The sequence below is a fragment of the Paenibacillus sp. sgz302115 genome, assembly GCF_056120445.1.
On sequence record NZ_JBVYOK010000003.1, the window covers coordinates 403,701 to 461,371 of the forward strand.

38 protein-coding genes and 1 other annotated feature (1 of these 39 only partly in view) are annotated in these 57,671 nt (G+C 51.9%); of the genes, 32 read left to right on the forward strand and 6 right to left on the reverse strand.

Going from position 1 to position 57,671, the window contains the following annotated elements:
- From AC0LWN_RS09990 to AC0LWN_RS10015, 6 genes are all read left to right on the forward strand, one after another.
- Positions 1-1,633, forward strand: the 3' portion of a protein-coding gene (locus tag AC0LWN_RS09990) for an extracellular solute-binding protein (RefSeq protein WP_474664768.1). It extends 35 nt beyond the left edge of the window; only the last 1,633 of its 1,668 coding nucleotides appear in the window; its start codon lies off the left edge, out of view; its stop codon occupies positions 1,631-1,633.
- Between the two features lie 119 nt (positions 1,634-1,752).
- Complete coding sequence (locus AC0LWN_RS09995) at positions 1,753-2,892, forward strand: SGNH/GDSL hydrolase family protein (protein ID WP_474664770.1); 1,140 nt, start codon at positions 1,753-1,755, stop codon at positions 2,890-2,892.
- Between the two features lie 202 nt (positions 2,893-3,094).
- A complete protein-coding gene (locus AC0LWN_RS10000) occupies positions 3,095-5,170 on the forward strand; it encodes an alpha-galactosidase (RefSeq protein WP_474664772.1) in 2,076 nt (691 codons plus the stop codon).
- On the forward strand, positions 5,167-7,494 hold the full coding sequence (locus tag AC0LWN_RS10005; RefSeq protein ID WP_474664774.1) for a glycoside hydrolase family 95 protein: 2,328 nt from the start codon (positions 5,167-5,169) through the stop codon (positions 7,492-7,494). Before AC0LWN_RS10000 ends, AC0LWN_RS10005 begins: the two co-directional genes overlap by 4 nt.
- Positions 7,495-7,625: 131 nt before the next feature.
- Complete coding sequence (locus tag AC0LWN_RS10010) at positions 7,626-8,477, forward strand: DsbA family protein (protein ID WP_474664776.1); 852 nt, start codon at positions 7,626-7,628, stop codon at positions 8,475-8,477.
- Positions 8,478-8,570: 93 nt separating this feature from the next.
- Positions 8,571-9,026 (forward strand): GNAT family N-acetyltransferase, encoded by a 456-nt coding sequence (locus AC0LWN_RS10015; protein ID WP_474664778.1) that lies wholly within the window; start codon positions 8,571-8,573, stop codon positions 9,024-9,026.
- A gap of 514 nt (positions 9,027-9,540) precedes the next feature.
- On the opposite strand, the gene AC0LWN_RS10020 is transcribed toward AC0LWN_RS10015, so the two are convergent.
- Positions 9,541-11,040, reverse strand: a complete 1,500-nt coding sequence (locus AC0LWN_RS10020; protein WP_474664780.1) for an amidase — start codon at positions 11,038-11,040, stop codon at positions 9,541-9,543.
- A 196-nt stretch (positions 11,041-11,236) separates the two neighbouring features.
- Here AC0LWN_RS10020 and AC0LWN_RS10025 point away from each other — a divergent pair, with 196 nt between their 5' ends.
- The 3 genes from AC0LWN_RS10025 (at position 11,237) to AC0LWN_RS10035 (ending at position 15,039) form a co-directional block, all read left to right on the forward strand.
- The gene (locus AC0LWN_RS10025; protein ID WP_474664782.1) at positions 11,237-11,917 is read left to right on the forward strand and encodes a response regulator transcription factor; all 681 of its coding nucleotides are present in this window, start codon (positions 11,237-11,239) and stop codon (positions 11,915-11,917) included.
- Positions 11,914-13,293 (forward strand): HAMP domain-containing sensor histidine kinase, encoded by a 1,380-nt coding sequence (locus AC0LWN_RS10030; RefSeq protein ID WP_474664784.1) that lies wholly within the window; start codon positions 11,914-11,916, stop codon positions 13,291-13,293. The genes AC0LWN_RS10025 and AC0LWN_RS10030 overlap by 4 nt, the downstream gene beginning before the upstream one ends.
- A 78-nt stretch (positions 13,294-13,371) precedes the next feature.
- Positions 13,372-15,039 carry a S41 family peptidase gene (locus AC0LWN_RS10035; protein ID WP_474664786.1) on the forward strand — a complete coding sequence of 556 codons (1,668 nt, stop codon included), beginning with the start codon at positions 13,372-13,374 and terminating at the stop codon, positions 15,037-15,039.
- Positions 15,040-15,121: 82 nt separating this feature from the next.
- Here the strand turns inward: AC0LWN_RS10035 and AC0LWN_RS10040 are convergent, their stop codons facing one another.
- The gene (locus tag AC0LWN_RS10040) at positions 15,122-16,732 is read right to left on the reverse strand and encodes a cellulose binding domain-containing protein (RefSeq protein WP_474664788.1); all 1,611 of its coding nucleotides are present in this window, start codon (positions 16,730-16,732) and stop codon (positions 15,122-15,124) included.
- A gap of 251 nt (positions 16,733-16,983) precedes the next feature.
- Between AC0LWN_RS10040 and AC0LWN_RS10045 the strand changes: the two genes are divergently transcribed.
- The 7 genes from AC0LWN_RS10045 to tyrS all read left to right on the forward strand — a co-directional run bounded on the left by AC0LWN_RS10045 (position 16,984) and on the right by tyrS (position 25,102).
- Entirely contained in the window at positions 16,984-18,585 is a 1,602-nt protein-coding gene (locus AC0LWN_RS10045; protein ID WP_474664790.1) for a helix-turn-helix domain-containing protein, read from the forward strand.
- A 112-nt stretch (positions 18,586-18,697) separates the two neighbouring features.
- On the forward strand, positions 18,698-19,738 hold the full coding sequence (locus tag AC0LWN_RS10050) for an ABC transporter substrate-binding protein (RefSeq protein ID WP_458964745.1): 1,041 nt from the start codon (positions 18,698-18,700) through the stop codon (positions 19,736-19,738).
- Positions 19,735-20,730: a FecCD family ABC transporter permease gene (locus AC0LWN_RS10055; RefSeq protein WP_458964746.1), complete on the forward strand. Its 996-nt coding sequence runs from the start codon at positions 19,735-19,737 to the stop codon at positions 20,728-20,730. Before AC0LWN_RS10050 ends, AC0LWN_RS10055 begins: the two co-directional genes overlap by 4 nt.
- Positions 20,727-21,770: a FecCD family ABC transporter permease gene (locus tag AC0LWN_RS10060; protein ID WP_458964747.1), complete on the forward strand. Its 1,044-nt coding sequence runs from the start codon at positions 20,727-20,729 to the stop codon at positions 21,768-21,770. Before AC0LWN_RS10055 ends, AC0LWN_RS10060 begins: the two co-directional genes overlap by 4 nt.
- Before the next feature lie 17 nt (positions 21,771-21,787).
- The gene (locus AC0LWN_RS10065) at positions 21,788-22,624 is read left to right on the forward strand and encodes an ABC transporter ATP-binding protein (protein WP_458964748.1); all 837 of its coding nucleotides are present in this window, start codon (positions 21,788-21,790) and stop codon (positions 22,622-22,624) included.
- Positions 22,625-22,661: 37 nt separating this feature from the next.
- Positions 22,662-23,459, forward strand: a complete 798-nt coding sequence (locus AC0LWN_RS10070) for a (2Fe-2S)-binding protein (protein WP_474664794.1) — start codon at positions 22,662-22,664, stop codon at positions 23,457-23,459.
- Positions 23,460-23,501: 42 nt separating this feature from the next.
- Positions 23,502-23,726 (forward strand) — a binding site (T-box leader).
- Positions 23,727-23,842: 116 nt separating this feature from the next.
- Complete coding sequence (gene tyrS / locus AC0LWN_RS10075; RefSeq protein ID WP_474664796.1) at positions 23,843-25,102, forward strand: tyrosine--tRNA ligase; 1,260 nt, start codon at positions 23,843-23,845, stop codon at positions 25,100-25,102.
- Positions 25,103-25,171: 69 nt separating this feature from the next.
- On the opposite strand, the gene AC0LWN_RS10080 is transcribed toward tyrS, so the two are convergent.
- Positions 25,172-26,128: a HAMP domain-containing sensor histidine kinase gene (locus AC0LWN_RS10080; protein WP_474664798.1), complete on the reverse strand. Its 957-nt coding sequence runs from the start codon at positions 26,126-26,128 to the stop codon at positions 25,172-25,174.
- Between the two features lie 86 nt (positions 26,129-26,214).
- Positions 26,215-26,934: a response regulator transcription factor gene (locus tag AC0LWN_RS10085; protein WP_474664800.1), complete on the reverse strand. Its 720-nt coding sequence runs from the start codon at positions 26,932-26,934 to the stop codon at positions 26,215-26,217.
- Between the two features lie 164 nt (positions 26,935-27,098).
- On the opposite strand from AC0LWN_RS10085, the gene AC0LWN_RS10090 reads away from it, so the two are divergent.
- Positions 27,099-28,991, forward strand: a complete 1,893-nt coding sequence (locus AC0LWN_RS10090; protein ID WP_474664802.1) for a serine hydrolase domain-containing protein — start codon at positions 27,099-27,101, stop codon at positions 28,989-28,991.
- A 338-nt stretch (positions 28,992-29,329) separates the two neighbouring features.
- Here AC0LWN_RS10090 and AC0LWN_RS10095 read toward each other — a convergent pair whose 3' ends face one another.
- Positions 29,330-29,911, reverse strand: coding sequence for an LOG family protein (locus tag AC0LWN_RS10095; RefSeq protein WP_474664804.1), 582 nt, complete (start codon positions 29,909-29,911; stop codon positions 29,330-29,332).
- Positions 29,912-30,335: 424 nt separating this feature from the next.
- Positions 30,336-32,831, reverse strand: a complete 2,496-nt coding sequence (locus AC0LWN_RS10100; protein ID WP_474664806.1) for a GH39 family glycosyl hydrolase — start codon at positions 32,829-32,831, stop codon at positions 30,336-30,338.
- Between the two features lie 205 nt (positions 32,832-33,036).
- Between AC0LWN_RS10100 and AC0LWN_RS10105 the strand changes: the two genes are divergently transcribed.
- The 15 genes from AC0LWN_RS10105 (at position 33,037) to AC0LWN_RS10175 (ending at position 57,537) form a co-directional block, all read left to right on the forward strand.
- A complete protein-coding gene (locus AC0LWN_RS10105; protein WP_474664808.1) occupies positions 33,037-34,581 on the forward strand; it encodes a sugar ABC transporter ATP-binding protein in 1,545 nt (514 codons plus the stop codon).
- 19 nt (positions 34,582-34,600) lie between these two features.
- Entirely contained in the window at positions 34,601-35,614 is a 1,014-nt protein-coding gene (locus AC0LWN_RS10110) for an ABC transporter permease (protein ID WP_474664810.1), read from the forward strand.
- Positions 35,615-35,647: 33 nt separating this feature from the next.
- Positions 35,648-36,778: a sugar ABC transporter substrate-binding protein gene (locus AC0LWN_RS10115; protein WP_474664813.1), complete on the forward strand. Its 1,131-nt coding sequence runs from the start codon at positions 35,648-35,650 to the stop codon at positions 36,776-36,778.
- 44 nt (positions 36,779-36,822) lie between these two features.
- Positions 36,823-37,809, forward strand: a complete 987-nt coding sequence (locus AC0LWN_RS10120) for an ABC transporter permease (RefSeq protein WP_474664815.1) — start codon at positions 36,823-36,825, stop codon at positions 37,807-37,809.
- A gap of 76 nt (positions 37,810-37,885) precedes the next feature.
- Positions 37,886-39,553, forward strand: coding sequence for a glycoside hydrolase family 3 protein (locus tag AC0LWN_RS10125; protein WP_474664817.1), 1,668 nt, complete (start codon positions 37,886-37,888; stop codon positions 39,551-39,553).
- 15 nt (positions 39,554-39,568) lie between these two features.
- Entirely contained in the window at positions 39,569-40,450 is an 882-nt protein-coding gene (locus AC0LWN_RS10130) for an alpha/beta hydrolase (protein ID WP_474664819.1), read from the forward strand.
- The gene (gene pgmB, locus AC0LWN_RS10135) at positions 40,444-41,130 is read left to right on the forward strand and encodes a beta-phosphoglucomutase (protein WP_474665008.1); all 687 of its coding nucleotides are present in this window, start codon (positions 40,444-40,446) and stop codon (positions 41,128-41,130) included. The genes AC0LWN_RS10130 and pgmB overlap by 7 nt, the downstream gene beginning before the upstream one ends.
- Before the next feature lie 254 nt (positions 41,131-41,384).
- Complete coding sequence (locus tag AC0LWN_RS10140) at positions 41,385-45,341, forward strand: glycoside hydrolase family 10 protein (RefSeq protein WP_474664821.1); 3,957 nt, start codon at positions 41,385-41,387, stop codon at positions 45,339-45,341.
- Between the two features lie 144 nt (positions 45,342-45,485).
- A complete protein-coding gene (licT, locus tag AC0LWN_RS10145; RefSeq protein WP_474664823.1) occupies positions 45,486-46,319 on the forward strand; it encodes a BglG family transcription antiterminator LicT in 834 nt (277 codons plus the stop codon).
- A gap of 118 nt (positions 46,320-46,437) precedes the next feature.
- Positions 46,438-48,327: a beta-glucoside-specific PTS transporter subunit IIABC gene (locus tag AC0LWN_RS10150; protein ID WP_474664825.1), complete on the forward strand. Its 1,890-nt coding sequence runs from the start codon at positions 46,438-46,440 to the stop codon at positions 48,325-48,327.
- A gap of 17 nt (positions 48,328-48,344) precedes the next feature.
- Positions 48,345-49,817, forward strand: coding sequence for a glycoside hydrolase family 1 protein (locus AC0LWN_RS10155; protein WP_474664827.1), 1,473 nt, complete (start codon positions 48,345-48,347; stop codon positions 49,815-49,817).
- Between the two features lie 400 nt (positions 49,818-50,217).
- Positions 50,218-52,014 carry a sensor histidine kinase gene (locus tag AC0LWN_RS10160; protein WP_474664829.1) on the forward strand — a complete coding sequence of 599 codons (1,797 nt, stop codon included), beginning with the start codon at positions 50,218-50,220 and terminating at the stop codon, positions 52,012-52,014.
- Positions 52,015-53,628, forward strand: coding sequence for a response regulator transcription factor (locus AC0LWN_RS10165; protein WP_474664831.1), 1,614 nt, complete (start codon positions 52,015-52,017; stop codon positions 53,626-53,628).
- 185 nt (positions 53,629-53,813) lie between these two features.
- The gene (locus AC0LWN_RS10170) at positions 53,814-55,241 is read left to right on the forward strand and encodes a carbohydrate ABC transporter substrate-binding protein (protein WP_474664833.1); all 1,428 of its coding nucleotides are present in this window, start codon (positions 53,814-53,816) and stop codon (positions 55,239-55,241) included.
- Positions 55,242-55,401: 160 nt separating this feature from the next.
- Positions 55,402-57,537 (forward strand): discoidin domain-containing protein, encoded by a 2,136-nt coding sequence (locus AC0LWN_RS10175; RefSeq protein ID WP_474664835.1) that lies wholly within the window; start codon positions 55,402-55,404, stop codon positions 57,535-57,537.
- Positions 57,538-57,671 lie beyond the last annotated feature (134 nt).

A 57,671-nucleotide genomic window follows, 5' to 3' on the forward strand; every position in this document is an offset into this window, starting at 1 on the left:
TACGGTATTTACAGTGGTGATTAGCGGCTGTTCGGGCAAAAACAATACAGAAAGCCCATCCGGCACAGCGTCCGGCAGCGGAAACGCGGCTGATGCGTCCAAACCAGTGGAGGTCAGTGTCTTTGCCGTCCAGGAATCAGGCATTGATATCCCCACCAATAAATTCACCACATTCGTTCAAGACAAGTTCGGCATCAAGTTCAAGTGGCAGATTAACCCGTCAGACGGAGCCAAGGAGAAACGCCAGATCTCGCTGGCCAGCGGTGACTATCCCGATGCTTACCTGCTTACCTCCTACATTGATGAATTCTCGCAGGGAGATGTGCTGAAATATGGCCAGCAGGGCGTGCTGGTTCCGCTGAATGACCTGATTGATAAATATGCGCCGAACATCAAAGCAGCCATGGAAAAGACTCCTGCGCTGAAAGCACTCAATACTGCGCCTGACGGCAATATTTACGGGCTTGGTGCCTACACTGAGTGCTTCCACTGCTCTTATCCTAACAAGATGTGGATCAACACCGAATGGCTGAAGAAGCTGAAGCTGGAAGAACCGAAGACCACCGAAGAATTCAAGCAAATGCTTGAAGCGTTCAAGACGCAGGACCCGAACGGAAACGGTAAAGCCGATGAAGTGCCGCTGAGCGGCTCTACGGAAGATTTCGGCGTGCGCATCATTCCTTATCTCATGAACAGCTTCGTCTATGATGATGACCGCAATTATCTGAATTTGACGGACGGCAAGGTGGAATCGGCCGCGATCAAGCCGGAATGGAAGGAAGGCCTGACTTATATTAAATCACTGTATGACGCGGGTCTGATCGACCCGGGGGCTTTTACCCAGAATGCGGAAGCATTTAAGAAAATCGGTGAAAATGCGGATGCCGAAATTCTCGGCGCAGGTGCGGGCATGCATCCGGCCATCTTCGTCAACATTGATCCGGGCAATAAGCGCTCGGCGCATTACAATCCGCTGGCTCCGCTTACCGGACCGGCGGGCATCTCCTACGCGACTCATGATGCCGGCGGCGTGTCGCCGGGAGCCAAGTTCGTCATTACCAACAAAGCCAGCGAAGAAGCAAAAGTAGCTCTGATCAAGATGGTGGACTACATGTTCACACCGGAAGGCCAGACGAATGCGGCAAGCGGCATGAAGGGCATCGACTGGACCGATCCGGCCGAAGGCGATGTTGCGCTCGGCAAGGATGTTAAGCCGGTGATCAAGCAGATTCCGATGGCGGAAGGCGAAGCGCCGCGCAATGCGGGCTGGAGCGGAATGGGGCATTTCTACATGCCGAAGGAATACCGCGACACCTTTGTTCAGGCGACCGACATTTACGCTTCGAACGGCTACGAACGCAGACTGTACGATGCTTCGCTGCTGTATCAGGGACATGAGCCCAAGGAGCTGTTCCCGCTCTGGTCGATCTGGATTGATCCGGGCGAGATTGACGAAGCCAGCATGCTGCAGACGAACCTGAGAAACTACATTGAGCAGAATGAGCTCCAGTTCATTACCGGCAACAAGGATCTGAATAAGGACTGGGATGCTTACGTCAAAGGCCTGAAGGACCTGAAGCTGGACCGCTACCTGGAAATTCTGCAAAAAGCGTATGACGCTTCGGTGAAATAAAGCCTGCGGGCGGGACTGGACGGCTTGTGTCTTGCTAAGCGCCCGCCCACTGCATAACGGATGCCGGCCTGCAAAGACCGGCATTGCTGTTACTACTGGATTGATACGGGAGGAAAATCATGGCCTATCAGAACGGCGGCGGCAATTCCAGTATTGCACCGCGCCGGGGCTTGCCCGGCATGAGGAGAAAGCTTGCGGGGAACGCCCCGCTTACTGTGGCCTTTCTGGGCGGTTCCATTACAGAGGGGGCAGGCGCTTCCGACGCCGATGCTACCAGCTGGCGTGCGTTGACCGGACAGTATTTGCAGACGGTATATTCGGGTCATCCGCTGCGCTGCATCAATGCCGGGGTCGGAGGGACTACCTCTACCTTTGGGGCGCACCGTCTGCAGGAGCATGTACTCCGTGAAGGTATGGTGGATCTGCTGTTCGTTGAATTCAGTGTCAATGACGGGGAGGACAGGGAGGAATCCATACGCGGCATGGAGGGAATTGTCCGCCAGTGCCGGCGGCTGTCTCCGGATACGGAGCTGATCTTCGTCTACACGGCGGCCGGCAAAAACCTGACCGGCTATAAGTCCTTCAATATCGCCGTGCATGAGGAGGTAGCCGAATATTACGGCATTCCTTCGGTGGATTGTGCCGCCCGTGTGTATACCATGATTCACACGGGTGAGCTGAATTGGAAGGAATTCGCTCCTGACGGCTACCACCCGCTGGATGCGGGGCATGCGCTGTATGCCGCTCTGGTGCGGGATTATCTGGAACAGGCTCTTGTGCAGGGCGGTCTCCAGCCTGACGGGCTGGAGGAGCCGGCAGTGCCATCCGCTCCTCTGGACAGCCGAAATTATGAATACGGCCGGATGCTGGATTACAGCGCCGCAGAGTATTCCGCAGCCTTCAGCATCCGGGAGCTGCAGCCTGAAGAGCCGCTGATGAATTGGAGATTCTCTACCGCGCATGCATCGGCAGATGATCCTCAGGCATCCTTCAGCTTTACAGTCTCCGGTCAATGTGCAGGGCTGGTTCTGCTGTACGGGCCGGACACGGGGATTTTCGAATATTCACTGAACGGCGCGCCTTTTACCGAAGTCAATTTATTCGATGACTGGTGCCTGAATGCTTACCGTCCCGTATTGGCGTTATTCCCGGTACAAGAGGAGCGGGGCCTGCTGCAGGTTACGGTCCGCAATACGGAGCGCAGAGACAGCCGCAGCACAGGCAATGGCCTTCGGGTGCTGAAGCTGCTGTGCAACTGAAGCTCCACCTGCTCCGGGAACATTATTAACTGTTGCCGTGTTGAACGCAGGGACTGCCAAGATGCGTTAAATCGTGGTATGGATCGGAAGATCGCTGCATAGAAAACGCTTTATTGCACTTTTATAATGATAGCAGACTTTGGATGCAGGGTTCGAAATCTGCTGCTTGCAAGGTTCAGAACGCATTATAAGGAGGCAAATGATGCTTATTGACAGCGAAACTGCCATAAAAGTGGAGCTTGAAGAGGGGGCCTTGATTCGCATAAAGAACGGCCTGCTGGAACTGGAGATTGATCTGGCTACAGGGGAAGCTTCCTGTTGCAGCGGGAATACTTCCGGGGTGAAGGGAATTCGGAGCGCATTCCGCTGGAAGGGCCGGGAATACCATACCGGAAGCTATGAGCGTCACCAGCTGAAAGAGCAGCCTGAGAGGATTCAGGACGGATTCGGCAAGTATGTTCATCTGGTCATCCTGCATGAAACACCCGCTCTTCCGCGTCTTGAACAGCATTTCTATGTTTATGAGCACTCCCCGTTTATGCTGCTGCAATGTGTAATGGCAAGCAGCGAGGGGGAGATCAAGACCAACCGAATGACGGTCATTCAATCCCAAACCGTGTGCTTGGACGGGGCAGCCGGACAGCAGGATATACGAGTGCTGCGCGTGCCGTACGACAATGACAAATGGGTCAGATATACAGTGGAGACTCCCCCGCTGCAGACGGAGAGCTATGAAGTAACGGCCTTGTTCGAGCCGGACAGCCGCCGCGGGATTGTTCTTGGTTCGCTTACGCATGATGTATGGAAAACCGGGATCAAGATCAGAAGCGAGCGGACCGGACAGATTGAAGAACTGGAGCTCTATGGCGGGGCTGCAGGCGAGATGACCCGCGACTTCCAGCCGCATGGATATGTGAGTGGAACCAGGGTGGAATCACCGCTTGTTTTTCTTGGCTTCTACGATGACTACCGAGAAGGGCTCGAAGCTTATGGCAAGGCCAACACCCGGATAGCTGCTCCCCTGCCATGGGAGGGCGGAGTTCCGGTCGGCTGGAACAGCTGGTCTGCGGCGATGAATAGCCTGGACTATGACCTGTATACGTCAACCAGCGATTTTTTGAAAAATGAGGTGCAGCCGCTCGGATTCCATAATGAGGATACGCTGTACATCAACTTCGACGCCTTCTGGGATAGCCTGACCCCTGCCGAAATGGAGGATGCGCTGAACCGGGTACGGCAAAATGGCCACAAGCCTGGAACCTATTGGACGCCGTTTGCCTTCTGGGGAAGTCCGGCCCAATTTGACCTGGCTGTAGAAGGAACAGGCGGAAAATACACCTATGGCGACATCTTACTGCGGGACAGTGAGGGTGAGATCCTGCCGGATGTTGACGGCGGTCTGGCCATAGATCCGACACATCCCGGGACGCTGCAAAGAATGGACTGGTTCACGGACAAGTTCATCTTGGAAGGCTTCGAGTATATCAAGCTGGACTTCCTGGCGCATGGCGCGCTGGAAGGGCGGCACCACAATCCGGAGATTACGACGGGGATTGCGGCTTACCACTACGGCATGTCTTACTTGCAGAAAAAGCTCTCGCCCGAGGTGATCGGCCGTCCGTTCTTCATCAATCTTTCCATTGCTCCGCTGTTCCCGTATGCGTTTGCTCACAGCCGCCGCATATCCTGCGACGTCTTTGGCACATTGCAGGATACGGAGTACCTGCTGAACTCGTTGACACATGGCTGGTGGATGAGTAGTACCTTGTACCGTTACAATGATCCCGACCATTCCGTGCTGTACAAGAGCTTCAACCAGGAGGCCACCGGCTGGCAGGAAGGCCGCACCCGCCTGACCGCTTCGGTTATTGCCGGCACGGTGCTTCTGCTGGGGGATGACTTCCGCAAGCCGGAAGCTGCTGAGCGGGCAAGAAAGTGGCTTGGTAACAAAGAGATTATGAACATAGCCCGTATGGGCCAAACCTTCCGTCCTGTCGAGGGTGATCTTGGCAAGCAGGCCTCCGATGTCTTCGTGCTTGAATCTGCTGAAGACAAAGCCTTCTATCTGGCCGTCTTCAACTTCGATGCTGCACAGGCTGCGCATAAGTCTATTCTCTTGGAGCGTGCAGGATTAGATGCCAAGGCAACCTACGTGTTTCAGGATCTGTGGGAAGGACTGCAAGGAGAAACATCAGGAGAGTTTGCAGTAACGCTGGAACCTGCAGAGTCCAAAATCTTCAGAATGACTGTAAAATACAGACAGGAGAATATTGTATGAACGATTTTAAGCTGTGGTATTCGACTCCTGCGCAGGACTGGTCCCAAGGACTGCCGCTGGGCAACGGAAGAATAGGCGCAGTAGTGATGGCTGCCCCGGACCGTGAGGTGTGGAGCATGAGCGAGGTCACCTACTGGTCAGGGCAGACCGACCCGGAGCCTGCTTCTGCAGGGGGCAAGGATGTGCTGACAGAAATACGGCAGCATTTCTTTGCGGGGGATTATGAGACGGGTGACCGTCTTGCCAAGCAGTATCTGCAGCCGCAGAAGCAGAATTTCGGCACGAACCTCGGATTATGCGAGGTTGTCATTGATTTTGCAGGGCAGGGTCAGAGGTCTGGGGAAGCCGGGAGCTTTCGGCGAGAGCTGGATTTGACAAATGCGGTGGCAGGGGCGGTCTATCAGGGAAACGGCGTAACCCTGCACCGTGAGGTTTTCGCCTCGCATGCTGATCATCTGGTGGCTTCAAGGATTTGGAGCGATCATCCAGGCGGCGTAGCCTTTGCACTTGGTCTGGAGGGCGGGACTGAGTCGTTCACTGTCCTAACTGTGGATGACGGCACGCTGGAATTCAAGGGCCAAGCGACAGAAGCCGTACACAGTAACGGGGCTTGCGGGGTATGGGCCAAAGGAATGGTCAAGGTGTCCGTATCCGGCGGCACGATTCATAACAGGGATGGCCGATTTACGGTCTCTGGAGCGGATGAGGCCCGGATTTACTTTGCTGTCAGCACCGATTACCGCCGTATGGACACGGACTGGGAATCGGAAAGCCGGTATGCGCTTGAGCAGGCGATTGGCAAAGGTTATGACCTGCTGAGACAGGATCATATCGCAGATTACAGCCGGCAGTATGGCAAGGTGAACATACAGCTGGGGCACTCAGGCAAGGCCAGTCTCCCTACAGATCAGCGTATTCAATTACTGGCCCAGGAAGGCGGCGAGGATGATCCGCAGCTCTTCGCCCTGTTCCTGCAGTACGGACGTTATCTGACTATCGCCGGCTCACGGGGGGATTCCCCGCTGCCCATGTACCTTCAGGGCATCTGGAATGATGGAGAGGCATGCCGGATGGGCTGGAGCTGCGACTACCACATGGACATAAACACCCAGATGAATTATTACCCTACGGAGATTACGAACCTGGGGGACAGCCATCTTCCTTTGCTGCGTTATGTTGAAGATCTGGCACAGGCGGGAAGATCCACCGCCCGCAATTTATATGGCAGCGGGGGCTGGGTCGCGCATGTATTCTCGAATATCTGGGGCTTCACGCTTCCGGGCTGGGAGACTTCATGGGGACTCAATGTCACAGGCGGACTGTGGCTCGCCGCACAGTTGATCGAGCATTATGAATACAGCCGGAACCGTGAGTTCCTGGAGCGTCAGGCTTATCCTGTGCTCAAAGAAGCTGCAGCCTTCTTCCTGGACTACATGAGTATTCATCCCAAGTATGGCTGGCTGGTGACCGGACCTTCCAACTCGCCGGAGAATTCATTTTATCCCGGCGATCCGGAAGAGGGTGCGCAGCAGTTGTCTATGGGAGCGACTATGGATCAAATACTGGTACGTGAGCTGTTCGAGTTCTGCCTGAAGTCAGCGGAGCTGCTGGAGAGGGACGAGGAGCTGCAGCGGAAGCTGCAGGAAGCGATATTCAAGCTGCCACCGCTTCAGATCGGCAAGAGAGGGCAGCTGCAGGAATGGCTGGAGGATTATGCAGAAGCACAGCCGGAGCACCGGCATCTGTCCCATCTGGTTGCCCTGTATCCCGGCAACCAGATTACACCTGACCGGACACCGGAGCTTAGCAGAGCGGTGAGAGTCACGCTGGAGAACCGGATGCTCCAGGACGAACTGGAGGATGTGGAATTCACGGCGGCCTTGTTCGGGCTTGGCTTTGCCAGACTGCGTGACGGGGAGAAGGCTTACAAACATATCTCCCACTTGATCGGCGGCCTGTGCTTCGATAATCTGTTCACCTACTCCAAATCGGGTATTGCCGGAGCGGAGAGCAATATCTTCGTCATTGACGGAAATTTCGGCGGTACAGCCGTCATTTCAGAAATGCTGCTGCAGAGCCATGCGGATGAGATTCATCTGCTGCCTGCTCTTCCTGAGGCATGGAGCACAGGAGCGGTGTCCGGGCTGCGGGCCAAGGGGAATGCTGAAGTGGACGCTGTCTGGGAAAACGGCCGGCTGACAGAAGCCGTGATCCGCACCTTCTCTCCGGGAACGGTGAAGGTGCGCTGGGGAGAGCTAAGCACCACCTTCCGGGCGGAAACAGGCGGAAGCTACAAATTCAACAGCAGGTTAGAGCTGGTGTAATTATTTAAGCAGGATGCGGAGGCGGTTCACGCTTCCGCATCGCTTTTTCTGCTGCGCCGCAAAAAAAATGGAAAGCGCTATCATTTATGAGGCGTATGATGCTGCAATTTTATTGAGGGGGATCATGAACCATGTCCAAAAAAAACAGTCCACAAACCAAGGCGGGCAATCTGGCCAAGCAAACCAACACTGCGGAGCCCAAGAAGCTGACCGTTTTATCCCAAGCAGCCCGCCTGACCCATTCAAGCAAACGCACCAAGCAAGCAGGCCGTACCGGGCAGGCCAGCCCGGGATCTAAATTTGTGTTATCCGTTGTAATCATCGCCGTGCTTGCGGTTGCCGCCACCGTTGTTTTTCTGAAGCCGTCGAAGGCATCCTCCGGTCTCAGCGGACTGCCCAATTACACGGAAATCCGCGGGGAGTATGATGCAGAAGGCTTGAAATATGAAAAGCAGCCCCATCTGGGCAGCAGCTTAGCCAAGGTGAAGGTAATTGAATTCGCGGACTTTAAATGCCCTTCCTGCAAGAAGTGGAAGGAAACTTACTTCGAACGCTTCAAAAAAGAGTTTGTGGATACAGGCAAGGTGGAGCTGTTTTTTATGAACTTTGCGTTTATAGACCGTGATTCAATCATGGCTGCGAGCGCCGGCGAAGCTATTGCAGCACAGGATAACGATAAATTCTGGGAATTTATGAGTAAGCTGTACGATCACCAGGGGGATGAGACTAGGATTTGGGCTACGCCGCAGTTTCTGCTTGATTTCGTCAAAAACAATATCGGCGGCATAGACTATGACCGCTTCGCCAAGGATCTGCAGGAGCATACTTACATGCTGCCGGTGAAGGAGGATTTCAAGACTGCGGGTAATTACGGAGTCAACGGAACACCGCAGTTTATGGTGAACGGCAAACTGCTAAAAGGGTCTTCGTATGAGGAATTGGCGGCGGCTATTGACGACGGGCTGGCCTCTGCCGTCCAGTAAGCTTTTACAGCTTCCAAAAGTCATAGTGAAAAGGCAGAAGATCCTTTATTATGGGGTAAATCAAAACGGAACAAAAGAAGGGATGATCGGACCATGCTGACAATAGCCACAGCCGGGGTAGAGAACCTTGAAGACATGTGCAGACTGCTCGGCGAACTGTTCGCAATGGAGCAGGATTTCGCCGGCGCTGTCAATATCGGCAAGCAGAAAGCCGGACTCCGCTTGATTCTGGACCATCCGGACCGTGGGATGCTCCTGCTGCTGAAGCGGGAGGAGCAGGTTGTAGGGATGGTGAATCTGGCTTTTGGCTTCAGCACCTTTGAAGGCGGACCGGTAATCATGCTGGAGGATTTTATTATATCTGCGGCGGAGCGGGGTAGAGGGAGCGGCCGGTTTTTTATGGACGGGATTGTGGAATATGCCCGGGAAAATAGCTTTCTGCGGATTACGCTGCTCGCAGATGCCGGGAATGCGCGCGCGCTGCATTTTTATGAGGCTGCGGGCTATAGGTACTCCAATATGAAGTGTCTGCGACTGGGGCTGAGCTGAGGTTTGATAGTTTGGAGCCCCTGGGCGGCTGCCCGGGACAATCTGCTGTATTTTTTGCAACAGACTGTCTTCAATTCCGCCGGAAAACAGCTTCTGCTGTATTCTGTGCAGCAGATTTCTGCGGAGTTGCCCTTTCGGGTCGAAATCCGGGAAATTGATTGCACGAAATACAGCAGAATCAGATTTGTTACAGGGATATATGTTTTCTATTGCAGAAAATGCAATCACACATGCCAAGTATCCCCTAGATTGAGGTGGAGTATGCGGAATGTGCCGGCCAGAGCGTACATATAAGTTGAACTTTAGATTTTTTATATTAGGGTACTGGCCGTAACTGCGGGGAATGTTTGGACTTCCGGCCGCTGTTGTCTGCAGATTTCTTGATTGTATACCGCTTTTCGCGGTGGAAATCCGCAGACAAAGGCGGACGCGTTCGCTCCTCCAGTTCCAAACTTCCCCTCCGTCACTTCTGCCTTTTTATGTTTTTTTTAGTTCAACTTATATACTATCCTTTTCAAGGGAACAGCGGATTTCCCTTCATGCCGACCCACAGCTCCGACTGCTCCAATTGGGCGGCAAGCTGTAACAGCAGCTCTTCGCGGCCCTTGGAGGCCATAACCTGAACGCCGATGGGCAGCCCTTCCGGTGTAAGGTGTACCGGAACGCTCATCGCCGGCTGACCGGTCAGATTGGCGAGCTGCGTGAAAGGTGTGTAAGTCAGGCTGGGCTCGAACATTTCATAGATCATTTGCCGCTGCTCTTCCTTGGGCAGCCCGCTTACCTGCAGCAGAGCTTCAATTTCATCCGGCTGCTGGGTAAGCTCTCCGACCTTAGGTGCGGAATCGGCATTGGCAGGTGTGATATAGAGGTCGTAGCGTCCCAGCAGAGCCGCCATTTGCGCGGCAGCTACGTCCCATTCGTTCAGGCTGTGCACAAATTCTGCGGCGGTGACCTTCTTGCCGGCTTCGCCCAGTACCCAGGTTACGATATCAACCTCACTTGCCTTAATGCTGCGGCCTAGTCCATTCTCCAGCGATTGGAACATCGCCGCCACTTCTCCGGCATTCATCGTATAATAATTCTCCATCAGCCTTACCCCATTGACTGGGCTCAGCTTTTCTTCCACTTCATGCCCCTCTGCCTGCAGCCACTTTACGGTTTTTAACACGGCTGTTACGGCTTCTGCTGCTACAGGCGTTCCGACCGGCGAGGCTGTTGTGAATGCAATCCGCAGCTTCCTCTGCCCGAGCTTCGAGAGGTCGTCCAGATAGACCCCACTATAGAGCGGTGTCTGAAAAGCAGCCTCCGGCTGCAAAGTCTGCAGCAGATCGAGCATCGCTGCACTGTCGCGCACCGACCGCGTCAACGCGAAGTCGATGGAAGCGCCTTGCCACTGGCGGCCGACCCCCGGCCCTACCGGCGTGCGTCCGCGTGTCGGCTTCAGCCCGAACAGGCCGGTGAACGAAGCCGGAATACGGATCGAGCCGCCCCCGTCGCTGGCTCCCGCTGCCGGCACGATTCCTGCCGCAACGGCTGCAGCAGCGCCGCCGCTTGAGCCTCCAGGCGAGAATTCAGTGTTCCACGGATTTCGTGCAGGGCCGTGCAGAAGGGGCTCGGTAATATTTTTGAGCCCAAATTCAGGGGTGTTCGTGTGGCCGAGCGGAATAAATCCGCCGCTTCTGATCCGGGCCACAAAGTTCGAATCCCTCTTGGCGATATGGTCCTTCATCAGCAGTGCGCCGGAGGTGAGCGGTTCGCCGCCGATGGCCTGCGAGATGTCCTTCAGCAGGAAGGGAACTCCGGCAAACGGCCGGGAGCTGTCTTGGACCGGCATCTCATCGGCCTCTTTCAGTGCAGCTTCCCGGCGGGTGCGGACCACTGCATTCAGGAGCGGATTCACTTCGTCCATCCGGGCGAACGCAGCTTCGGCAAGCTCGCGCGGCGAGACCTCCCGTGCTCTGACCAGCGCTGCAAGACCCAGTGCATCATAAGTGGAATAATCGGAAAACTTCATGATGTATAACCTCTTTCCGGCAGGGATGCTATAGCCGCAATCCACTGATCTAGTTTAATAAAGTGACTCTTGCATTATACACCGGTTTACAGATGGACAACCTTTGATACTCCAGCTTCTTTTGTCAAATCAAGGGAGATGCATGTAAAATGTTATCTGGGATAAGTGACATCTTCCTTGAAGGGGGGACAATGGTATGGCCAAAATACTTATTGCGGACGACGATGGGCACATTCGTGAGCTGATGAAATTATTTTTGCTGAACGAAGGGTTTGAAATTGTGGAGGCGAAGAACGGGGCTGATGCGCTTTCCATTGTGGAAGGCCAGGGCATAGATCTGGTCATCCTCGATATCGTAATGCCGCTCATGGACGGCTGGGATTTGTGCAAGGAGATTCGGAATCAATATCCCGATATCCCCCTGTTGATGGTGACGGCCAAGGGAGAAGTGGGGCAAAAGGTAAAGGGTTTCCAGTTGGGAACGGATGATTACCTGACCAAGCCATTCGATCCGCTGGAGCTTGTGATGAGAGTCAAAGCGCTGCTGAGACGTTACCGGATTGCCTCCTCCCAGACCATACAGTTGGGCGGGATCATACTGGACAGGCGGACCTACAAAGTTATTCGCGGTAACGAGGAATTGACCCTGCCGTTAAAAGAATTTGAGATCCTGTTCGCGCTGGCCAGCCATCCGGGGCAAATATTCACACGGGAATTTCTGATTGTCCAAATTTGGGGGATGGATTATGAAGGCGATAACCGGACCATTGATGTGCACATCAAGAGGCTGCGTGAGAGGTTTGCCGGAGAAACACAGCATTTTCGCATCGAAACTGCCCGCAGTCTCGGATACCGGCTTGTGGTGAATGCCGGATGAAGACATTATATGTCCGCGTCGTGCTTACGTTTTTGGCTGCGATTATCATTGGCTTGCTTGCGTCTTTTTTCATAGGATTCGCTATATTTGAGAAAGAACTAAATAATTTAGAACAAAACGATATGATTGCTGCAGGCAATAACATCATTCGCCTCTATGAACAAACGGAACCCCAAAATTTGGACGGATATATGAAACAGATCGCCACGTTAATATCGTATCCTGTTCAAGTCTTTACCGATTCCGGTGAGATGAATTCGTACGGAGTGGAAGAAAAAAATAAGGATGCTGTTGCAATTGCGCCGGAAACGATTCAACAAGTGCTGAAGGGCAACCCTTACCGGTCAACGGTAAAAGCTGAAGGGGTGATGTACATCGGCCTGCCGTTTTCATTTGAGGGAAAGCGCTGTGCCTTGTTTTTACTGCCGTCGTCTGAAAACGAAATGACCATCATCCGGTTAATCATAACTTTGTTGCTCCTTGTGCTGGTTGTAGGCAGCTTGTGCATCCTCATTGCCGCCAGGTATCTGGTGAAGCCTCTTAAAGCGTTGACGAAAGCGACCAGACAGCTTGCAAAGGGCGACTTCAATGTGGAATTGAAAATGAATCGTAAAGACGAATTGGGTATCCTGGCCCAAAGCTTTAACGAAACGGCGCGCGAACTCAAACAGCTGGAACTGATGCGGCAAGACTTTGTTTCCAATGTATCGCACGAAATCCAGTCACCGCTAACATCTATTTCCGGTTTTGCAAAGGCATTGAAGTATGAGCAGCTTGTAACTGAAGACAACCGCAGCCGGTATCTGGATATTATCCTTATGGAAAGTGAAAGGCTGTCCCGGCTAAGCGATAATTTACTCAGGCTTGCTTCCCTTGAATCAGAGCATCATCCATTTGCGGCAAAAACGTTCAACCTCGATGAGCAAATCAGGCAGGTAGTCGTCACCAGTGAACCCCTATTGCTGTCCAAAAATATTCATATTGCTCTGGCTTTGCCCGCTGCCGTCAAAATAACGGCCGACTCGGATCAGCTCAATCAGGTATGGATGAATTTGCTTGGAAACAGCATCAAATTTACGCCAGAGGGGGGAAAGATCCGGATCGGTCTTATATCACAAAATAATGAACATACCGTCACGATCACCGATTCAGGAATCGGCATTCCCCCGGAAGAACTAAACCATATTTTTGTGAGATTCTATAAAACAGACCGGGCGCAAAGCGGCAGCGGCCTTGGCCTCGCCATCGTTAAGCAAATTATTGCCCTCCATCACGGAAGCATTGAAGTACAAAGCTCGGTAGGACAAGGCACGACGGTTACCGTCAAGCTCCCGGACTTTCCGCATGAGGCAGCACATTCCCGCAAATCCAAATGAAATTTTTTTCAGTTCATTCTCCGTTCATATTTCTTTTCTATGCTTCCAAAGAAACGTAATCATGGACTGGAGGAACTGATGATGTGGTTGACCGTTTATGAAATGATTTTATGTTGTATTGATTTGATAGTTCTGGCAAGGTACGCTGTTCCAATTCGAAAATATTACAGATGGTTAGATTTTTTGCCGGGTGCAGGCGTCATTGTCTCTATTGTAAGTGTCTTATCTGGGGATACGACAATACTGGGGATGATGTTCTACTCCCTAACCCTGATACTTTTCATATGTACAGTGAAGCGGTTATTTAAACCAGCCTATTCTGCTCCTGTTCCCAAGCATAGAATTGTAAAAGCCATCCTTTGTATAGGCGGCGTTATCCCCATTGTAATTGCGTTGATGTATGCAGGTGAATTGAGATACAACCCGGTTAGTCATTTCAGTAAAATGAGCTATTCCCAAGCTTTTGAGCAATTGAATGAGCGGTTATCCAGAGAATACCCGTTTGGGGAATGGAAACAAGTGAACTGGAAGGAATTAGAGGATAAGTATGTGCCGGTATTTCAAAAAGCAGAGCAGGATAAGAACAAAGATTTATACTATAAAACGTTAAGAGAATACCTTTTTTCTTTTAGAGACGGACATATCAAAATAGAAAATGAAAATTTATATGACAATAATAAGGTTTTTAAAAGTGAAGCAGGGGGCGGCTTTGGAATAAGCACGGTTCAATTGGACAATGGCAAGGTGCTGGTTAATTTGGTCTTAGCAGGCAGTCCCGCTGAACAAAGCGGAATGAAGCTTGGGGCGGAGATCGTTGCCTGGGATGGAACAGCCGTTAAGGAAGCTTATCGTAAACCCTTTTGGAGCGAAAGCCCACCGGCTACAGAAGGGGACAGGATATATAACCAAGGGCGGTTTATGGTAAGAGCGCCAATAGGAAAAGAAGTTCAAGTGGAGTATAAAAATATGGGCGAGAGTCAAACGAGAAAAGTGACATTAAAGGCTTATGATGACAACTATGAGACACTAAAGGAAACGAAAGTAAAACTGAATAAAGCGGATGCTCCAATTGAAGGCGAAGTTTTGAGCAACGGATACGGTTATGTGAAAATAAGGTACTTTCTTTCCAGTGAAGCCATAGCCAGTCCCGAAAAATGGCTGAAAGAAAAATTGAAATGGTTCCAGGAGCAGCGGGTAAAAGGCTTGATTATTGATGTCCGCGATAATCCGGGCGGCAGTGATGATCTTGTTTCTTCAATGGCAGGTTCTTTTGTTGACAAGATGAGGTTTTATGAATATGTCAGTTATTATAACCGGATTACAGGGAAGTTCGAGATAAATTCTGCTGAGACCCGTACTATTAAACCTGAAGATCCCTATTATGCTGGGAAGATAGCCGTTTTAGTTAATAATAGAACCAAAAGCTCAGGAGAAGGCTTGCCCATCCTGTTAAAGGGGTTACCCAACGTTAAAATTGTGGGATTCACGGCTTCAAACGGTTCATTTGGGGTGATAACAAGTCCTATACAAGTTGAAATGCCGGAGGGCTACCATCTTATATTCCCGGACGGCAGATCGCTTAATCAAGATAAAGTGATTCAGGGCGATAGTGATTACAGCGGGCATGGCGGGGAAACTCCCGATATTAAAGTTCCATTAAATGAGCTGACTTTCAAAGAAATGTATATCCAAGGACAAGACGTTGAACTGAACTATGCGATAGAAGCATTGGAAAATATGAAATAAAAGATTTGCCCGCCGAAACGGGTGTGTTCTTAACAAAGGACGCACCCGTTTCTTCTTTGCTATGAGCGGTTATTCTCTGCGCTTAAGGCTCTAAACCGGACACCAGCGTGCCGTTTTGGTACAGAGTGACATGATTCCAGAGGCTGTAGGCTGTCTTGGCCGCGTCAAAGGAATAGTCGTTGGCTTCGTTAAAATTGCTCCAGTCGCTTTTGAACAAACGAAGCTGGATATCTCCGGTCTGCCCTCCGGCCGGGAGACTGCCTGCTCCTGAGGTGAAGCCGACTTCCACGTAGGAATCCGCACCCGCGGCATTTGCGTTTCCAAATGTAAGAGTCACGTTCGCCGCGCCAAGCTGGGCCCAGTCAATAGCGCCGCTAAGCGGCTGTGATCCGTCTTTGGTGAAGTAGTAACGTATCTTCAGCCCGTCTAGGCTGACGGCGGAGTTGCTGTTGTTTTTTATATTGAAATGGGGCCTGATCTGGCTATCGGTAGCATTTGTATCCGCAGCCCGGTAATACAGCACAAGCCCTCCGGGTGCTGCTGTAGGCGTCGAGGTTGGCGTAGGTATTACAGTTGCAGTCGGTGTTGCAGTTGGTGTCGGTGATGCAGTAGGTGTCGGTGTTGCTGTAGGCGTAGCCGTTGGAGTAGGCGTTGGGCCGTTATCAGGAACAGGCACATAACCGGGAGTCGTGTAGATTTTGCTCAGCACAGAGGTTGCGAGTGTTCCATTAGAGCCATTCACAACGGATTTGCCCCAATCGGTGAGGTTGCCGGAAGGGCCGTTAGACAAGTCGAGATATTCGACCCCGCCGCCGTTTCCATACCAGGACCATGCTAGCCAGCCGACGCCTTTTTCCTGCGAATAGCTCATAATCGTCGCTTCGTCTACATCTCCGCTGGTATGCTTGAAGCCGAACTCACCGACAATGACCGGCACACCAATGGCGAGGGCGTTGTCGATGTTGCTCTTCACCGTTGCTGCCGTTCCGCCGGCGTATTCATACATATGGATGGAAAAGATCGTATTGTGCAGGGGGTCGGAATTGAACACGGCATTGCCGCTTGTGAAGATGGAGGTTGGATATTGTCCCCACCCTGCGGCATCCACAACCAGCGTGTTCTTGATTCCGGCAGCCCGGAGGGCGGGAATGGCAGACTGGTAGGCGCTGGCCCAGGAGGCTGTACTCCAGGAGCCGAACCATTCGTTCGCAATGTTGACGATGACCCGGTCTTCTTTGCCAATCAGGGCATCCTTGATGCTGATCCAATAGTTAACGGCCGCGTTCAGGTCAGAGGCATTGTCCGAGCCGGTTGCGTCATGCACCTCAAGCATGGCGGTCAGCTTGTATTGATCGCACAGCGCGAGGATGCTCTTCACATCGGACACGCTGTCGAGAGACCATTTGCTCCCATTGGAGAGCACGATGCGGACTGTATTGGAGCCGGTTGCGGCAATGGCCGGAATGGCGGTAGCCAGATCGTTTTTGTACCAGGTATGGGCATGATTGACACCTCTCATTACAAAAGGGCTGCCTGTTGCGTCATATAGTTTGGTACCGCTTAAATAAAATCCCTTGACCGAGGCCCCCGCCGCCGCCGCTTGCTTCTGAGGAATAGAGAAGGAGAGGAGAAGTGCGCAGGCTAGAGCTACAAGACTAAAACTTCGGAACGAAAAATTCTTGCCGGATTTCATTACAAGTTCCTCCTTGTCAAAATTGGATTATTCATTTTGTCTGCGTATACTCTCAGAAGTGTGTGCCGAACCTGGCTCCTTACCACCTCCTGACATCCATATATATCCAACATAACATAAAAAGGTTTGTTTGGATATGTTTATGTAGTTAGGATAACAAAAAAATATCTTCAAATTTTGAAGGATTGTAATGTAAAATGATTCCTTCTAAAATATACTGAGAAGTATTCTCAAATGGAGGCGTCGTAACTATGAACGCTATTCTGAATGACATGTCCTGCTATCTCTACAGACTTGCCAGCCTGCTTCCGCTGAGCGAATATCCCATAGAACCGGAAGAGAAAGAGCCCCCTTATCTGCATAAAATGCTTCTGCTATCCGGCCATACGAAGCGTTCTATCCGGCAGAAAAGCTATCACTCAGAGATTCAAAAGCTGATCATTACGCCGCCAGGTGCAAATGTCTCAGAGTACGCGGAAGGCTGGGAGAACGGGCTGGTGCTGAGCTTCTCCATTCTTCGGGAAAGCTCGGGCGGAAGGCATGTGCCGGTCTGTCTGGAGCAGCCTCTTGAGTATGATGCGGTACCCGGTCTCCTGCTTATGAATATCGGACTCGATATCATGGAGAAGCTGGGCGGAGATGCCCGGCAGCGCATGAAAGCAAATATACTGTTCCAGGATCTGCTGTTAAGTCTGTTTGAAGGCTGCTCCGGCAGCAATGAATCGGTCCAAGAGCGGGCGATTACCAAATCGGTGGAATATATGCACCGCAATTATAAACTCAGCGTTAACCGGGAACGCCTGGCGGAAGTGGCGGGCATGAGTGTGGATTACTACTCCAAAATATTCAAAAAGCAGCTTGGCAAGACGCCGGTAGAGTTTCTGACCGAAATCCGGCTGAAGCACGCCAAGCAGGCGCTGCTGTCAACGAAGGATTCCTTTCGCGCCATTGCCCAAAGCGTCGGGTACGCCGATGAATTCTATTTCAGCCGCAAATTTCGCACGGCGACGGGTTTATCTCCTTCCCAATATGTACGCCGGGTCAAAGCGGCAGACCGGATCGTGCCGCTGCAGCATCATCTGACCGGCCATATGCTGGCGTTAGGTATAGAGCCGTATGCCGCCTTGATCAACGGCTATTATCCGGTCGAGCTGAAGAAGACCAGGGAAATTGGCACCTTCCGGCCGGATCTCGACAAGCTCACAGCGGCGGAACCGGATGTTATTCTTACCTGCGAGGTGTACGATGAGGAAACGTCAGTGAAGGCGAGAATGTTCGAACACATTGCGGAGACCGTTACCATTCCGTTCTTTGATGATTGGCGCACACAGCTCCGCAAGGTGGCTATTACCACCGGCAGGGAAGAGGCTGCAGAGGACTGGCTGATGCAGTACGAGCTCAAGGCACAGAAGATGCGTGCTGATCTTGCATCCTTCACGGAGGGCAAGTCGCTGCTCATCGTTGGTGTTGGCAACGGAAGCTTATGCCTCTTCGGACATAGGAATGTAGGTGCGGTCGTATATGGCGACTTGGGGCTTCAGGCGCCGGAGGACCTTGGCGATATCCAGCTCTACCGCGAGATCAGCTATGGCGAGATTTATGGCTATAATCCCGACATTCTGCTCTTTGCCAGCTTTCGCAATGACGGCAGTCCGCTGACGAAGATGTCCATCCGGGAGATGATGCAGAGAATCCAAGAGGACCCGCGATGGATGGAGATGAGGGCGGTACGCAGCGGGAGGGTCTATTCCTTGTTCGAGCATCAGCATTTATACACACTGTACTCCGCCTATTCTCATAATTTGCTGCTCGACAAGCTTTGGGAGCTCTGGAGGACGGATTTGTCCAAATAATGAACGTAAACGGCTATGTTCACGCTCTGCTCTTTTTCTATAATTAATAATGAGAATCAATATCAATAAAGTGTTCTCAGAATTATAAAAAAAGATGGGGGTAGACCAGTCAATGATGAGTCAAAGATATAGCTGGAAAAAAGCATGGATGGCAGCACTGCTGCTTATCGTTATGCTGATTGCTGCAGGCTGCGGCCAGAATAAGAATACAGGAACGGCAGCGGAGGAATCGGCGGCGCCGGCTGCGGCGCAGGCGAGTGCTGCTCCGGCAGACAAAACGGAAGCCGCAGGAACAGACGCGGCATCTGACGAGGTGCGCACAATCAAGCATGAGATGGGAGAAACACAGATCAAGGGAACGCCCGTCAGGATCGTCACCTTGTACCAGGGGGCGAATGACGCCTCGGTTGCTTTTGGAGTGAAGCCTGTCGGTATCGTGGAATCATGGCTGGAGAAGCCGGTCTATGAATATCTGCGTGCCGATCTTGGCGGCATTCCCCAGCTCGGGACAGAGGACCAGCCCAATCTGGAGGAGATTTACAAGCTGAAGCCGGATGTGATCTTTGCGAACAAAATCCGCCATGAAGCGATCTACGACCAGCTCAGCCAAATTGCGCCTACAGTGATGAGCGGCGAGGTCTATGACTGGAAGGGAACGGTCAAGCTGATGGGCGAGGTGCTGAACCAGCAGGACAAGACGGCTGAGCTGATGGGCAAATGGGACAGCCGGGTGGCCGACTTTAAGCAGAAAATGGGTGACCGTCTGCCGATTGAGGCTACGATCACCAATTTCCGTGAGGATCATGCGCGGATCTTCTACATGGGGTTTGCAGGTGGCATTCTGAAGGAGCTTGGCTTCACAAGACCTGAGGGTCATGATGCGGATATCTGGGGCGTGAAGCTGACCTCCAAGGAGAGTATCCCGGATATGAACGCCGATGTTATTTTTAACTTCAATTCCGGTACGGATGAAGCTGCGGTTAATAAGCTGTATACAGACTGGACGAGTCATCCGCTGTGGAAGAACCTGGACGCGGTCAAGAACAATCAGGTTCATATGGTAGACGAGGTGGCCTGGAATATGGCGGGAGGCATCCTGTCGGCCAATCTGATGCTGGACAGCCTGTACGAGATGTTCGATCTGGCGAAATGAACAAGCGCAACACTGTTCTGCTGCTGATTCTAATTCTGCTCCTGTGCGGAGCGTTCACCGCCAGTCTGCTGCTCGGAAGGACTGCGGTATCCTGGCATACCCTGGTTCTGGCCTTCACTGATTATGATGCCGGTTCCGTCGGGCAACTGATCGTCCGTACAGAGCGCTTGGCACGTGCTGTAATTGCGCTCTCGGTGGGAGCCTCACTGGCCCTGGCCGGGACGCTGATGCAGGCGATGACCCGTAACCCGCTGGCCTCGCCGGATGTGTTCGGGATAAGCTCCGGCGCTATCCTGATGGTTGTTCTGGCGGTGCTTGTGAATCCGGCTACACCGCTGATCATCCTCTCACTCTACGCCGTAGGCGGTGCGGTGCTTGCAACCGTTATTGTCTATGCGCTAGGGTCGCTTGGGCGCGACGGCCTGACACCGGTCAAGCTGGTTCTGGCCGGCTCGGCCATTACCGCTTTATTCGCTTCCTGCACGCAGGCGCTGCTGGTGATGAATGATACAGGCCTGCAGGATGTGCTGTTCTGGCTGGCCGGCTCGATCAGCGGCCGGACGCTCGAGAATGTGCGGCCGCTGCTACCGTTCATTGCGGTTGCAGGGATCTTTGCCCTTGGAATGGGCCGGGCGCTGAATCTGCTGACAACCGGCGAGGATATCGCCAAAGGCCTGGGCCAGCGAACGCTGCTCGTTAAGCTGCTGCTGGGCGGGCTGATCGTCATCCTCGCCGGAGGCTCGGTCGCTATGGTAGGGGCGGTTGGCTTCATCGGCCTCTTCGTTCCCCATCTGGCCCGGGGACTGGCGGGTAATGATTACCGCTGGGTGCTGCCATTCTCCGCGCTGCTGGGAGCGGGACTGCTGCTGCTGGCGGATGTCGCCGCGCGGCTGCTGATTCAACCGTCGGAGGTGCCCATCGGGGTGATGACGGCTGCAATCGGGGTGCCGTTCTTTATTCATGTGGCCCGCAAGGGAGGTGCGTGGAAGTGAGCAAGCCTGTTCATTCGCACACCCGGAAGATGGGTGTTCGTTATCAAGTGGAGCGCAGAACCGTTTGGACGCTGGTCATCGGATTTGCGCTGTATATTATAGCGGTTGCTGCGGGAACCGGGTGGGGCGACAGCTACATCTCGCCTTCGGATGTGCTGCGTACGATCTTCGGCAGCGGACAGGGTGAGTATGACTTTATTATTATGACGCTGCGACTGCCGAGAGTACTTACCGCTCTGCTGGTCGGCTCGGCGCTGGGGGTCTCCGGTGCGATTCTGCAGGGAGTTATCCGCAATCCGCTGGCTTCGCCGGATATCATCGGGATCACCGGCGGCGCTTCGGCGGCGGCAGTAGCCTTCATTACCTTTTTGAGCGGCAGCGTGAGCATCAAGCTGCTGCCTGCCGCCGCCGTGGCAGGGGCGCTTGTGGTGTCATTGTTGGTCTACAGCTTGTCATGGCAAAAGGGCGTAACGCCCATTCGGCTGGTGCTGATCGGCATCGGGCTGTCGGCGGCGGCGAAGGCGGCTACAACGCTGATGATCGTGATGAGCCCGGCAATCGTCGCAAGCAAGGCCTATCTGTGGATGACAGGCAGTGTATACGGGGCTTCATGGGACAATGTGTACACCGTGCTTCCGGCTGTGCTGATTGGAATTCCGCTTGCCCTGTATTTTGCCCGCAGCCTGAATGCCCAGGAGCTGGGCGACGATGTGGCCGGAAGCCTGGGGGTTGCCGTGCAGCGCCACCGCCTGGTGCTGGTGCTGATCAGCGTGGTGTTGGCCGGCTTTGCCGTATCGGTGTCCGGCGCCATCGGCTTCATCGGCTTGATCGCTCCCCATCTGGCCAGACGCTGGACCGGAAGAATGTTCGGCGGCCTGCTCGTGATGTCGGCGCTGACCGGTGGCCTGCTTGTGTTTCTGGCCGACCTGATCGCCCGGACGATTTTTTATCCGCTGGACATTCCGGCAGGGGTATTCACGGCGGGAATCGGGGCGCCGTTCTTTATTTATATGCTGTTCCGGAACCGGAACCAATTGTAGCAAAGGAGGCGAAAGCATTGGCGACGCTGGAAGCGAGTGATTTGACAGTATCCTACGGTTCCAAGACTGTGATCGGGAGGATGAATTTGCAGATCCCCGAAGGGCAGATCACAGTGCTCATCGGGGGCAACGGCTGCGGCAAATCAACGCTGCTGCGCACGCTCGCCCGGCTGCTGAAGCCCGGCAGCGGAGAAGTGCTGCTGGACGGGCAGCGGATTGCGCGCATGTCCACGCGGGAGGTGGCGAAGGCCATGTCGATTCTGCCTCAAGGGCCGACGGCTCCCGAGGGCTTGACGGTGCGGCAGCTGGTCCGCCAGGGAAGATATCCGCATCAGAGCTGGCTGAAGGCATGGTCGGAGGAGGATGAGGCCATGGTCCGCTCCGCGCTGGAATCAGCCCGGGTGCAGGATTTGGCCGACCAGACGGTCGATTCCTTGTCCGGTGGACAGCGGCAGCGGGTATGGATCGCCATGTCGCTGGCGCAGGGGACGGACCTGCTGCTGCTGGACGAGCCGACAACCTATCTTGACCTGTCGCATCAGGTAGAGATTCTCGATATGCTGTATGAATTGAATGAGCGCGAGGGGCGCACGATTGTCATGGTGCTGCATGATCTGAATCTGGCCTGCCGGTATGCCCATCACATGGTAGCTGTGCATGCGGGGGACATCTATGCCGAAGGGCCGCCGGAGAGCATCATAACTCCTGAAACAGTGAAGAAGGTGTTCCAGCTCGACTGCGAGGTCATCCGCGATCCGCTGTTCGGCACACCGCTCTGCATTCCGCACGGGAAAGGCAGACGGATCGCCGGTACGGCTCCGCTGCTGCGGGAGAACGAGCTTTTGCATTACTAACTTAGGCGAGAAGTTAGCCTCTAAAGGAGCTGAGCGCATGGGCATTATGGATTTTGAACTGCTGGATCAGCGGTACGGCATCACCCTCCATCCGCCGGAACCCGAAGCTATAGTCATTCCGATAGCAGAGCTGCTGCAGGCTTCGCGGATGGAAGAGTTTCTTAACCATTACCGCAGCCAGCTCCGGGCGGAGAACCGGAAGCCGGCTGCGGCTTTTACAGCCGGGTTCTTCGGCGATGTGGCGATGGCGCTGCAGTATGCCATATCTGTGCCCGGAAGCGCGCCGGATTTCTCGCTGGATAATCTGGAGCTGCAGATGACAACAGGGAACAAACGGCCTGAGATCACCTTCCGCCCGCTGCGCTGGCAGGAGCGAGAGGGACCTGATGGCGGGCTGCCCCGGCGGCAATGGCTGGCAGAGGTGCTGTCCGGTTTCTATGGCAGGCAGGCCAGGCCGCTTATGGAGAGCCTGTCTGCCGCAAGCGGTCTGCATATCAGCCAGCTCTGGGGCCAGTTGCCCACCCGGTTCTACCGGGATATACATGGGCTGCTGCAGGAGGAGCAAGAAGAGCGGACGAAGATCAGGATCACCGGCGATTACCGTTTTTTGCGTGAGGAGCTGGATGCGGCTGCGGTGTTTGGCCGTTCCAGAAATCCGTTTGCTGCGGTAATCCGCACCGTAGAGCCGCTGATCGACCCGAACCGGCTGACCGCAGTCAAGACCGCCTGCTGCCTGAATTATTTGACCGAGGATCACGGCTACTGCTATACCTGCCCTCGTCTGACCGAGGAGCAAAGAGCCACTCAGGCGGAGAACTATCGGGCGCGGCATTGACAACAAATTTGGAATTGACTATACTTTCAGTAATCTTATAGCTTACATACGTTGAACGAGCCAGTAGCAGCCTTTGTCCCTGTCACAGAAAGCCGGGGGGTGATGGAACCCGGTACACACAAGGATTGCGAATTACACTCTGGAGTATCTTGGGTAATGCCAAGCGGAATCAAGCGAACGTTAACTCGCTGTGAGTGGTGCGGATCTGGCCGTCAGGCTGTCCGCGCAATTTGGGTGGTAACACGGTTAATTATAGTCGTCCCTGTGTCTGATTAGACAAGGGGGCGATTTTTTTTGTGGCCTGGACCACCGGAAGCTGCAGGCGGCGCTGCTTGCTCAACGTGTATATGGATACGAAAATACTAACAAAGGGGCTGTACAGCTTGAACATTATTGATGAACTGGAATGGCGTGACGCGATTAACCAGCAGACGGATGCAGAAGGATTGCGCGAATTGACAAATACAAAGGCCGTGTCGCTCTACTGCGGCGTCGATCCTACCGGCGACAGCATGCATATTGGCCACCTGATTCCATTCATGGTGCTGAAACGCTTCCAGCTCGCCGGACACCGCCCGGTGATCCTGATCGGCGGAGCCACAGGCACAATCGGCGATCCGAGCGGCCGCCAGAGTGAACGTTCCCTGCAGACGATGGAGCAGGTGCAGGAGAATGTGGATGCGCTGACCGCGCAAATGAAGAAGCTGTTCGTGACCGAAGGCGACAACCAGGTGCGTATGGTTAACAACTACGACTGGACGCAGAAGATTAACGTCATTGAGTTCTTAAGAGATTACGGCAAAAACTTCAGCATCAACACGATGCTCGCCAAGGATGTTGTCTCCAGCCGTCTGGAGAGCGGAATTTCGTTCACTGAATTCTCCTACCAGATTCTGCAGTCCATCGACTACCTGCATTTGTACCAGCATGAGGATGTACAATTGCAGATCGGCGGCTCTGACCAATGGGGCAATATCACAAGCGGTCTGGACCTGATCCGTAAAAAAGAAGGCGGCGAAGCCAAGGTCTTCGGTCTGACCATCCCGCTGATGCTCAAAGCGGACGGTACCAAATTCGGCAAAACCGCCGGCGGCGCCGTCTGGCTCGATCCGAAGAAAACAACGCCGTACGAATTCTACCAGTTCTGGGCCAACACCGACGACCGCGATGTGGTGAAATACCTCAAGTACTTCACGTTCCTGACCAAGGAGGAAATCGAAGCGCTGGCGGAGAAGGTGGAGACCGAGCCGCATAAGCGCGAAGCGCAAAAAACGCTGGCGGAAGAAATGACCCGGTTCGTGCACAGCGAGGAGCTGCTGGAGCAGGCGAAGCGCATTACCGCAGCGCTGTTCAGCGGAGATATCCGTTCGCTGACTGCAGAGGAAATCGAGGAAGGCTTCAAGGAAATGCCGACCTACACAGCAGGCAAGGATTCGAAGAACATCGTGGACTGGCTGGTGGACTTAGGCATTGAGCCGTCCAAGCGCCAGGCGCGCGAGGACATCACCAAGGGAGCGATTTCGCTGAACGGCGAGCGCGTTACTGATGTCGCGGTGGAAGTGACTGCCGGGGATGCAATAGGCGGACGTTTCATCATCATCCGCAAGGGTAAGAAGAATTACAGCCTGGTCAAGCTGGACTAAGGCTGCAAGCGGACGATCCATAGCAAGTACAAGCCGTCAACCCCAGAGGGGTTGGCGGCTTGTTTTTGCTCACTGATATAGCACAAGCTCAAACGCAGTCCGGTTGGCACGGTTATCCAGCACCAGCTCACCGCCTTGACGCTGCATCATTTTCCTGGCGATGGCAAGTCCCAAGCCGGTTCCTCCGTCTCCTTGCCTAGAGGAATCTCCCCGCACAAAAGGCTCAAAGATTACCGCCTTCAATTCATCGGAAATGCCGACACCATTGTCTATGATGGCAATCCGCACCGAATCCCTCTTTTGCTCCAGCCGGATGGTGACCTCTGTGCCTTTGGGATTGTACCGCAGTGCATTCGACAGCAGATTGGAGAGGGCGCGGCGTATCAGGACAGCATCATGGGGGACCCGCACTTCGTCAGATGGAATATCTACATTCAATACGAACTGCTTATCCTCAAATTGTTCATAATAATCTGCCGTTGCTTCTCTAAGCAGCTCTGCAATATCTCCAGTCTCCATGTTTACGGGAAAATCTGGGCTATCCAGCTTGGACATTTGAAAAATATCATCAATGAGCGTGGTGACAAACTGGGATTTGCTGTATATGAGCTGCAAATACTTCTCCCTCTTGTCCTCATTGTCGGCAAATCCGAGCTGTAGCGCCTTAGCGTAGCCTTGAATGGTGGTGATGGGGGTCTTCAAATCATGGGAAAGGTCCACCAGCATCCGGTCCTTGCTCATCTGCAGTCTGTGGTTTTCGGCTTCTGTCCGCTGCAGCGATTCGGCCATGTCATTGAAATATTGCTGTACTTGTACAAATTCATCGCTTGCCTTGATGTTAAGCCGCTTTTGGAACCTGCCCTGCTGCATTTCCCGGATGCCTTCGGCAATCTGCCCCAGCGGTTTGGTGATTTTTCTGTAGGTCCACAGACTGTAGAACAAGACATTCAGGCCGAACAGGAGCAGCAGAGGCAGCAGCGAGTAGATAGTAACCGTAACGGTTCCTTGATCCACGTCAACAACCACTATCAGGAATCCTATAAAAACTGCGCCGAGTGTACATGTGAACAGGACATAGGATTTGACCAGCCTGGACAAAAGGGTGTTTGGCTTCAGCGGAATTCATCCTTTCTTGCGAACTTGTAGCCAAGGCCCCGTATGGTGCGGATAAATACCGGCTGTCTGGGGTTGTCCTCGATTTTCTCTCTGAGCCGCGACATATGAACCATAATGGTGTTGGCATCTTCAAAATAATCATCGTCCCAGACCTGCTCGAACAGCTGTCTTTTGGTCCAGACCCGGCCCGGAGCTCCCATTAAGGTTCGCAGCAGTTTATATTCAATGGCGGTCAGCGGGATTTCATTATCCTCCTTATACAGCATGCAATCCTGATGGTCCAGCTTCAACGGTCCGACGATGGTTGGCTCCACATGCTCCTTGGGCTCTTCGGCAGCGGGATCATTAAATTCATAGGTCCGTCTGAGCATGGCCTGCACACGAGCCACCACCTCCAGCGGATTAAAGGGCTTTGCGATGAAATCATCCGCACCAAGCTGAAGGCCGAGAATTTTGTCGCTGTCCTGATTTTTGGCGGAAATAAAAATAACCGGAATGGTGTATTCCGCACGCAGCTGCTTAAGCAGCCGGATACCGTCCATCTCGGGCATCATTATATCAATGACGGCCAGATCTATTTTCTGTTCACAAATATGCTTCCAGGCTTCAGCGCCGTTGCGCGCCTCGAGTACGTGCAGATTCTCCGTCTCCAGGAACATCCTCAGCAGCTCTACAATATCCGGATCATCATCCGCCAGCAAGACGGTTCTGCTCATTGTCGCTATACCCCTTCCAAGATAGCTTGCTTTTTCCCAGTGTAGCATCCTTATCCCTGTATCCAGCTATTGTAAGGTAAATTTAAGGTTGAGGGAAGATTGGAGACAGAAGCGGGCCTTATGCTGAATCTGTAGAACTTAAATATGATATGGAGGTTATATGGATGAGGAGAATATCCCAGAGGCTGCTTATTGTGCCGGTTATATTTACTTTGCTGCTTGGCTTTAGTGGGGGCGGGGCTGAAGCGGAGGCTGCACCTGCCGCTTTGACTGCCGGCCAGCTTGAACAAATTGTTGATCCGATTATGCAGGATGGGCTGGACAACCGGCATGTTCCGGGTACGGCGGTGGTTGTGACCCAGGGAGAGCGGATTATTTGGAGCAAGGGGTACGGCTACGCAAATGTGGAAGAAAAAATTCCGGTGGACCCTGCCCGGACGGTCATGCGTGTAGGCTCACTTACCAAAACGTTCACTGCCGCAGCCGCCATGCAATTGGCAGAGCAGGGGAAGCTGACGCTGCATGATGATGTTAATCAGTTTTTACGCACGTACAAGATTCCGGTCTTCAAGGATCAGCCCATTACACTGCACCAATTGCTGACGTATACTTCCGGGCTGGATGAAATTATTTACAGAATAAGTGCTTCTTCGCACGAAAAAGCGTTGTCCGCAGAACAGTTTCTGCGCGAATATGTAAGCGGGAAGACTCCGGTAAGGGAGCCGGGCCAGGAATATGAATACAGCAATGCGGGCGTAGGCCTCGCCGGCAATATCATTGAACAGGTTTCCGGTTCAGACCTGGGCGATTACATGAGCAAAAATTTGTTCACACCGCTGAACATGCCAAGTGCAAGCCTGACGCTTCCTGAGAGCGGTCCGAACGTGGCGAAATCCTACGTGTATTCCGGGGGAGCTTACCAAGCAGTTCCGTTCTCTTATGTTAATCTTCCGGGGGCAGGGGGGCTTAGTGTCATTCCCAATGAATTTGCCCATTTTATGATCGCAATGCTGAACCGGGGGGATTTCCAGGGTACGGCTATCCTTGCGCCCTCCAGCGTGGATGAGATGCAGCAGCGTCAATTTGCCGAATCCCCGGATGTGCCCGGAATGGGATATGGGCTCTTTAGGGGAAAGCTTGCCGATGGAAGCCTGACGTTGAGGCATACCGGAGACATTGAAGCCTTCAGCGCGAAAATGGAGCTGATTCCCTCGCAGAAGCTCGGTATTCTGATCGTCAGCAACGGAGCTGCGGAGGGCGTGAATATAAACGATAAAATCACGGATGCGATTACCGGACTTTTTACAGGAGCAACCACCGATGTGAAGCCACTCGCGCTTTCCTTGGAGCAGCTTCGGGAATATGAGCATACCTATTTATTTGCTGCTGCTCCGCAGCAGGGCTGGGGTAAATGGCTGTATTTCCTTGGCGGCAAGGAATTTAAGGTTACAGCGGCTGATGGCGGGCTGACCCTGAGCGGGGTATTCCCGGATGGAACAGGGGAAAAGCGGGAGAAGTTTTTTGTACCAGTTGCAGAGGATCTGTTCCAGGAAAAAGGCGGCACGCAGCAGCTATGGTTCGACCGGCAGCGGGATTTACGAATGACCTTCGTCCAGGAAACCACTATGGCAGAGACACCGGAATTCTTGCAGCGGCCTTCCACGCTTATTGCGCTGTACCTGGGCTGCGGATTATTAATTATTGTGCTGTCCCTGATCTGGCTGATCCGTTATGTTCTGCGCTTGTTCCGCAAGTCCAATAAGCCTGTATCCCTGCATATGGGAATAATTACATTATCACTGTCAGTTTTTCTGATTATTCAATTAAACTATGGAAATTCCGCAATCACCTTCGGGTATCCGGCATGGTTTGCCTGGGGAGTTTCTTCACTGCCATTCCTCTCTGTGATTGCTGCAGTACATTTGATCTGGCGGGATGGCGTTAAGGGCTTCCGGGAAAAGGGCGCTCCGCTCGCACGCTGCGCTGTCGCAGCCGGTTCCATTGCGTATACAGCGTTTTTGTTCTATTGGAATATGCTGTCCATCCATTTCTCATAGCTTGTGGAGTTAAGTATGTGGAAATGGATGAATAAGTGGAAAAAGGTAAACTAAACAGAGAAAAATGGCGATTTTTAGAGATTTAGGTGGAATTAGTACAATTAATCAGGCGAATAACGTTGGAATAATCAAAAATCGCCGAATTTAGATGGAGAAATTCCAGCATGCTCCCGAATTTGGTGTACCGCCACATTTTTAGGTGGAGAAATTCCAGTTTGGAGAGGGACAAGGTTGTTATTCCGGGCAAGCCAGGTAGTGGATTAGCTGCGCCACACATAGTAAAGCCCAATGAGGCGCAGCTGGCGGCTTTTATAGGACAGGGCAATGAACACGGATGATCAGGTGCGCTCGTCCGTTAGGTATGTTTTCACTGGTGGAGGGGAGTAGTTCAGAAATTGCCGGATCATGCCCTCGGGCGTGGTATCGGTGAGAACCATTGACCGGTGCTTCTCCGGCATGAACTGTTCTCTTGTTATCTGGTCAAGCAGGGCAATGAGCGGGTCGTAATAATGCTCGACATTTATGATCCCGCAAGGCTTCTGATGCAGCCCGAGCTGCGCCCACGTAAAGATCTCAAAGTACTCCTCCATCGTACCCGGACCCCCCGGCAAAGCGATGAAGCCCTCGGCGAGCTCTGACATTTTTAATTTGCGCTCGTGCATGGAGTCTACCATGATCAATTCCGTCAACTGCTTGTGTTCAATTTCCCGGCGTTTGAGAAAATGGGGCAGGACCCCGATCACGCTCCCGCCAGCCTCCAGAGCAGCGTCCGCCACCTCGCCCATCAAACCGACGGTCGCCCCGCCGTAGATCAGGGTGATGCCGCGTTCTGCCAGCGCTGTTCCCAGCTCCCGGGCGCTTTCCTTGTAGACGGGAGAAGCACCGTCACGCGATCCGCAGAATACAGCGATACTTTTCATGGTTGAACACTCTCCTTTGCTTAAGTAAGATCAACTCACCGGAAGCCTCTCCCGGAGCACACATCTTAACGGTAGCACATCACTGGGCGGATTGCACATCGGTAAATTTACCGGAGGGGCTGCCTTTTTCGGGTGTAATTCTGACTGATCAATTCAAAAGCCTGGATGTGGTAAAACGCCGGATCAAAGTTGTCGGACATCTTAGCCCCGAGTCGGATTGTATGAAAGCCGTTCTCCGCAATACGAGATCCATCCTGGCATGAATATATGCTGAGGCATGTTATAAGAGATCAGGTTTTTTCTTTGCAAAGGGGAACGAATTAATTGTAACAATTAAGGGGCTGTTGACGGCTATCAAAAGATGGCTGCCGGTGGCCCCTTTGCCAATACATTGATCTTCCCCAAATGCTATTCCCCGCAAGTACTATTCCCCAAACCGCTCTATAATCTCAATCAGCCGGATTTCAAATGGCTCCAAAACAGCTTGGATCGACAGTGAGCCGGACGCATGCACATACGATTTGCTCAGTTTAGGGATTGATATGCTGCGCAGATAATTCATTTCGTCGGCCGATTGGCTCATCGTTCCGCCGAGGCTGATTTCATTGTCAAATGCGCTTCCATGCTGCTGATTTACCAAGTGCTCTACCAATTCAAATGCGCCGGTTAACGGGGACAGTTCGAAATTGAACTCCTTGCGCGATTTTGCCGGGAAATGGGAGTAGCGCTCGTAATAGGAAATGCTGATGGAAACGCCCTTGGCGTAGACTTCATCATAATGATGATAATTGTGCAGCAGAAGCTGATAGCCGGTCCGCGATCTGGTAATGAAATATCCCTCACCGCTGGCAATCTGCTCATCACCAAGCTTGTTCAGGAAGGAAAAAGCGTGATACGACGGTTTTTTAATATTGTTATAGGTAAAGAGACCAAGTCCTCCGTGGAACAGCTGCTGCGGGAGCAGATTTTCCTCATGGAGATCGGTCAGCAGCCAATAGCCGAAGGCATCGAGGCGGTCATAGTTCTCGGTGAGATTTTTTATGATATAAGCTGATTTGAAGCAGGTATCACTCATCAGGTCTTTATGGGAGACTGTTGAATTCCATTCGGTCAGATACACCGGCAGTGAGTCGAACTGCGATTCATGCAGCCGCTGCTTCAGCCGGTCAATAAATTCAGAGAAGGAATGGGTTACCGGACTGAGATTCAGCTGGTTGTCTTGGCCGTTGTAGTTCCATAAGTCGATATCGTAGTAATGGATCGTGATGAAGTCGGGCGTACATCCTTGTTCCCTGCTGAAAGTCAGGAACTGGAACAGCCAGTCTTCATTTTTGTTATAGGTCGAAAAGGCGGCGGGCCCCCCGAAGGGTATGGCGGAATCAATCTGCTTCACGGTTGTATAAGTGTTCTGGTACAGATGGTTGAAAATTTCGTCATGGCTGAATCCAAACAATAAATTGGAGGAGCTGGGCTCATTCCATACGCAGAACAGCCAGCTTCTTACTTCGTCCAGACCGTAACGCTGTATCAGATGCAGGGTAAGCGCCCGGATCAGCTGATTCCATTTGTCCATGCTCTTCGGCGGGCTGGTATTAATTTGATTGTAAAAAACGGTCTTCTCCAAATTGCTGGCGAGCTTCTTTGGCATGAAAGAGAACTGGACCAGCGGCTTCAGCCGGATGGAGAGCAGAAAGTCAAATACCCTGTCAATAAATTGAAAATTATAGACGGGTTTGCCCTCAGCATCCTCGTTGTACACCATCATGTCATCATCCAGCAGGCTGTGCATTTTAATATATTTGAACCCGATCTCCGCCTGGGCAATCCGCAGCGCCTGCTGCACATCGGCCAGCAGCACCTCCTTGGCCCGGCTTACGCCAATAAAGTTCTTGAAATGATGGCCAAGCACTTTGCCGGAACTAGCAACCGGAACTTTTATCAAAGAAGTGCTGCTGCTCCCAACCCGCTGCGGCAGGTCAACGGGGGCGGCATCCAGATTGCTTTCGATGAATGCCGTAATATCCTCATAATAAGACAGAGGTTCGTCCTGGTAGTAATTCACGGATTTTTCCTTAGTCGCTTCGATACTTCCCAGAATTTCACCTGCATGCTTCTTTCTCCAGACACTGGGGAGTTCTCCATATTTCTCTGAGAAGGCCACAACAAACGACCGGACATTGGGAAAGCCGCTCTGCGCCGCTACCTTGTCAATCGTCAGCGATTCGTTCAGGAGATCATTAACCGCATGATGCAGCCGGATATCCTTCAAGTAGTCACTGAAGGACATTCCCATGCTTCGTTTGAAATATTTTGACAAATAGGGTACAGACAAATATTCGGTTTTGGCCAGATTTTGCAGTGAGATCGGGTCGCTGTATTTGCTGTTGACGTAATCAAGAATCCGGCTGAGCCGGTCCAGATTTTCCTGGGAGTAGCTGTGAACATCCTTGCCGTCAGTGCTGAAATTGGAAGATAGCTCGTAGATCAGCTCGTATACAAGTGAAACGTTTTTAAGATCGATATATTCGTTGGAATGGATATTATACTTCAGGATTTGGGCGACGATCCGTTTCAAATTATTGAATCTCTCCGTCTGGCCGGAACGGGCCGAGTTGCAGTCATAGTACATTTTCTGAATATCCATTGTGGCTTCCTTCAGCAGCTCCAATTTGATTTGCAGCGCGATCATGGTGGCATCCTCCGCATGCAGCTCATGCACCTGATTGGAATTAATCAGAATAATATCACCGGCCCGGAGCTCATAGCTCTGGTTGTTGACGGTAATCTGCACGCTCCCTTTGATATTGATAATGAGCTCAAGCGACTGATGCCAGTGGCGGTTGACCTGACCTATGCGGTGGAGGAAGAATTTAATAGGCAGCTGTTTGGGGAAACTAATGACTTCATGGCGGAATTCCATAAGAGCACTCCTTGCTGTAGGTGAATATTTAATATTTTGCGACGATTTATACGTATTTATTTAACCTGAATCTTTAAAATTTAATGAAGGTAGCGTTAATGCCCTAATTATAGGTTAAAAATCTGCTCTAATCTAGTTAACATGAACAGTTAAGATTGGTTGTGGCAAATGTTACGATATAGCAGTGGGAGGTAAGCGATATCATATGGCAAAAGGGATGTTGGATATGGACAAGCAAGTATTTCTGGAGACCCGGGATATAATTAAAAAATTTAATGATGTAACCGCTGTTAACCAGGTGAGCATGAATATCAGGCTCGGTGAAATTCGGGGACTCATCGGGGAGAACGGTTCGGGAAAATCAACCATCTCGGCAATGATGAGCGGCTTGCTGCCTGCTACAAGCGGAGAAATGCGGATTGCCGGTGCCCTCTATCGCCCCAAGAACACACTTGATGCCAGAGAGCATAAAATTTCAATGATTGTGCAGGAGACAGGCACCATTCCCGAGCTGTCGATTGCAGAGAATATGTTTCTTGGCGAGGAGAAGCGGTTTATCAAGCGTGGATTCGTTGATTACAAACAGATGAATCAGGAGGCAAAGCGTGCGCTGAAGCTGGTTGACCTGCCTGAAATGGATGTAACCAGACCCATGTATACGCTTGGATTTGAACAAAGGAAGCTGATTGAAATCGCCAGAGCCCTCTACTATGACCCTACATTATTCATTGTCGATGAGACAACAACCGCTTTATCGCATGAAGGCAGAGTTCTGATCCATCAAATCATGCGCAGGCTTAGAGACCAGAATAAGGCCGTATTGTTTATTTCCCACGATCTTCCCGAATTGATGGAAGTCTGCGATGTGCTCACGGTGATGCGGGACGGCAATCTGATTACAACGATTGAAAAGCAGGATTTTAATGAAAATCATATTAAACAATCTATGGTGGGCAGGGTCATTGAAGGGGATTATTACAGGACTGACTATGACGGTTCCCATGACGAGCAGGTGATGATTTCCGTTAGGAATGTCAGCGCTTCCGTTCTGCGGGACATTGATTTGGAGCTGCATCAAGGGGAGATTCTGGGGATAGGCGGACTATCGGGCAGCGGAATGCATGAGCTGGGCAAGTTAATGTATGGAGGACTAAAGCCTGAGCAGGGGGAGGTCATTGTCTATGAACACCATGAGGACAGTGCTGCCGCCACTCCGCGTAAACTGAACAGCATCAAGGCGGCAATGGCAAGCAGAATCGGTTATGTGTCCAAGGACAGGGATAAGGAAACGCTGATTATGGAAGCGTCCATCAAGGACAACCTGGTGCTGTCAGCGCTTGATCAACTGTCCCAATTCGGTCTGATTCTGCCCGGCAGAGAAAAAAGGTTCGCCGCGAAGCAGATGGAGGAATTGAAGATCAAAGCCAGCAGCATGAACCAGAAAGTCGGGGAATTGTCGGGCGGCAACAAGCAGAAGGTTTCCTTCGGAAAATGGATTGGAAACCACTCGAAAATTCTGATCCTGGACAGCCCTACCCGGGGGGTGGACGTAGGGGTGAAAACCACCATGTATCAGTTGCTCTACTCCTTGAAACGGGAGGGGTATTCTATACTGATGATTTCCGAGGAGCTGCCGGAGCTGATTGGCATGAGCGACCGGATTCTGATGATGAAGGACGGAAAAATCCGCAAGGAGTTCACCCGGTCGGAGAAGCTCAGTGAGGCTATGCTGATTGAGCATATGATTTAGAGTAAAGGCGGGAGACTTAATGGAACAGGGCAATACAGCTACAAAAGGAAGCCGCAGCAGCAAGGGGGAATTCCCGGGTATTGCCGGCTTTCTGAAAAAAAATAAAAACACCCTCATTCAATATGCAGGCCTGGTGCTTGTCATTGTGGTCTTTACCATACTGACCAGCGGGGATCTGCTGTCCAGCTTCAACCTACGGACGATTATCAAGCAGCTTGCCGTATTATTCACGATTTCGGTGGGCATGGTCTTTATATTCTCCCACGGCGGAATGGATATTTCGGTAGGCGCAGTCATGGCGCTGAGCTCCATGACAGCAGTGTATACGCTTAATGCCGGTGCGCCGCTTGCCGTCGGCATTCTGGCTGCCGTTGCTGTGTCCGTCATTTGTTATTTGCTGAATGTATTCATCGCCATACAGTTTGGACTAATGTCAGTCATATCCTCCCTTTCAATAATGTTTATTGCGAGAGGGCTGGTGACCTATAACGTATCTACGACTACCGATAAGCTTGGAGTCCTGGATGCGGAGCAGCTTAAGCTGCTGGGCAGAAGCATTCCGTTTATTCTGATTTTTCTTACGGCCGTTGGAATTATCGGAATTGTGCTGTTTCATTTCACGAAAATTGGCAAGTACAACCGGGCGGTTGGTGATAATCCCCTGGCCGCAATGCAAAGTGGAGTGCAGGTAAAGAAGACCAAGATTACCGGCTATGCATTGGCAGGCGTGCTGGTAGGCTTCGCTTCCATTTTATCCTTGTCCCGCTCCACGGTGATCAGCGAGAACACAGGCTCAGGCATGGAGATGGATGTCATTGTGGCCCTTATTCTGGGCGGGTTGTCTCTGAATGGCGGCAGCAATGCGAAGATGAGCTCGGCGATTGTCGGCAGCATTACTTACATTTTGCTTAACAACGGTTTGGTCATGGTGGGAGTGGCTACGGAGGTGGTCTCTTTAGTGAAGGGTATTGTGTTCTTACTGGTGGTGTTCCTGCTGCTAAAGCGGCCGTCTTCCGAAGTCATGCCGCGTTAATGCTTGGAAATTCATAGAAAAGAGGGATAGACAATGAGAAAAAGTAAACTGGCCGCTGTACTGTGTGCGCTTATGCTGTTGACCGGAATCATTCTCACCGGCTGCGGGAGCAAAGCCAATAATGCAGACGGCAATAAGAAGGATACGGTCAACATTGGGGTTATGCTATACAACTATACGGATATTCAGGGTCAGGAGATCAAATCCTACGGCTCCTATCTGGAAAATAATTTCAACGTGAAATTCAACTATGCCACTGTGGGTTCAAGCGAGGAGGATCATATCAAAGGTCTGGAGAATCTGCTTGCCTCAGGGGTGGATGGTGTCATCAGCGGTTATGACACTGCGCTTGATCAAAGTGTGAGCCTCGCGGAAGAAGCTGGTGTGTACTACGCGGTAATGCTTGGTGATGTGGATGGAAGTGTAACCAGCGACTATCTGGTGGGAGGAATCAAGCAATTCGGGGAGAATCCGGCAGATCTTGGTGCCCTGTATGCTGAGAAGGCCTACAGCGCGGGAGCCAGAAATATCGGCGTCACTTCGTTTCCCGAGTTTGCCTTCCGGGATGCGCCAGCAATTATTTCCGGCCTGACCGAGAAAATGAAGGAGCTGGATGTGAAGAAGGAGGTCACCATTTATCCAACGGAATACCATTCTTTTGCACCTGAGAATGCAAGTGATGCAGTAACCAAAATCATCTCCGAGCATCCGAAGGTAGATACCATCTTTGGTCTGGGTTCAGGCATGGACTTTGTCTATCCGGCTATTCTTAACAGCTCGAAGCCCGGAATCCGCTTGCTTGCACTTGGATACAACAACTCTACGAAGTCGGGGATTGAGAACGGCAACATCATGATGGCTGGAACGAATAATTACACTCAAATTATGGCGAACGCTTTTGCCCAGATATACGACCGGATTAACGGAAAATCTTATTCCGACTGGAAGCTTAACGGCAAGGTCAATTATGTCACACTTAGCTCTGCGGAGGAGGTTGACAATTTCAACAAGTACGTGATTCCGGGCGACAAATCAGAAGGTTCGGTTACGGCTGACGAATTAAAGAAAGTCATGAAGAGCTTTAACGAATCCGCTACCTGGGAATCGCTGCAGACCTTGACCAGCCGTACATTATCAGAGATTCAAGCAGCAAGAAGTGAATAGACCGGGGAATGGCCTTGCCTGCCCCAATGTAACGGAGTGAGCGCATGAAGAAGCTTATGTTTAAGGGAGCCTGGAGTTTGCTCAGAACGTTTCTGTTCCCTTTATTGGTATATTTAATTATTTTGCTGGTCACTTTCATCATGGACCGGTCGGGCTATGCAACATCGGGGGCATTTGACAGAATCATCAGAAGCAGTGTGCTTTCTACGATTATTGCCTATGCCATCGCCCTGCCCTTGTCGGGAGCACGCTGGGATTTCGCGCCGGGAATCATCATCATTCTGTCCGGTATCATTGGCAGCAATCTGGCGATTGATCTGAACGCAGGACCGGTGCTGCTGCTGCTGATGACGGTGGGAATTGCAGTTGTGCTCAGTCTGCTGGAAGGTGTTCTGTATCTTGCAATCCGGGTTCCGACCATCATTGTCTCACTTGGTGTGGTCATGGTATTTGAAGCGCTGTCGGGTGTCGTATACGGCGGGTCCGGGACGCAGCTGTATATGCATTCGGAACTGACGGTATTTGCCCGGTCACCGTGGATATATATCGTACTGGTGGTCGTTATGGTGCTGTTCTATCTCCTGCTCGGAAGAACCAAATTCGGCTATGATACCCGTTCGCTTGCAGCAAATCCCCGTCTGGCGGTCAATATGGGCGTGAAAGAGAAGAAAAATATCATGTTTACCTATTTGACCGTCGGCGTGCTGCTCGGGGTGGCTGCTGTTATTAATGCCTCCACAGTATTGGTGTCTCCTGCCAATAACCTGAGCTCTACCTCGCTGATGTTCTCTTCGATGGGACCGGTGCTGGTAGGACTGTATCTGGCGCGTTTCTCGAATATCCCGCTGGGTATTTTCGCCGGCGCCCTGGGAATGAATGCCTTGTCCTATGGCATGGTCGTTCTGGGGATCGACAGCTCTATGCAGACCGTCAACCTGGGCTTGTTCATCGTGGCTTTCATGGGATATACCTCCAATCAGGAGAAGATACGCGCATTTTTCAAGAAATTCGGAGCACGTACTGAAGCCTAAAGCTTGGGACGGCAACCGCAGTAAGGATAGGAGTGGGAGAAGTGGATTTAACCGGTTGAGAGAGAAGCCGTTTAGCTTGAATGAAGAGGATTTGAGATGGGTACAAGCCACCTTTGGACAAATGTCGATGCAGGAAAAGATCGGGCAGCTATTCTTCATGGTCGGTTATAAGCAGGATGAGCCTTTTCTGAAGCATATAGCCCAAGAAATCGGTATCGGAGGCTTGATGTGCCGGGCAATGGCCAAAGAAGAAGTGACTGCCGCTGTATCCACCCTGCAGAGCTCGGCGCGGATTCCGTTGCTGATTGCCGCCAATCTTGAGGCTGGTGGACAAGGGATTACGAGTGACGGCACCAAAATTGGCTCGAATATGGCTATTGCCGCAACCGAAAGCCGTGAGCTAGCCTATCAATTAGGCAAAATATGCGCCGTTGAAGGCGGCAGTGTAGGTGCTAATTATGCTTTTGCACCCGTAGTAGACATTGACTACAACTTCCGTAATCCGATCACCAATACCCGGACCTTCGGAAGCAGTCCCCAATTGGTTATGGAGCTGGGGGCCGCATATGTGAAGGGCTGTCAGGAGCAGGGAATGGCCGCTTCGGTCAAGCATTTTCCCGGCGACGGCGTAGATGAGAGGGATCAGCATCTTGTGACCTCGGTGAATTCCTTGACGCCCGAAGCGTGGGATGATACCTATGGCACTGTGTACCGCCATTTAATTCAAGAAGGTGCCAAGACGGTAATGGTGGGTCATATCGCTCTTCCCGAATATTCCAAGCGGCTGAATCCGTCCCTTTGTGATGAAGAGATACTGCCGGCATCGCTTGCAACAGAGCTGCTGAACGGACTGCTGCGGGAACGTCTCGGCTTCAACGGGCTGATTATAACTGACGCAACCACGATGGCGGGAATGAACATCTCCATGCCAAGAAATGAACTGGTTCCCCGTGCGATAGAGAACGGCTGTGATATGTTCCTGTTCACCAAAAACATGGAGGAAGATGTAAGGTTTATGAGAGAAGGCCTGGAAGCAGGCTTGCTGTCTTCCGGCAGACTGGATGAGGCAGTTCTGCGTATTCTCGGGCTTAAGGCTTCGCTCAAGCTGCATGAGCGGGAGAATGTTCCCGTGCTTGCGGGGTCCTCCGGGGTGCTGAGACATGAAAGCCATCTGGAGGTTGCCAGAGCCGTGGCAGATCAATCCATAACGCTTGTCAAAGAGGAGTCTGGCGTACTCCCGTTATCGCCAGGACGTTATCCGCGGGTGCTGCTCTACGATATCGAAAGTGAGGCTAACGCACTGGGCTATAGCAAGACAAATGGCTTGGCGGCAGCCTTCATCCCGCTGCTGGAGAATGAGGGCTTTAAGGTAACGCGCTTTGAGCCTTCGGGCGTATATGAAGGCTTGCAGAACTCGTATACGGAAATGAAAGAAAGCTATGATCTTATCATTTATTTGTGCAACCTGGCGACCAAGTCCAACCAGACGACTGTCCGGATCGAGTGGCTTAATCCTATGGGGCTTAATGTTCCGAATTATATACACTCCATTCCGACGGTGTTTATTTCTACAGAGAATCCGTATCATCTCCTCGATGTTCCGCGGGTTAAGACCTATATTAATACCTATGGAGTCAACGATTATACGCTGCCACTGCTGCTTGAGAAATTGACGGGAGCATCGCAGTTCAAAGGCAAGAGCCCGATTGATCCGTTTTGCGGCAAATGGGATACAAGATTATAGAAAGGGGCATACCCCGTGATTCATCAAACCATCCGGCTGCTGGACAACTCAGCGGCCACACTCACTACTTATATCCAGAACGATGGGGAATTCGACCGGAAAAATATATTGCGTCCGGCTGTTGTGATCTGCCCTGGCGGCGGTTATACTGTCATTTCGCAAAACGAAGGAGAACCTGTGGCGCTAGCTTACGCCAGAATGGGATACCATGCCTTTGTCCTGACCTATTCGGTAAAAATCGACAACCCGTTTCCTGCGGCCCTGCTTGAATTGGCCCATGCGATGAAGGTCATCCGGGAACATGCGGAAGAATGGCTTGTGGACAAGGACAATATTTCAGTAGTCGGCTTCTCTGCAGGCGGCAATCTTGCGCTTAGCCTCGGGATTTATTATAATCAGCCCCTGCTTACAGGGAACACGGGGTTAGACTCAGAGCAGATCAAGCCCAATCAGCTGGTGCTTGGCTATCCTGCAGTTACACTTGAACCGCGTTCAGAGAAAACTCCCGATTTTGTGATTGAACTGATGGAGAAAGGGCTAATGCCCGACATGAGAGGGCCGAACATCCGTGAAATCCTGATGGGCAAAGAGAATTTAACGGATGAGGAGAAGGATTCGTTAAATTTACTGCATAAAATTCATTCAGAACTGCCCCGTACCTTCATATGGGGCAGCTATGAAGATTCGGTGATCCTGCCGACTGATTTACTCGGTCTGGCAGAGGCGTTGTTCCGCAATAAGGTGCCTTGTGAGCTGCATATGTTCGAGAAGGGGGCACATGGCATGTCCCTTGCCGATGAAACGGTCAAACAGCCGGAGCAGATACAGCATTTACATCTCTCCGAGTGGCTGAACCTGAGTGTGAAATGGCTGCGGCAGGGGGAGGTATCATCTTGAGTACCTTTCCCCAAGCGGTCATCTTCGATCTGGACGGCGTTCTTACCGACACGGCGGAGTTCCATTACCTGGCGTGGAAGCAGCTTGGCGTAGAGCTCGGAATCGAAGTGGACAAGGAACTGAATGAGCAGCTGAAGGGAGTCAGCCGTCTGCAATCGCTGGAAAAGATTCTTCAGGCGGCGCCCGTTCCTCAGGTGCTGACTCCAGAGGAAATGGAACTCCTGGCCGCTAAGAAAAATAAGCATTATACCGCTTTGATCGCTTCCATCACGCCAAGCGATATTCTGCCCGGCATAGATAGATTGCTCAAGGAGCTGCGGGCAGCAGGCATAAAGCTGGCGGTCGGTTCGGCAAGCCGGAACGCCCCGTTCGTGCTGGAGCGTCTGGGGCTGAACACCGCATTTGATTATGTGGTCGATGCCGCCCGCATCAAGCACGGCAAGCCGGACCCGGAGACATTCACGAATGCCGCAGATTACCTGAAGGTCCCCTATGAGTTCTGCATTGGGGTAGAGGACGCTGCCGCTGGTGTTGAGGCGATCAAGCAGGCGGGTATGTTCGCTGTTGGCGTTGGTTCGGCAGCCGCACTCCGGCTGGCAGATTATCTTGTGCCGGCTACTGAACATCTCAGTGCGGAGAATATCTTGGCTGCCTATAGCCGTTGGAAGGATAAAGCTTAACCCGCACTCAATAAATACATTTGTGCCGGATAGGTTTGACTACCGGGCGGCAAAAAACCAACCTTTGATGCAAAGGTTGGTTTTTTTACGTGCATCCCGAAATCATCTAAAAAAACCACGGAACAATCTTTAATTTGGTGTATGACGCGCTTTTGTGATTATGCTACGATTTTGGTTGAGAAAGGGGGCGGCTTCTTCCATATATGTAAGCGCTTAACTAGGCTAACCTAAATTCATACAGAGGAGTGCAGCAAATGAGTAAAATGATCAAACAGGTCTTTTCGGTCTTACTCGCGGCGGCCCTGCTTATTCCGGCAGGCTGGAACGCTCCGGTTGCGAAAGCTGCAACACAGAAACAGGAAGAAACAAAAACGGTTTATCACGAAACCTTTGCGAATGGCGCAGGCAAGGCTGTTCAATCGGGAAGCGCCAGCCTGACCGCTGTCACCGGCAAAATTTTTGACGGAAATACCGACGGGGCAGCATTATACGTGAGCAAAAGAGTGAACAACTGGGACGCGGCTGATTTCAGCTTCAGCGACCTCGGCCTCGCCAATGGGAAAACCTACACAGTAACCGCAATCGTGTATGTTGACGCAGATGTGAATCTGCCAAGCGGTGCGAATGCGGCACTTCAAACCGTAAACAGCTATGGAAATTACGCTGAAGCGAATTATGTACCCGGCAAAGCCGTTACCTTATCTAAAGAATTTACTGTAGATTCGAGTAAGGATACGGCTCTGCGCATTAACTCCAACGATGCTGGAGCCACTGTACCGTTCTACCTCGGAGACCTCCTCATCACCGAGAAGACCGCTGCGGGCGGCGGAGAGGAGCCGGTAAGAGATCCGGCTTTGCCTTTTACCACGATTACCTTTGAAGATCAGTCTGCAGGCGGTTTTGAAGGTAGAGCAGGGACTGAAAAGCTGACGGTGACAAATGAACAGAATCATACAAAGGACGGTTCTTATGCCCTCAAGGTAGAGGGCCGTTCAGCGACTTGGCATGGACCGTCATTGCGTGTGGAGAAGTATGTAGACAAGGGCAGCGAATATATCATTTCGGCCTGGGTCAAGCTGATTGATCCTGCAAGCGCGCAGCTCCAGCTCTCTACGCAGATTGGCAGTGGAAGCAGCGCGAATTATGTTGCTCTATCGCCCAAAACAATCAGCACCAGCGATGGTTGGGTCAAGTATGAGGGCAGCTACCGTTATAACAGTGTAGGCGGCGAGTTTTTAGCGATTTACATCGAAAGCTCAAACAACGCAGCAGCCTCCTTCTATATCGACGATATCAGCTTTGAAAAAACAAGCTCCACCCCCGTTGTCATTCAGAAGGACCTGATTCCCTTAAAAGATACGTACAAAAATGACTTTTTGATCGGCAATGCGATATCCGCCGAGGATCTGGAAGGCGTTCGGCTGGAGCTGCTGAAAATGCATCATAATGTCGCCACCGCAGGCAACGCCATGAAACCGGATGCGCTGCAGAAGGAGAAGGGCAAATTTACCTTTAGCTCGGCAGATGCAATGGTTGACAAGGTGCTGGCTGCAGGGATGAAGATGCATGGGCATGTGCTGGTATGGCATCAGCAGTCTCCAGAGTGGATGAATGTGGCAAAGGACGCAGAGGGCAAAGACATTCCGTTGGGACGGGATGAAGCTCTTGTAAATCTGAAGACCCATATCAAGACCGTCATGGAGCATTTCGGCGGCAAAGTGATTTCCTGGGATGTTGTCAATGAAGCGATGAGCGATAACCCGCCTAATCCGGCTAATTGGGAAGATTCGCTGCGGAAGTCCCCTTGGTATAATGCCATCGGCCCGGATTACCTTGAGCAGGCTTATCTGGCGGCAAGAGCAGTACTTGACGAGCACCCGGAGTGGAATGTCAAGCTGTATTACAACGATTACAACGAAGATAACCAGAACAAGGCTCAGGCCATCTATAACATGGTCAAAGCCATCAATGACAAGTATGCGCTTACACACCCTGGAAAGCTTCTTATTGATGGTGTTGGCATGCAGGCACACTACAATATCAATACAAACCCTGAGAACGTTAGGTTATCCCTGGAGAAGTTCATTTCCTTAGGCGTAGAAGTGAGCATTACCGAGCTTGATATTATGGCTGGAAGCGGCTATCAGCTCCCCGACAAGCTCGCGAATGCCCAGAGTTATATGTACGCGCAGTTGATGGAGCTATACAAGGCTCATGCTGCTAATATTGCCCGGGTTACCTTCTGGGGCCTGGATGACGGTACGAGCTGGAGAGCGGAATCCAATCCGCTGTTGTTCGATAAGAACCTGCAGGCGAAATCCGCTTATTATGCTGTCTCCGATCCGGTAAAATATATTAAGGAGCATCCGCCTGTTGTGACAGATGCTAATCAATCGACGGCGGTTTACGGCACACCTGTAGTGGACGGGACTGTTGACGCAGTGTGGAGCAAGGCCCCTGAGCTACCGGTTAACCGGTTCCAGATGGCTTGGCAAGGGGCGAGCGGAGTGGCGAAAACCCTCTGGAATGATCAAAATCTGTATGTTCTGATCCAGGTTAGCGACGCTCAGCTCGATAAAAGCAACAAAAACGCATGGGAACAGGATTCCGTTGAAATCTTCCTGGATGAAAACAACGGAAAAACCACATTCTATCAAGCGGATGACGGGCAGTTCAGAATCAATTTTGCCAATGAAGCTACCTTCAGTCCAGCCAGTCTTTCCACTGGATTCCAATCGGCAACCAAGGTTTCCGGGACGAACTACACGGTTGAAGTGAAGATTCCGTTCAAACAAATAACAGCAGGCAACGACAAAAAAATCGGATTTGACGTTCAGATCAACGACGCCAAAGACGGCGCCCGGCAAAGCGTTGCCGCATGGAATGACACAACCGGCAATGGCTATCAGGATACATCCGTCTACGGTGTGCTTACCCTTACGGGCAAATCTGCACAACCCAACGATAGCGGAAATAACACTAACAATAGTGGCAGTGCCACACCAAGTCCGCAGACAGGCATCGTTGAGAGCAAGGACGGCGTTGTTACGATCAAGCTGAATTTGAAGTCTGACAAAGGACAGGCGAAGGGAACAGTTTCGGGCGATGATCTGAAAAAAGCGTTGGAGCAAGCCGCTCCGGCAGCAAACGGCAAGAAACAGATTATCATCGAAGTGCCGAAGCAGGCAGACGCTGCATCGTACGAAGTAGCGCTGCCAATGCAAAGCCTGAAAGGTCAACAGAGTTTTGTTCTATCCCTGAAGACCGAGCAAGCGGTACTCCAGATTCCAAGCAATATGCTGTCTAACGTGACAGACAATTCGGAACCTGCGTCTATCCGTATAGCCCGGGCCTCGACAGAAGGTCTGGACGCGGCAGCGAGCGTACAGATTGGCAGCCGTCCGGCAATAGAGCTGAAGATACTCGCCGGCGGGCAGGCTATTGCATGGAACAATCCGAATGCGCCAGTAACAGTATCCATTCCTTACACACAGGGAGCAAGTGAGCTTGGCAATCCGGAATCGCTTGTGATTTGGCAGCTTGCGGGCAACAGCAAACCGGCTCCGATCCTGAACAGCCGGTATGATGCGGCAACCGGAGCGCTTGTTTTTCAGACTACAGGGGTTGGCACCTATGCAGTAGCATATGCGCCGTTAGCCTTCGAAGACCTGGCGAATGTCGCTTGGGCCAAGCAAGCTATTGCGGCTATGGCTGCCCGCGATATCGTTCAGGGAACCGCAATGAACAGCTTCTCGCCTGCTGCCCCTATGAGGAGAGCGGACTTCGTCGCGCCGCTTGTGCGAACCCTTGGGCTGAAAGGCACAGGCCAGGAGAACACAGCAGCATTCAGCGACGTTCAGAAAGACGTGTATTATAGCGCTGAGCTGGCTATCGCGAAGCAGCTAGGCATTGTCACCGGCTATGGGGACAATACGTTCCAGCCAGACAGCCCGATCTCCCGCCAGGAAATGATGGTGATCGCTTCGCGCGCACTGGCCGCAGCTGGCAAAGTAGCAGGCGGCAGCGGAACTTTGGCTGATTATTCGGATGCGGACCGCATTTCGGGTTATGCCAAAGACAGCTTGGCAGCTCTGGTGAAATACGGAATCGTGAGCGGCAAGAACGGCAAGCTGGCCCCGAACGATACGCTTACCCGTGCTGAAGCGGCAGTTATTCTATATCGTATTTGGAAAAACGATTTTCGGAACTAACGGTTGACACCGTTTTCAGCTTGTGATAAATTGTTTCCGAGGCTTGTTACCGGTAATGCGGGCAAAACCACAGTGGAAATGATACATTCATTGCCATTGTTGTTTTGCCCTTTTTTATTCCTCAAAAAAAACAGGTGGTCTAATGTGATAATCAAACAAATCTTCAACAATAACATCGTCAGCACACTCGATGAGAAGAATCAGGAGCTGCTGATCCTCGGCCGGGGAATCGGGTTCCAGTTCCGTGCAGGCGACCGGATTGATGAACAGCGGATTGAGAAAGTGTTCCGCCTTCAGGATTCATCCATATACGAACGCTTCAAGGCGATTGTTACGGAGATGCCGATTGAGATACTGCAGGTGACCGATGATATAGTCAGTCTGGCACGGATGCAGCTCAACAAACAGATCAGTGACGGGATTTACGTATCGCTTTCGGATCATATCCACTTTGCGGTGCAGCGGCTGGAGCGGGGGCAGATTGCCCGCAACCCGTTGTCCTGGGAGGTGCAGCATTTCTACAAGGCTGAATATGATGTGGCGAAGGAAGCGCTGACCATTTTGAAGGAACGGCTCGGGATTGCATTTCCGAAGGACGAGATTTGCAATATCGCGCTTCATTTCATCAATGCCGAGGTCAATGATTCCATGAATGATGTGACCCATCTGATGCAGCTGCTGCAGGAGATTATGAACATCATCAAATATCATTTCGGCGTGGATATGGATGAGGACAGCGTCAACTATTTCAGATTCATTACGCATCTCAAATATTTCTGCCAGCGGGTGATTACCCATTCCAGCCATGACGACACAGAGGAGTATTTGTATGAGGTGGTCCGCAAAAACTATCCCGACACCTTCAAGTGCATCCGCAAGATTGAAGCGTTCATTCTGAAAAATTACGAGTATGTTATGACGCATTCCGAGCAGTTGTATCTGACACTGCATCTGGAGCGGCTGATGAAATCGAAATAACAAGGGGCTTGTTACTGTTCAATCAGGCAAAACCCGGATGAAGCACGGCACGCGTATATGCGCGGAGCCCCGTGTTCATTCGGGTTTTTTTGTTACCAAATTATTGGGAGGGAACACAATGAAACATCAAGAAACAGCACAGCAAATCGTCAAGTCTGTGGGCGGAGTGTCCAATGTCAATTCAGTGTACCACTGTGTGACGCGGCTGCGCTTCGATCTTAAGGATAACAACAAGGCTGACCAGGCGGCTCTAAAAAAGCTGGATATGGTTATGGGCACCAACATCTCGGGCGAGCAATTCCAGGTCATCATCGGCAATGATGTGCCCAAGGTATACGATGAAATGGTCAAGGAATTCCCGGCTCTGAAGCAAAGTGCGGAAGGCGGCAAGCAAGCGGGCGAAAAGAAACAGAATGTCATTCTGAAAATATTCGAGACGATTGCAGGCGTATTCGCGCCGATGCTGCCGGCCATTACCGCCGCCGGTATCCTCAAAGGGCTGCTCGCCTTATTCGTAACCTTGGGCTGGATGTCCTCGGGAACGGACACGTACCGGATTCTGTCCGCCATCGGCGATGGCGTGTTCTACTTCCTGCCGATTCTGATCTCAGTCAGCGCGGCGCGGAAATTCGGCAGTAATCCGTTTATTGCCGTAGGACTGGGCGCGGCGCTGATGTACCCGGATATGGGGACGCTGCTGTCGAGCGGTAACCCGGTGCATTTTATCGGCATTCCGGTTACAGCCGTATCCTACGGTTCTTCCGTCATTCCGATTCTGCTGGCTGTCTGGCTGCTGTCCTATTTGGAAAAGGCTGTAGACCGGATCATTACACCTTCCCTGAAGCTGCTGCTGGTTCCGCTCATTTCGCTGCTGATCATGGTTCCGGTTACGCTGATTGCCATCGGACCGCTGGGCACACTGATCGGTGACGGCTTATCCGGCGGCATCAACTGGCTGCTTACAGAGGGCGGACTATTCTCGGGGATTATCCTTGGCGGAGCGATGGCCCTGATCATCATGACCGGAATGCATTATGCACTGGTCCCGGTTATTATCAGCAATCTGGCGACACTCGGCTTCGATAAATTCCTGCCGCTGACCTACATCTCCAACATGGGTCAGGCTGGCGCAACGATGGGCGTGTTCCTGCGGGCGAAGGACAAAAAGCTGAAATCCGTCGCCTTGTCTACCAGTGTTACCGCCTTGATGGGTGTAACTGAACCGGCAATGTACGGTGTCAATATGAAATACAAGAAACCGTTTATCGCTGCGATGATCGGGAGTGCTGCGGGCGGCGGCTTTGCCCTGGCGTTCGGAGTCAAGGCATATGCCCTGGCCGGCAACGGCGGGATTCCGGGACTTCCGGGACTGGTTGGACAGACCTTCTGGTACGCGCTCGGCGGTATGGCGATTGCCTTTGTGATCGCCGCTGGGGTCACGGTTATGCTCGGCTTCAAGGAAGACGCCGATGATGCTGAACAAATTTCCGCGAGCATTGCTCCTCCGGCAGCCCCGGCTCCGGCGGCGGTTCCTGAGGAAGCGGCAACCGCGAATGCGGACGACACGGCATATGCCCCGATGACGGGCAGAGCGGTTGAACTGAAGGAAGTGAACGATCCTACCTTTGGCGATGAGCTGATGGGGAAAGGGATTGCCTTTGTGCCATCGGTTGGCGAGCTGGTAGCTCCAATCAGCGGCACCGTCATGAATGTCTTTAAGACCAAGCATGCGATGGTGATCCGCAGTGCAACCGGCATGGAGCTGCTGATTCATGTCGGCATTAATACTGTGAAGCTGCGCGGGCAATTTTTCGAAGCCCATGTGCAGACCGGTGATCAGGTGAAGGCAGGCGATAAGCTGCTGACCTTTGATCTGGAGCAAATCGCGCAGAATTACGATATCACTACCGCGATGGTAGTTACCAATACCGCAGATTACAAGCAGATTCTCCCGCTCAAGCTGGGAGAGGTTGGCTTTGGCGAGCCGGTGCTGAAGGCGGAACTATAATCTAAGCAGACAAGGAGATGGGCAAATTGAGCAATCAACAAGGATTTCCGGAAGGGTTTCTGTGGGGCGGCGCCATTGCCGCCAATCAGGCGGAAGGCGCTTATGCTGAAGACGGCAAAGGCCTGTCCACCGCCGATATGGTGCCGTATTTTAAGAAAAAGGATTATACCAATCTTAAAGAGCTGATGCATGTCACCAGTGAATCCATTCAGCGGTCCATGCAGATTACGTCGGCCGAAGGCTATCCGAAGCGTTACGGGATTGATTTCTATCACCGGTACAAGGAGGATATCGCTTTGTTCGGCGAGCTGGGCTTTAAGGTGTTCCGCATGTCGATCAACTGGCCGCGCATTTTCCCGAACGGCGATGATGCGGAGCCAAATGAAAAAGGGCTGCAGTTCTATGACGACATGTTCGACGAAATGCGCAAATATAATATCGAGCCGCTTGTTACGCTCTCCCATTATGAGATGCCGATGTCGCTTGTGCTGAAGTACGGCGGCTGGAGAAACCGCAAGGTCATTGCCTTCTATGAGAAATATGCCGAGACCGTGATGAACAGATATAAAGATAAGGTTAAATATTGGCTGACCTTCAATGAGATCAATACTACCGTCATCGAGCCTTTCACCGGCGGGGGTGTGGTTGAGGACACAGTAGAGAATATCCGCGAGGCATCCTACCAGGCGCTGCATCATCAATTTGTGGCGAGCAGCCTGGCTACCAGAAAGGCCCGGGAGATCAATCCTGACTTCAAGATCGGCTGCATGCTGGCGCGGATGATTCATTATCCGGCAACCAGCAGCCCGGAGGATGTGCTGCAGGCACAAGTGGATAATCAGCTCAACCTGCTGCATACGGATGTTCAGGCGAGGGGAAGCTATCCTCCGTTCGTGAAACGGTATTTTGCTGAGAATAACATTCAGCTTGCTGTGGAGCCGGGAGACGAGCAATTGCTGCGGGAGCATACCATAGACTTCATCTCCTTCAGCTACTATACCTCGCTGATTTCAACCGTGAACCCGGAGAAATACGGCGTGACTGGAGGCAATCTGTTCAGCACGGTGAAGAACCCGAACCTGCAGATTACCGAATGGGGCTGGCAGCTTGACCCGATTGGTCTGCGCATTGTGCTCAAGGAGCTGTACGACCGATACCAGCTTCCGCTGTTTGTCGTGGAGAACGGCCTGGGAGCCAAGGACAAGGTGGAAGAAGACGGGTCGATCATCGACGACTACCGGATTGACTATTTGCGCAAGCATATCACACAGGTGAAGGAAGCCGTTCTGGACGGTGTCGATGTGATGGGCTACACCAGTTGGGGGGCCATTGATATTATCAGCGCCTCCACCTCTGAGATGTCCAAGCGTTACGGCGTGATCTATGTCGATCAGGACGATGAAGGGGGCGGAACGCTGAATCGGCTGAAGAAAAAGAGCTTCCACTGGTATAAGCAAGTGATTGCCTCGAACGGTGCTGATCTGGACTGATCCCAAGATAAGCGCCGTCTCGATAGCAGATATAAAAAACAGTATGCAGCCTGAACGGTATCAGGGCTGCGTACTGTTTTTTTGTGGGCATTTTATTTCACTAGATAAGTTGAACTTAAAAAAAACCATAAAAAGGTAGGAGTGCGGAGGGGAAGTTTGGAACTGGAGGAGCGAATGCGTCCGCCTTTATGTTTGGATTTCTACCGCGATCAGCGGTTCCAGTCAGAGAAATCCAAACATAACAGCGGCCGGAAGTCCAAACATTCCCCGCAGTTACGACCGGACCATAATATGAAAATCTATAGTTCAACTGATATAGATTTCTCAAAAAGGAAAAAAAGTTGTGATAGAATGATAGAGAATATGTCGTGAAAAGTCGAAAATAAGGGGTAAAGTTAACATGAACGTACCACGTACTAAGCTTCATGCGGGTAAACGCTCCTCTTATCTGCGAAGATTTTCGATTAAAAACAGGTTGCTCGGCGCTTTTTTTATCACTTCATTGCTGCCCGTCATCTTTGTCACCTTTTATTCCAACGTCAGGTACGAGGACTCGATATCGGAAAAGCTAAGCGCTTTCTCCATGCAGGTCCTATCCGAATCGGCGGTAAACGTATCGCGGGAGCTGGCCCAGTATGAGACGCTGAGCGAATCCATCATCGTGAACCAGGAGCTGCAGAACGGGCTGAAACGGGCGAAATCCATGACCGATTATGAGCGCAATGAATTCCAGACCAAGATCAACAACGTGCTGGGTGAGCAGGTGTTCAGGCTCAGCAATCTGTCCAATGTGGTCGTGCTAACCGAGAGCATGGACACCTTTTTTGATTTGGGCTTTGAGTGGTATCCCGGCAGCCAGGTTGCGGAGTCAATCAAGCGGATCAACCCGTTTGAAGGCAATACGACGTGGAATTATTTGCGCTCGAACCGCGGCGCCGACAAAATTGCGCTCAGCCGGGTGATTTTCTCAGCGGATAATCTGAATCAAAAAATCGGCTATCTGATCATCGTAATCGACGGAAAGGTCTTCACACGGAATACATATGAGCATGTGGATCTCGGAACGGGCGGGAAGCTGTATATTGTTGACGGTTTCGGAACAGTCGTATCTTCGGCTGATCCGAATATCGCTCAAGGTACAACCTATAAGCAGGAGGAGGTGTTCGGGAAAATAGCTAAAGGCCAAGCGAACAAGTCTTTCTACACGCAAATTGACGGCAAAAGAGTTCTGGTGACGAACACCTATATCCGTTCCGCCGACTGGTATATGGTTGGACTGATTCCGCATACGTATATTGTCTCGGAGCTGCTGGAGATCCGGGGCAATCTCCTGTACATCAGCCTGATCATTCTGCTGCTCTCGACCCTGATGGCCATGTGGGTGTACAGGAGCATCAGCACCCCGATGCGGGAGCTCCTGCAATATGCCAAGCATATCAAGCTGGGCCGTCTCGATTTCAGCCTGTCCTCCGAAACGCCGCCCGATGAAATGGGCAAGCTGACCGAAACCATCGCCCAGATGGTCGGCCAGTTGAAGCGGCTGATTGATCAGGTCGGGCAGGAGCAGAAGGCCAAGCGGGACGCGGAGCTTAAAATGCTGCAGGCGCAGATTAACCCGCATTTTTTGTTCAATACGCTGAATTCGCTGAAATGGAGCGCGATGATGAGCGGCAACACCATTGTCGAGGAGGGCATCGGCTCACTGTCCGAGCTGCTGCACAATACCATACTGGATCAGGAAGAGATGATTCCGCTACGCAAAGAGATCGACAACCTGCTGCACTATGCGGTGATCCAGCGGATCAGGTACGGCCAATCGTTTGAGCTGAATTGCACGGTGGAGCAGGATGAGCTGTATGAATGCCTTGTCCCGCGGTTCATCCTCCAGCCCATTGTCGAGAACTCCATTCTCCATGCCGGAGGGGACGAAGGCCGCGTGGTCAAAATCAGCGTGGAAATTGCAAGTGCGGACGGAATCCTGCAACTGATCGTAGCGGATAATGGAAAAGGCTTCGACCTCAAGGAGGTTCAGAACCGCAGGCATGCAGGTAACAAGCTCTCGGGCATTGGGATTGTGAACGTAGAGGAACGCATTCATATGTATGTCGGTGAGCCGTATGGCATGCTGACCCGGAGTGAACCGGGCAAAGGAACCATGACCGTCATCCGGCTGCCGCTAAAACAGAAGGAAGGGTAGATGCTTATGTACAAGGTGCTGATTGTGGATGACGAGATGATCGTTAGGCATGCGGTGAAATCGCTGATACGCTGGGAGGGCAGCCGGTTCGAATATGTGGGCTCGGCGGCCAACGGGGCGGCGGCTCTTGAGATGGTCCAGCGGACTGAACCTGACATTGTGATCACCGACATTAAAATGAGCGAAATGGACGGTCTGGAGCTGATCAAGCTGCTGATGAAATCCTCCTTCGGCGGCGAGGTGCTGGTGCTCAGCAACTATAATGATTTTGATCTGGTCCGGGAGGCGCTGAGATGTGGCGCACATGACTACATGCTCAAGCTTACGCTGAAAACGGAAAATTTCATGGCCGCCCTGGAGGAGATTGCCCTGAAGCTGGATCAAAAGCATGATCACAGTAAAAGCCCTCTTCTCCACGAGGCCGGACAGAAGAATACGAAGGCAGTGGTGGAGGACTGGCTGCGGGAGATCGACTCCGGTACTGGTACGCATGGCGAGCAGGCCGGCAAAGAAGCGCTGCTGGAAGTGCTTGCGGGCCATCCTGCACTGCATGCCTACGCATTTTGCATACATAATCTCGAGCATTCCTCCCGCGGACGGGAGACCTCCCGCCATCAGGAGACGCTTCACAAGATCGCAGAGGGGCTGTTCCCCGGAAATCACGGCCTGTATGTCGTGCCTGCGGAGCCGGGCCGGTTCTTGATGCTGATCGTGTCACCCATTCCATCGTCAGACGCTGGCTTTCCAAATGCCGAAGAGCTGGCCCAGCGGATCAAGGGCTTGTCCAAAATCTATTATAATATGGAGATTTGTATCATTTACGGCAACCCTGCTACCGCTTATGAAGGGATCGCCGGGCAGATCAGGCTGAACAAGGCGGCCGATTATCTTTCTTTCTACAGCAAGCACCAGGATAAGGGCATATTTAATGGTGCCGCCGCTGAACGGAGTGAAGAAGACAGTGAGTTTAGAACGCTGGAAAATCAATTAAAGATCAGCTTGCGCCACTCCGGCGGAACCGAGATAGACCTGTGGCTGGAAAGTGCATCTGTGCTGATCCGGGCGTCCGCCGATTTACGCATCCCGCCCAATTCCCTGAAGAGAGCGATCATCGGAGGGGTATGGGGCATCGCCAATTCGAGCATTGTCGGCAGGGAAGCCGCATGGAACGAAACCCGGTGGATTCAGCTCATTGAAGCCGCCCTTACAGACTCGCAGCTCATGCTCATCATTCAGGACATGTACGATGAAGTGATGGGCATGATCGGAAGGAACGCCGGACAGAAGTATATGCGCGAGGAAATCAGGCAGGCCAATGCCTATCTGGAAAAGCATTTCTCAGGGCGGGTGTTTATTTCCGAGGTGGCGGCGCATGTCGGATTTTCCGAGCCTTATCTGTGCCAGGTATTCAAAGCCGAAACGGGCTCAAGCATCCTGACCCGGCTCAATGAGATCCGCATGCTGAAGGCTTATGAAATGCTGTCCTCCGGCAATTATTTGATCAAGCAGGTGGCGATGGAGGTCGGCATCCCGGACCCGTTTTATTTCAACCGTCTGTTCAAAAAAAAGTTCGGGGTAGCCCCGAAGACGGTGAAGAATATCCAGGACCGGTAAAATGGACGATTTTAAGAAGAAGTAAAAGAAAGTTTAGTTTTCATGAATTTCATAGCTATTCTTTCATAGGGAGTAAGCTTTGTGCATAAAATCGTCCATTAACCTCCGTTCTTTTGTTAATATGTAGCAGCCCCTTGCAATTCTATAATTAGAGACATCCAAAACCAGAAAGGGGTCAAATCAAGATGTCGATTAAAAAATGGACTGCCCTTGCTTCTACAGCCGTGCTGATGGCTGTACCGCTTGCCGGCTGCGGCTCTGATAATTCGGGCAACGCTGCTCCTTCCGCTTCGGCTGCGGCTGAAGCAACTGCGGAGGCTTCGGCCAGCGCAGCGCCTGCAGGGGAGACGTTCGATAATCCCGAGCTGAACATCGCAGTATTCCAGGGCGGATATGGCCGTGAATATTGGGACAGCGTTGCCGCCGAGTTCATGAAGGATCATCCGGGCACCAAAATCAACATTACCGCAAGCCCCAAAATCGCCGAGCTGGTCCGGCCCAAAATCGTTGCCGGGAATCCGCCGGATTTCATGTACATCTCCGGAAGCGACAACACGCCAATTCTGGACGGACTGGTTAAAGACAAGGCGCTCCTGGATTTGACGGATGTCTTTGAATCAAATACAGAAGCGGGTACACCGCTGAAAACGCAGATCTTGCCCGGAGTGCTGTCGTCCAGCTCGATTTCTCCTTACGGAGACGGCAAAATATATTTGGCCCCTTACAATTTTGGTGTGATGGGCCTCTGGTACAACAAAAATCTGTTCGACACGAAGCAAATCCAGCCGCCGAAGACCTGGGATGAGCTGTTCGCCGATAATGCGGTCGCGAAGGAAAACAACCGTGCACTGTTCACCTATCAGGGGCTCTATCCGGGATATCTGGAGGAAATGATTGTTCCCGCGATTGCCAGCGCCGGCGGTCAGGAGGCGTTGAAGCAATTTTTCAACTATGACCCGGAATTCTGGAAGAGCGAAACCTATAAGAAGGTGTGGGGACTGCTTGAGAAAATCGCCTCTGAAGACAACGCGCTTATGAAGGGCACGGTAGCTCTCAATCATACCCAGTCCCAAACCGCCTTCCTGCAGGGCAAGTCGCTGTTCATCCCGAACGGTACCTGGTTCGAGGATGAAATGAAGGATGCACCGCGTGAGGACGGCTTCCAGTTCGGATTCCTCGGCGTGCCTTCACTGGGAAGTGACGGCAAGGTCATGGCGCTGACGCAAGTCGAGCAGATGGTTATTCCCGCCAAAGCCAAAAATCCCGAGCTGGCCAAAGCGTTCCTGAAATACCTTTACAGCGAAAAGAGCATCAAGCTGAACGCGGAGAAGGCCAAGGGAGTTATGGCGGTCAACGGTGCGCCTGATCTGGTCAAGGAATATATTTCCGAAACCACCTACAATATTTATAAAGCGGTAGACAGCGGAATGGTCGCCGTCAGCGGCTCCTTCAAGCCCGTAGCGAAGGGAAGCAAATATAACCCCAGCGACGAAGTGTACAAACCGATTTCCTCCATTATGAGCAAGCAAATGACCCTGGATGAATATTCGGATAAGCTGTACAAGGTCTACACCCAAATTCAAAAAGAACTGCAAGACCAAGGCCAGCAGTAAACCTCCTTGCTAGTACAGAAACCTGCCTTTTAATGTAAGGGCAGGTTTTTTGTATAACATTATGGCGGATGCCCCAAGAAAACGGAGCCCGCCAGGAAAGGAGGAGCTTGCTGCAACACCGGTTAGCTGAAAGGGATCACCAGAATAAGGAGGAATCAAATTGAAAAAGATTTACTCGCTGGTATTATCGCTTATTGTAATCTCATCCCTTGTGTTCACCGTGGGTCCGGTTCAAAACGCCGACGCTGCCGGAACCACTTACTATGTCGATTCCGCGAGCGGCAATGATTCTGCTAACGGCACCACTGCCGCCACGGCCTGGAAATCACTTGCCAAGGTCAATGCGACAACCTTTCAGCCGGGGGACCAGCTCCTGTTCAAATCCGGCGGGGTGTGGAATGGACAGCTCTGGCCCAAGGGCTCGGGAAGCGCGGGACTGCCGATCAAGATTGACCTGTATGGAGGCACGGTGCGCCCGATCATCAACGGGGGAGGCATCCAGCGTGACTATCAGGCCACAGGAGCTGTGATGCTAAGAAATCAGCAGTACTGGGAAATCAGCAATCTGGAAGTCACCAATGACGATAATTTTGATGTCGATCTGACCACAGTAACCTATCAGAACAGCAAGCCTTCGAATATCCGCGACGGAATATTGGTCGTGCTGGATACCGATCAGGTTCCCGCCGGGGGCGACACAATCATGGACCATATCTATATCCATGATAATTATGTGCATGATGTTGACAGCCCCAACCAGTGGCCGAACCAATACGGCAATGCTTCCTTTAACGGCGGGATTATGTTCTATGTTATTGGATCGCTGAAGCAGAATATGACCTTTAATGATGTGCGTATCGAAAACAACACCATTGAAAAGGTTGATTTGCTGGCGATTGCCAACTTTAACTACACTACGCCTTCGGCTTTTCAGGATGAGGTGGACACGTACAACCTCTGGCAGACCAACATCTACATCGGCCACAACTATATGCGCAATATCGGCCAGGGTGCGATTGATATCTGTGATGCCAAGGATGCTGTCGTTGAATACAACGTGGTCGACGGCTGGTCCCGCCGCTACAATGCGGAGAGCGCCGGGATTTATCCCTGGAAATCCCGCAATGTGATTTTTCAGAACAATGAGGTGTACGGGGGGCCGACTACTACCGGAGCGAACAACGGGGATGGGACCGCTTTTGATTTTGACTCCCCCAATGTGGACATCGTCTATCAATTCAATTACACGCACAACAATCCTATGGGCTGGATGTCCTACCTGGGCAGAAGCAGCAACAATATTGCCCGCTACAACATCAGTGACGACAATGCGGCTTATCTGATTAAATTCGGCTGGTTCGATGTCGATAGCTCGGCTACGTATTTCCTGAATAATGTGTTTATTTATGACGGGGCCGTGACCAAATTTACCAGCTCGAATGCCAATCTGGCTTCGACTTACTTCAAGAACGTCCCTTATTACTTCTACAACAATGTTTTCTATGACAAAAACAAGCCTTCCTCCAGCTTCTGGCCGAGCAGTCCAAGCGCCTACGGAACAGCTGTGTTCAGAAATAACGCCTTCTATGTGGCGAATGGCAGCCATGCTGCCGGTGAGCCGAACGATGCGGCCAAGGTCATTACACCGCCGCAGATGGTGAACCCCGGCCAAGCGCCGACTACCGGTGCGAACGGCTATACAAGCGGCGCTACCGTCTGGAACGGCTACAAGCTGCAGGATACCTCTCCGCTCATCAATGCCGGGCTATATGTGCCGCAATTGGGCAGCAAGGATTTCTACGGGAACCCCGTGTATAAGGGCTCGGCGCCTGATATCGGCGCATTTGAATCCACAGTGGAAGGCGGATCGACAGACCCGGTGTCCGTAACGGTTGGAGGAACGGTTACAGCCAGTTCAACAAGCAGCCCTTCCGGGGAAGAAAAGGAGAAAGCATTCGACGCGAACCCTTCCACGAAATGGCTGATCACCACGAACAGCGGCTGGATTCAGTATAAATTTGCCACAGGGGTAACCCAGACGGTCACCTCCTATTCCATTACTTCAGCCAATGATGTTCCGGGCCGCGACCCGAAGAACTGGACCCTGCAGGGCTCGAATAACGGCACAAGCTGGACCACGCTGGATACGAGAACGAATGAAGCTTTTGCAAGCCGGTTCCTTAAGAAGACCTATACGTTCAGCAATACAACCGCCTATGCATACTATAGATTAAATATATCTGCTAACAACGGAGAACCGCATATGCAACTGGCGGAAATCGGGCTTTACAACTAACCATGCACAGGGCTGCCTCGGGTCCGTCAGTGATGGAACTGCGGGGCAGCCCCTCTTTTATACGGCAAACCTGTACAATTTTAAGATATGCCTTAGAGCTGACATCATTAGTGAGAATGCTTGCAAATAGCGCT

Excerpts from the sequence above, each read along its gene's own strand:
- AC0LWN_RS09995 (WP_474664770.1), top strand. The coding sequence starts at position 1,753 with ATGGCCTATCAGAACGGCGGCGGCAATTCCAGTATTGCACCGCGCCGG.
- AC0LWN_RS10000 (WP_474664772.1), top strand. The coding sequence starts at position 3,095 with ATGCTTATTGACAGCGAAACTGCCATAAAAGTGGAGCTTGAAGAGGGG.
- AC0LWN_RS10005 (WP_474664774.1), top strand. The coding sequence starts at position 5,167 with ATGAACGATTTTAAGCTGTGGTATTCGACTCCTGCGCAGGACTGGTCC.
- AC0LWN_RS10010 (WP_474664776.1), top strand. The coding sequence starts at position 7,626 with ATGTCCAAAAAAAACAGTCCACAAACCAAGGCGGGCAATCTGGCCAAG.
- AC0LWN_RS10015 (WP_474664778.1), top strand. The coding sequence starts at position 8,571 with ATGCTGACAATAGCCACAGCCGGGGTAGAGAACCTTGAAGACATGTGC.
- AC0LWN_RS10020 (WP_474664780.1), bottom strand. The coding sequence starts at position 11,040 with ATGAAGTTTTCCGATTATTCCACTTATGATGCACTGGGTCTTGCAGCG.
- AC0LWN_RS10025 (WP_474664782.1), top strand. The coding sequence starts at position 11,237 with ATGGCCAAAATACTTATTGCGGACGACGATGGGCACATTCGTGAGCTG.
- AC0LWN_RS10030 (WP_474664784.1), top strand. The coding sequence starts at position 11,914 with ATGAAGACATTATATGTCCGCGTCGTGCTTACGTTTTTGGCTGCGATT.
- AC0LWN_RS10035 (WP_474664786.1), top strand. The coding sequence starts at position 13,372 with ATGATGTGGTTGACCGTTTATGAAATGATTTTATGTTGTATTGATTTG.
- AC0LWN_RS10040 (WP_474664788.1), bottom strand. The coding sequence starts at position 16,732 with ATGAAATCCGGCAAGAATTTTTCGTTCCGAAGTTTTAGTCTTGTAGCT.
- AC0LWN_RS10045 (WP_474664790.1), top strand. The coding sequence starts at position 16,984 with ATGAACGCTATTCTGAATGACATGTCCTGCTATCTCTACAGACTTGCC.
- AC0LWN_RS10050 (WP_458964745.1), top strand. The coding sequence starts at position 18,698 with ATGATGAGTCAAAGATATAGCTGGAAAAAAGCATGGATGGCAGCACTG.
- AC0LWN_RS10055 (WP_458964746.1), top strand. The coding sequence starts at position 19,735 with ATGAACAAGCGCAACACTGTTCTGCTGCTGATTCTAATTCTGCTCCTG.
- AC0LWN_RS10070 (WP_474664794.1), top strand. The coding sequence starts at position 22,662 with ATGGGCATTATGGATTTTGAACTGCTGGATCAGCGGTACGGCATCACC.
- AC0LWN_RS10085 (WP_474664800.1), bottom strand. The coding sequence starts at position 26,934 with ATGAGCAGAACCGTCTTGCTGGCGGATGATGATCCGGATATTGTAGAG.
- AC0LWN_RS10090 (WP_474664802.1), top strand. The coding sequence starts at position 27,099 with ATGAGGAGAATATCCCAGAGGCTGCTTATTGTGCCGGTTATATTTACT.
- AC0LWN_RS10095 (WP_474664804.1), bottom strand. The coding sequence starts at position 29,911 with ATGAAAAGTATCGCTGTATTCTGCGGATCGCGTGACGGTGCTTCTCCC.
- AC0LWN_RS10100 (WP_474664806.1), bottom strand. The coding sequence starts at position 32,831 with ATGGAATTCCGCCATGAAGTCATTAGTTTCCCCAAACAGCTGCCTATT.
- AC0LWN_RS10105 (WP_474664808.1), top strand. The coding sequence starts at position 33,037 with ATGGCAAAAGGGATGTTGGATATGGACAAGCAAGTATTTCTGGAGACC.
- AC0LWN_RS10110 (WP_474664810.1), top strand. The coding sequence starts at position 34,601 with ATGGAACAGGGCAATACAGCTACAAAAGGAAGCCGCAGCAGCAAGGGG.
- AC0LWN_RS10115 (WP_474664813.1), top strand. The coding sequence starts at position 35,648 with ATGAGAAAAAGTAAACTGGCCGCTGTACTGTGTGCGCTTATGCTGTTG.
- AC0LWN_RS10120 (WP_474664815.1), top strand. The coding sequence starts at position 36,823 with ATGAAGAAGCTTATGTTTAAGGGAGCCTGGAGTTTGCTCAGAACGTTT.
- AC0LWN_RS10140 (WP_474664821.1), top strand. The coding sequence starts at position 41,385 with ATGAGTAAAATGATCAAACAGGTCTTTTCGGTCTTACTCGCGGCGGCC.
- AC0LWN_RS10150 (WP_474664825.1), top strand. The coding sequence starts at position 46,438 with ATGAAACATCAAGAAACAGCACAGCAAATCGTCAAGTCTGTGGGCGGA.
- AC0LWN_RS10155 (WP_474664827.1), top strand. The coding sequence starts at position 48,345 with ATGGGCAAATTGAGCAATCAACAAGGATTTCCGGAAGGGTTTCTGTGG.
- AC0LWN_RS10160 (WP_474664829.1), top strand. The coding sequence starts at position 50,218 with ATGAACGTACCACGTACTAAGCTTCATGCGGGTAAACGCTCCTCTTAT.
- AC0LWN_RS10165 (WP_474664831.1), top strand. The coding sequence starts at position 52,015 with ATGCTTATGTACAAGGTGCTGATTGTGGATGACGAGATGATCGTTAGG.
- AC0LWN_RS10170 (WP_474664833.1), top strand. The coding sequence starts at position 53,814 with ATGTCGATTAAAAAATGGACTGCCCTTGCTTCTACAGCCGTGCTGATG.